47 protein-coding genes and 5 tRNA genes are annotated in these 57,671 nt (G+C 27.0%); 26 read left to right on the top strand and 26 right to left on the bottom strand.

The genetic code is table 11. The features are described 5' to 3' along the window. Positions 1–61: 61 nt before the first annotated feature. The 6 genes from secB to metF form a co-directional block, all read right to left on the bottom strand. Complete coding sequence (gene secB, locus ATN01_RS00260) at positions 62–508, bottom strand: protein-export chaperone SecB (RefSeq protein ID WP_075433599.1); 447 nt, start codon at positions 506–508, stop codon at positions 62–64. Between the two features lie 92 nt (positions 509–600). Continuing rightward, positions 601–1,035 (bottom strand): rhodanese-like domain-containing protein, encoded by a 435-nt coding sequence (locus ATN01_RS00255; RefSeq protein WP_075433121.1) that lies wholly within the window; start codon positions 1,033–1,035, stop codon positions 601–603. Between the two features lie 132 nt (positions 1,036–1,167). Next, positions 1,168–2,547 (bottom strand): argininosuccinate lyase, encoded by a 1,380-nt coding sequence (gene argH, locus ATN01_RS00250; RefSeq protein WP_075433120.1) that lies wholly within the window; start codon positions 2,545–2,547, stop codon positions 1,168–1,170. A 57-nt stretch (positions 2,548–2,604) separates the two neighbouring features. Beyond that, entirely contained in the window at positions 2,605–3,813 is a 1,209-nt protein-coding gene (locus ATN01_RS00245) for an argininosuccinate synthase (protein ID WP_075433119.1), read from the bottom strand. Between the two features lie 45 nt (positions 3,814–3,858). Then, complete coding sequence (gene argB, locus ATN01_RS00240; RefSeq protein WP_075433118.1) at positions 3,859–4,632, bottom strand: acetylglutamate kinase; 774 nt, start codon at positions 4,630–4,632, stop codon at positions 3,859–3,861. A gap of 1,809 nt (positions 4,633–6,441) precedes the next feature. Further along, positions 6,442–7,323 carry a methylenetetrahydrofolate reductase gene (gene metF, locus ATN01_RS00235; RefSeq protein WP_075433117.1) on the bottom strand — a complete coding sequence of 294 codons (882 nt, stop codon included), beginning with the start codon at positions 7,321–7,323 and terminating at the stop codon, positions 6,442–6,444. 122 nt (positions 7,324–7,445) lie between these two features. Between metF and murB the strand changes: the two genes are divergently transcribed. From murB to purH, 15 genes are all read left to right on the top strand, one after another. Then, a complete protein-coding gene (murB, locus tag ATN01_RS00230) occupies positions 7,446–8,519 on the top strand; it encodes a UDP-N-acetylmuramate dehydrogenase (protein WP_075433116.1) in 1,074 nt (357 codons plus the stop codon). A gap of 92 nt (positions 8,520–8,611) precedes the next feature. Next, a tRNA-Thr gene (locus ATN01_RS00225) sits at positions 8,612–8,684 on the top strand. 20 nt (positions 8,685–8,704) lie between these two features. Continuing rightward, a tRNA-Tyr gene (locus ATN01_RS00220) sits at positions 8,705–8,786 on the top strand. 21 nt (positions 8,787–8,807) lie between these two features. Then, a tRNA-Gly gene (locus tag ATN01_RS00215) sits at positions 8,808–8,879 on the top strand. An 11-nt stretch (positions 8,880–8,890) separates the two neighbouring features. Further along, positions 8,891–8,963: transfer RNA gene (locus ATN01_RS00210), tRNA-Thr, on the top strand. A gap of 211 nt (positions 8,964–9,174) precedes the next feature. Then, the gene (secE, locus tag ATN01_RS00205; RefSeq protein ID WP_075433115.1) at positions 9,175–9,558 is read left to right on the top strand and encodes a preprotein translocase subunit SecE; all 384 of its coding nucleotides are present in this window, start codon (positions 9,175–9,177) and stop codon (positions 9,556–9,558) included. A 2-nt stretch (positions 9,559–9,560) separates the two neighbouring features. Continuing rightward, positions 9,561–10,106 (top strand): transcription termination/antitermination protein NusG, encoded by a 546-nt coding sequence (gene nusG / locus ATN01_RS00200; RefSeq protein ID WP_075433114.1) that lies wholly within the window; start codon positions 9,561–9,563, stop codon positions 10,104–10,106. A gap of 43 nt (positions 10,107–10,149) precedes the next feature. After that, entirely contained in the window at positions 10,150–10,578 is a 429-nt protein-coding gene (rplK, locus tag ATN01_RS00195; protein WP_075433113.1) for a 50S ribosomal protein L11, read from the top strand. Positions 10,579–10,582: 4 nt separating this feature from the next. After that, the gene (rplA, locus tag ATN01_RS00190) at positions 10,583–11,278 is read left to right on the top strand and encodes a 50S ribosomal protein L1 (RefSeq protein WP_075433112.1); all 696 of its coding nucleotides are present in this window, start codon (positions 10,583–10,585) and stop codon (positions 11,276–11,278) included. A gap of 159 nt (positions 11,279–11,437) precedes the next feature. After that, entirely contained in the window at positions 11,438–11,935 is a 498-nt protein-coding gene (rplJ, locus tag ATN01_RS00185; RefSeq protein ID WP_075433111.1) for a 50S ribosomal protein L10, read from the top strand. Positions 11,936–12,000: 65 nt separating this feature from the next. Then, on the top strand, positions 12,001–12,369 hold the full coding sequence (rplL, locus tag ATN01_RS00180) for a 50S ribosomal protein L7/L12 (protein WP_075433110.1): 369 nt from the start codon (positions 12,001–12,003) through the stop codon (positions 12,367–12,369). A gap of 185 nt (positions 12,370–12,554) precedes the next feature. After that, on the top strand, positions 12,555–16,583 hold the full coding sequence (rpoB, locus tag ATN01_RS00175; RefSeq protein WP_075433109.1) for a DNA-directed RNA polymerase subunit beta: 4,029 nt from the start codon (positions 12,555–12,557) through the stop codon (positions 16,581–16,583). A 78-nt stretch (positions 16,584–16,661) separates the two neighbouring features. Continuing rightward, positions 16,662–20,882: a DNA-directed RNA polymerase subunit beta' gene (gene rpoC / locus ATN01_RS00170; RefSeq protein ID WP_075433108.1), complete on the top strand. Its 4,221-nt coding sequence runs from the start codon at positions 16,662–16,664 to the stop codon at positions 20,880–20,882. 464 nt (positions 20,883–21,346) lie between these two features. Further along, entirely contained in the window at positions 21,347–21,619 is a 273-nt protein-coding gene (locus ATN01_RS00165; protein WP_075433107.1) for an HU family DNA-binding protein, read from the top strand. Between the two features lie 160 nt (positions 21,620–21,779). Next, a complete protein-coding gene (gene purH / locus ATN01_RS00160; protein ID WP_075433106.1) occupies positions 21,780–23,360 on the top strand; it encodes a bifunctional phosphoribosylaminoimidazolecarboxamide formyltransferase/IMP cyclohydrolase in 1,581 nt (526 codons plus the stop codon). Positions 23,361–23,487: 127 nt separating this feature from the next. Here purH and metE read toward each other — a convergent pair whose 3' ends face one another. After that, positions 23,488–25,770, bottom strand: a complete 2,283-nt coding sequence (metE, locus tag ATN01_RS00155) for a 5-methyltetrahydropteroyltriglutamate--homocysteine S-methyltransferase (protein WP_075433105.1) — start codon at positions 25,768–25,770, stop codon at positions 23,488–23,490. A gap of 137 nt (positions 25,771–25,907) precedes the next feature. Between metE and metR the strand changes: the two genes are divergently transcribed. Further along, positions 25,908–26,837: an HTH-type transcriptional regulator MetR gene (gene metR / locus ATN01_RS00150; RefSeq protein WP_075433104.1), complete on the top strand. Its 930-nt coding sequence runs from the start codon at positions 25,908–25,910 to the stop codon at positions 26,835–26,837. A 60-nt stretch (positions 26,838–26,897) separates the two neighbouring features. On the opposite strand, the gene ATN01_RS00145 is transcribed toward metR, so the two are convergent. Then, a complete protein-coding gene (locus ATN01_RS00145; RefSeq protein WP_075433103.1) occupies positions 26,898–27,698 on the bottom strand; it encodes a Cof-type HAD-IIB family hydrolase in 801 nt (266 codons plus the stop codon). Positions 27,699–27,898: 200 nt separating this feature from the next. Here ATN01_RS00145 and glmU point away from each other — a divergent pair, with 200 nt between their 5' ends. Next, positions 27,899–29,275 (top strand): bifunctional UDP-N-acetylglucosamine diphosphorylase/glucosamine-1-phosphate N-acetyltransferase GlmU, encoded by a 1,377-nt coding sequence (gene glmU / locus ATN01_RS00140; RefSeq protein ID WP_075433102.1) that lies wholly within the window; start codon positions 27,899–27,901, stop codon positions 29,273–29,275. Positions 29,276–29,307: 32 nt separating this feature from the next. Continuing rightward, positions 29,308–31,134 carry a glutamine--fructose-6-phosphate transaminase (isomerizing) gene (gene glmS, locus ATN01_RS00135; RefSeq protein ID WP_075433101.1) on the top strand — a complete coding sequence of 609 codons (1,827 nt, stop codon included), beginning with the start codon at positions 29,308–29,310 and terminating at the stop codon, positions 31,132–31,134. Positions 31,135–31,296: 162 nt separating this feature from the next. Here glmS and rpoH read toward each other — a convergent pair whose 3' ends face one another. Further along, positions 31,297–32,154 (bottom strand): RNA polymerase sigma factor RpoH, encoded by an 858-nt coding sequence (gene rpoH / locus ATN01_RS00130; protein WP_075433100.1) that lies wholly within the window; start codon positions 32,152–32,154, stop codon positions 31,297–31,299. A 121-nt stretch (positions 32,155–32,275) separates the two neighbouring features. Then, positions 32,276–33,469 (bottom strand): signal recognition particle-docking protein FtsY, encoded by a 1,194-nt coding sequence (gene ftsY, locus ATN01_RS00125; protein ID WP_075433099.1) that lies wholly within the window; start codon positions 33,467–33,469, stop codon positions 32,276–32,278. Positions 33,470–33,603: 134 nt separating this feature from the next. Between ftsY and rsmD the strand changes: the two genes are divergently transcribed. From rsmD to dnaC, 3 genes are all read left to right on the top strand, one after another. Then, a complete protein-coding gene (gene rsmD, locus ATN01_RS00120; RefSeq protein ID WP_075433098.1) occupies positions 33,604–34,185 on the top strand; it encodes a 16S rRNA (guanine(966)-N(2))-methyltransferase RsmD in 582 nt (193 codons plus the stop codon). Positions 34,186–34,248: 63 nt separating this feature from the next. Beyond that, a complete protein-coding gene (gene dnaT / locus ATN01_RS00115; protein ID WP_075433097.1) occupies positions 34,249–34,743 on the top strand; it encodes a primosomal protein DnaT in 495 nt (164 codons plus the stop codon). Further along, the gene (gene dnaC, locus ATN01_RS00110; protein ID WP_075433096.1) at positions 34,743–35,483 is read left to right on the top strand and encodes a DNA replication protein DnaC; all 741 of its coding nucleotides are present in this window, start codon (positions 34,743–34,745) and stop codon (positions 35,481–35,483) included. Before dnaT ends, dnaC begins: the two co-directional genes overlap by 1 nt. Positions 35,484–35,499: 16 nt before the next feature. Here the strand turns inward: dnaC and efp are convergent, their stop codons facing one another. Continuing rightward, on the bottom strand, positions 35,500–36,069 hold the full coding sequence (gene efp / locus ATN01_RS00105; RefSeq protein WP_075433095.1) for an elongation factor P: 570 nt from the start codon (positions 36,067–36,069) through the stop codon (positions 35,500–35,502). Positions 36,070–36,102: 33 nt separating this feature from the next. On the opposite strand from efp, the gene epmB reads away from it, so the two are divergent. Then, the gene (gene epmB / locus ATN01_RS00100; RefSeq protein WP_075433094.1) at positions 36,103–37,110 is read left to right on the top strand and encodes an EF-P beta-lysylation protein EpmB; all 1,008 of its coding nucleotides are present in this window, start codon (positions 36,103–36,105) and stop codon (positions 37,108–37,110) included. Between the two features lie 111 nt (positions 37,111–37,221). Here epmB and groL read toward each other — a convergent pair whose 3' ends face one another. Further along, a complete protein-coding gene (gene groL / locus ATN01_RS00095; protein WP_075433093.1) occupies positions 37,222–38,868 on the bottom strand; it encodes a chaperonin GroEL in 1,647 nt (548 codons plus the stop codon). A 71-nt stretch (positions 38,869–38,939) separates the two neighbouring features. Beyond that, a complete protein-coding gene (locus ATN01_RS00090; RefSeq protein WP_075433092.1) occupies positions 38,940–39,230 on the bottom strand; it encodes a co-chaperone GroES in 291 nt (96 codons plus the stop codon). Positions 39,231–39,525: 295 nt separating this feature from the next. On the opposite strand from ATN01_RS00090, the gene ATN01_RS00085 reads away from it, so the two are divergent. Further along, positions 39,526–39,598, top strand: a tRNA-Phe gene (locus ATN01_RS00085). Between the two features lie 24 nt (positions 39,599–39,622). Here ATN01_RS00085 and mnmE read toward each other — a convergent pair. From mnmE to rpmH, 4 genes are all read right to left on the bottom strand, one after another. Continuing rightward, positions 39,623–40,981 carry a tRNA uridine-5-carboxymethylaminomethyl(34) synthesis GTPase MnmE gene (gene mnmE / locus ATN01_RS00080; RefSeq protein ID WP_075433091.1) on the bottom strand — a complete coding sequence of 453 codons (1,359 nt, stop codon included), beginning with the start codon at positions 40,979–40,981 and terminating at the stop codon, positions 39,623–39,625. 84 nt (positions 40,982–41,065) lie between these two features. Then, complete coding sequence (gene yidC / locus ATN01_RS00075; RefSeq protein ID WP_075433090.1) at positions 41,066–42,658, bottom strand: membrane protein insertase YidC; 1,593 nt, start codon at positions 42,656–42,658, stop codon at positions 41,066–41,068. Between the two features lie 209 nt (positions 42,659–42,867). After that, positions 42,868–43,212 carry a ribonuclease P protein component gene (gene rnpA, locus ATN01_RS00070; RefSeq protein WP_075433089.1) on the bottom strand — a complete coding sequence of 115 codons (345 nt, stop codon included), beginning with the start codon at positions 43,210–43,212 and terminating at the stop codon, positions 42,868–42,870. A gap of 10 nt (positions 43,213–43,222) precedes the next feature. Continuing rightward, positions 43,223–43,366, bottom strand: a complete 144-nt coding sequence (rpmH, locus tag ATN01_RS00065; protein ID WP_075433088.1) for a 50S ribosomal protein L34 — start codon at positions 43,364–43,366, stop codon at positions 43,223–43,225. 451 nt (positions 43,367–43,817) lie between these two features. Between rpmH and dnaA the strand changes: the two genes are divergently transcribed. The 3 genes from dnaA to gyrB all read left to right on the top strand — a co-directional run bounded on the left by dnaA (position 43,818) and on the right by gyrB (position 48,784). After that, complete coding sequence (gene dnaA, locus ATN01_RS00060) at positions 43,818–45,182, top strand: chromosomal replication initiator protein DnaA (protein WP_075433087.1); 1,365 nt, start codon at positions 43,818–43,820, stop codon at positions 45,180–45,182. Positions 45,183–45,186: 4 nt separating this feature from the next. Next, complete coding sequence (gene dnaN / locus ATN01_RS00055; RefSeq protein WP_075433086.1) at positions 45,187–46,287, top strand: DNA polymerase III subunit beta; 1,101 nt, start codon at positions 45,187–45,189, stop codon at positions 46,285–46,287. Between the two features lie 91 nt (positions 46,288–46,378). Next, positions 46,379–48,784 carry a DNA topoisomerase (ATP-hydrolyzing) subunit B gene (gyrB, locus tag ATN01_RS00050; RefSeq protein ID WP_075433085.1) on the top strand — a complete coding sequence of 802 codons (2,406 nt, stop codon included), beginning with the start codon at positions 46,379–46,381 and terminating at the stop codon, positions 48,782–48,784. Positions 48,785–48,859: 75 nt separating this feature from the next. On the opposite strand, the gene ATN01_RS00045 is transcribed toward gyrB, so the two are convergent. From ATN01_RS00045 to mnmG, 9 genes are all read right to left on the bottom strand, one after another. Next, the gene (locus tag ATN01_RS00045) at positions 48,860–49,273 is read right to left on the bottom strand and encodes a F0F1 ATP synthase subunit epsilon (protein WP_082248316.1); all 414 of its coding nucleotides are present in this window, start codon (positions 49,271–49,273) and stop codon (positions 48,860–48,862) included. 17 nt (positions 49,274–49,290) lie between these two features. Beyond that, entirely contained in the window at positions 49,291–50,688 is a 1,398-nt protein-coding gene (gene atpD / locus ATN01_RS00040; RefSeq protein ID WP_075433083.1) for a F0F1 ATP synthase subunit beta, read from the bottom strand. A 15-nt stretch (positions 50,689–50,703) separates the two neighbouring features. Then, positions 50,704–51,576, bottom strand: coding sequence for a F0F1 ATP synthase subunit gamma (atpG, locus tag ATN01_RS00035; protein WP_075433082.1), 873 nt, complete (start codon positions 51,574–51,576; stop codon positions 50,704–50,706). Positions 51,577–51,610: 34 nt separating this feature from the next. Then, a complete protein-coding gene (gene atpA / locus ATN01_RS00030; protein WP_075433081.1) occupies positions 51,611–53,149 on the bottom strand; it encodes a F0F1 ATP synthase subunit alpha in 1,539 nt (512 codons plus the stop codon). A 12-nt stretch (positions 53,150–53,161) separates the two neighbouring features. After that, a complete protein-coding gene (locus ATN01_RS00025; protein WP_075433080.1) occupies positions 53,162–53,692 on the bottom strand; it encodes a F0F1 ATP synthase subunit delta in 531 nt (176 codons plus the stop codon). Beyond that, the gene (locus ATN01_RS00020) at positions 53,692–54,177 is read right to left on the bottom strand and encodes a F0F1 ATP synthase subunit B (protein ID WP_075433079.1); all 486 of its coding nucleotides are present in this window, start codon (positions 54,175–54,177) and stop codon (positions 53,692–53,694) included. The genes ATN01_RS00025 and ATN01_RS00020 overlap by 1 nt, the downstream gene beginning before the upstream one ends. Positions 54,178–54,322: 145 nt before the next feature. Continuing rightward, the gene (gene atpE, locus ATN01_RS00015; RefSeq protein ID WP_075433078.1) at positions 54,323–54,562 is read right to left on the bottom strand and encodes a F0F1 ATP synthase subunit C; all 240 of its coding nucleotides are present in this window, start codon (positions 54,560–54,562) and stop codon (positions 54,323–54,325) included. Between the two features lie 40 nt (positions 54,563–54,602). Further along, positions 54,603–55,424, bottom strand: coding sequence for a F0F1 ATP synthase subunit A (gene atpB, locus ATN01_RS00010; protein WP_075433077.1), 822 nt, complete (start codon positions 55,422–55,424; stop codon positions 54,603–54,605). A gap of 168 nt (positions 55,425–55,592) precedes the next feature. Next, positions 55,593–57,479 carry a tRNA uridine-5-carboxymethylaminomethyl(34) synthesis enzyme MnmG gene (mnmG, locus tag ATN01_RS00005; protein WP_075433076.1) on the bottom strand — a complete coding sequence of 629 codons (1,887 nt, stop codon included), beginning with the start codon at positions 57,477–57,479 and terminating at the stop codon, positions 55,593–55,595. Positions 57,480–57,671 lie beyond the last annotated feature (192 nt).

The following is a 57,671-nucleotide window of genomic DNA, read 5'->3' as shown; positions in this document are numbered from 1 at the left end:
ACATATAATTATTTTGATAATTTAAAAAATTCTAGTTATCAGATAAAAAAGTCAATTAGTTTTATTTATGTTGTTTTTTTGAATTTATATGATTAAAATAAATAGAATCAAAATTAATTGGAGCAATATTTATCTGTGGAAAACTGGCACGAGAAACTAAATTAGATATACATTCACGCGCATAAGGAAACAAAATATTCGGGCAATAAGAATGTAAGCAATGGCTAAGTTGATCTTCTTTTAAATTTGAAATAAAAAAAATACCAGCTTGATGCACATCACATAAAAATACTACATTATCTTTTATTTTTACTATAACTCTTATTTGTAAAACAATTTCAAAAATATTTTTTTCTATCTTTTTAAAAAAGGTATTTAAATCGATTTTAATGATAGGTTTCCAATTAAGATAAAAAATATTTGGTGTATGAGGAGATTCAAAAGAAATATCTTTTATATAAATACGTTGAATTTCAAAAATATTTTTTTTTATTTTTTCTTCTGACATAAAATATATCCAAAAAAAATTAGCAATTATTATATCCATATTACAAATTGAATTTTGTTTCCATGAAATTCAAAGATTTATTAATGATGTGATTATTTATCTTCAATAACTAAAGGTAAATGATCTAAAGACCAATAATATATACCGTTTTTTAAAACATAAATACGATTAAATCCATTTTTTAAAAATTCTGCCATACAATTTTTGCATTCATTCATTTCACTCAATATTAGAATGACTGGAAAAGATTTATAATCTTCTATTTTTTTTAAATTACCTGAAAGAATTTGATTTAACGGAATATTGATAGAATTTACAATATGTCCTTTTTTAAATACTTCTATAGAACGAGTGTCAACTACAATTCCATTGTTTTTATTAATTAATTTTATCGCTTGAATATTATTAATAATTTTATCTTTAAAAGAATTGATCTTAATTATCAACAATAATGATAAGATAAGAAAAAAAAACCATAAACTAATTAATATAAAATGTTGGTTACAAAAAAATATTACTTCTTTCATAGTTTATATATCCTATTTTTTTAAATGATAAAAATTTAATTTTTAATACAAATTATTAACTTGGTATTTAAATATTTTTAAATCCAAGTTAACAAATAAAAATACAAAAAATATTATATTAATAAAAAATTTTTAAATAACATTTAATCTGTGTTTTTCTTTAATAATTTCTTTATAAACTTGACATGGCGAAACACCACCTTGAGATACTCTTTTTTTAAGACATTCTTCTAAAGAAATATTTTGATATATATCATCTTCAATAAGATTATTATATATTTTAAATGTAGCTAACGTTAGTTCATTTAAAGATTTTTTTTGACTAATAGCTTCAAGTACTAATTGACCTGATATTTTATGTGCTTCGCGAAAAGCAACACCCTTTTTTACTAAATAATCTGCAATTTCTGTAGCATTAGAATATCCTTCTTCTGCAGCTTTACGACATGATTCATGTTTAATTTTAATGTTTTTTAAGATTAAAATTGCTATACATAAACAATCATTCCAAGTTTTTACCGCATCAAATAAACATTCTTTATCTTCTTGCATATCTTTATTGTAAGCTAAAGGAAGCGATTTTAAAACAGTTAAAATTGAAGTTAGAGAACCATAAACACGACCGCATTTAGAACGAATTAACTCTAATGCATCTGGATTCTTTTTTTGCGGCATTAAAGATGAACCTGAAGTGATTGAATCAGATAATTCAATAAAATTAGCCTCACCAGAATTAAAAAATATTAAATCTTCAGAAAATCGCGATAAATGCATCATGCTGATCGAAGCTGACGATAAAAATTCCACAACATAATCTCGATCTGAAACGCTGTCAAGAGCATTATTAGTTGCTGAATCAAATCCCATAGAAATCGCAAGTTCTTGACGATTGATTTTCCATCCTGTACCTGATAGCGCTCCAGAACCTAGAGGACTTTGATTTAATCGTTTTAACACATCTTGTAAACGACTAAAATCTCGTTTTAACATTTCTATGTACGCTAAACACCAATAAGAAAAAGTAATAGGTTGCGCTCGTTGTAAATGAGTATAACCCGGCATAATAACATTATGATATGACTCTGCATTAACAATAAAATTTTTTTGTAATTCAATAATATTATCTAATAATATGTGTATCTTTTTTTTGCACCATAACTTTAAATCAGTTGTAATTTGATCATTTCTGCTACGACCAGTATGTAATTTACTTCCTAATTTTCCTATTTTATTAATAAGATTTAACTCTACCCAACTGTGAATATCTTCACAGTTACTGTTAAGAATTTGATTAGTATTATTTTTTATTTCTTTTAGTAAAATAAACAGTGCTGATTCTATTTTTTTTTGTTCTTCTGCAGTCAGAATGTTACTCTTCATAAGAGCTTTAGACCAAGCAATCGAACCAATTATATCTTCTTTTACTAAAATATAATCAAAAGATAAAGATCGATTGAAATTTTTAAATAATTCATCTGATTCTTTAACAAATCTTCCACCCCAAAGTTTCATATATTTTCTCTATAAAAAAAGATAAAAATAAACAATAATGAATCATATTTTTTTAAACTATCTATATTTATTTTTTGCTCGTATTCTCGAAGAAAGTGAAAAAAGACGAATGAAACCATCTGCATCTGACTGATTATAGACTTCATCTTTTCCAAAAGTAGCATATTCCTGAGAATATAATGCATGAGACGATTTTTTTTGAACAGCTATAACACTTCCTTTATATAATTTCAATATTACTTCACCAGTAATTTCAGTTGATAATTCATTAGCAGCTGCTTGTAAAGATCTTCGTATCGGAGAAAACCAACGACCATCATAAACCACTGAAGCCATTTTTAAACCAATTTTCTCTCTCCATTGAAAACTTTCACGATCTAACACTAATTGTTCAATAGCTCTCATAGCTGTTGTAATAATAGTACCTCCAGGTGTTTCGTAACAACCACGAGACTTGATTCCAATTAATCTATTTTCAATAATATCAATTCTACCAATAGCATGTTTAGAACCCAATTTATTTAAAACTTCTACACATTGCAAGGGATTCAATTTTTTATTATTTACAGAATACACACAACCTGATTGTAATTTTAACGAAACATATTCAGGAGTATCTGGAGCTTCTTCAGGTCTAACTGTCCAACTCCAACAATCTTCATTAGATTCATTCCATGGATCTTCAAGCAAACCGCCTTCTGTAGAAATATGCCAAGTATTTTCATCTTTACTATAAATTTTTTCTAATGTAGCTGTTATAGGAATTTTTCTTTTCTGCAAATAATTTAATAAAGATTCTCTCGAATGAAGATTCCATTCTCGCCATGGTGCTATTACATATAAATCTGGAGCTAATGATGCGTATGCCATTTCAAAACGAACTTGATCATTACCTTTTCCAGTTGCACCATGACATAAAGCATCTGCTCCAATATTTAATGCTAATTCTACTTGTTTTTTTGCGATAATAGGCCTAGCTAACGCTGTTCCTAATAAGTAGTTACCCTCGTATAAAGCTCCACTTTTTAATGTTGGATAAACGTAATCTCTTATAAATTCTTCTTTTAAATCAAATAAATGACAACTAGATGCTCCTGATTCTAACGCTTTTTTCTCAATTCCTTTTAAATCTTTTTCAGATTGCCCTATATTAGCTACAAAAGCAACAACATCAACTTTGTAATTTTCTTTAAGCCAAGGAATAATTGCTGAAGTATCTAAACCACCAGAATATGCTAAGACTACTTTTTTTATTTTTTTCATCATTTGAAACCTTATTTTTATTAACATGTTGATATTATAATAAAAAAATTACACAAAAACTCGAGTACCAACATTTACACCATTAAATAACAACTCTAATGTTTCTAAATTTTTCCAACTCGCTATGTCTACATAACAATTCAAAACACGTGCTCCTTCTAATGCAGCATTGACTTTAATAATCATACCATTAGTAATAATGCCTTGTGTAATTAACTTTTCAGCATTTATAGTATTAATTTCAGATATTCTTTGACCTTTTCCATCTAATATTGAACTAATATCAGATAATAAAATCAAATTAGCTTTTAAAGTAGTTGCTAAAGCTACTGCTGCTAAATCAGACTGAACATGCATTAATAATCCATCTTTAGTAATTCCTATAGAACTAATAATAGGTAAAAAACCTGCTTTGTATATTTTATTTAAAAATGATGGTGACCCTGGTGTAGCTTTTCCTACATGTCCTAAATCTGGATCTAATTGTTTTACTTTAACACTGTTTCCGTCTGCTAAACATAATCCAATAGCATTTATATTAAATTTTAACGCCCACGATAAAAGACGTTTATTGACGTTCCCAGCTAATACTCCTGTGATAACATTCATATGTTCAGATGAAGTAATACGTAAACCATTTTTTTTTCTAACCTGTAAATGAAGTTTTCTCATTAAGTTATCAATTAAATAACTTCCTCCATGAATTATTACAACATGACGTTTATAAGATTTTAAACAATTCACTAAAGACTGAAAAAAACGCATCATAACTTTATTACTTTCTAAAAGAACTCCACCTAATTTAATCACTAAAGGATTCATTGTAATACACCGTATTATCAATTAAATGAATTTAATTTAAAACTAAAATGAATATCAAAAAACAATGTTTTTTAAAACACTGGTGTATTTATAATAACTTCACAAATACTCTTAAATAACTACAAGTATTATAAAATCATCTCTAATTATAGAGATAATATTATAAGACAATAATTTTTAAACTATTTTAGACCTAGATAAAAATATATAATTTAAAAACATTAATAATGTATTTTCATACAATTTACAAAATATTTTACGAATATTAGTTAATTTAACATTAAAGTTTTATCTTATAAATTATAACAATAACAACATCATGAAAAAATTTAAAAATATAATAAAACATTGTTAATTTTTTTAAAATTTTTAATAATTGTAACAGTATGATGTTATGAAAATAAATTGCATATTTGTCAACTTACTTTATACACAATATTATGAAAAATAATTTTTTTATTTACATTACTAACAGTATTAGAAAATACTTGATAAATATCGTCAAGAATGTCTTTTAACAACTAAGTTAATACTAAGTATATATAATTGTTAAAAATATTAGTACTGTGATTAATTAAAACATATTCATATTTACCTCTTTTCATTTTCTTTTAATTTTAGAAATGAATTTCTTTTATAGCATTTAACATTAATAAAAATTATAATACGCTAAATAAAACTGATTATTTTCGAATATAAAAAAAACAGAAAAAAATACAATAAGAAGAGATAAAAAGGTAGGAATAAAAGAATGGATGATATTATTATCTATTTCTAAAATACTACATTAATATTGTTTAATTCATATTAAATGACTTATAGATTGCAAATCTCACTGCTATAATGCTTATAAATGTTTTATATAGTACAATATATTTTTCTAAGAAAACTTACTTATATTTACGTTTTTTTAAAATAAATGTTTTTTGATACTAAACACATACATCAAATAAAATAAAATTTTTTGTATCATTCATAGATTTATTACATTACGTTCATTATATTAAATTCATTAAAATATAAAATCTTTTTTATTCAAATTATTAAAGATATTAATGAATGTGATGAAATATATATGTAGATTTTGATTTTTTCCTTAAAAATTACATCTATCATAAACACAAAAAATAAATACAATTCATTTATATTCTTTTTCTTAATTAAGAATAAATCTAAATCTAACCATTTTATAATATTTAATATTATTAAATAAGATATAAACAATAATCAGGACATACATCTTTACAATGAATAAATTTTTATAAAACATATTTCGTATTTTATCTAAACCATAGTATGGTATAAAACTCTGAAAAATATTTAAATATTAAAATGAATATTGTTAACATCGTGAATAATGTAATTATAAAGACAATTTGATATTTTTTATTTAACTGTAAATTTATTTACAAATACTTTATACGTAAGATCATCAATTATATTGATTTCTTAGTCATCTCCATTTGACAAATACAAGATATATGAAAAATACTCTGAAATGTTAATAGAAAATTTAATTTAAGAAAATCTACTATTAATGGTATACAGGATTTTAAATATACTAGTTTTAAAAAATTAGTATTTTTATATCTCTTTTAATACTCATTAAATAAAAAAGATTTTGAAAAAATCATATGTAAAAATAATAAAATTATATATCATTATAGAAAAAAATATCATTTTTTCATTATATCTATAATCAATGAAAATTGTATAAAACAATTATTTAAGGTCTTGTTTTTCAAACTTAATACAATTATAATTAAACAATGTATATATTACAGATTTTATTCTGAAATATCAAAAGTTTTACAAACCTAATACATGACATACAGTATAAACTGTATCAGATTGATTCAAGGTATAAAAATGAAAATTTTTTACCCCCTCTCGGGATAATATTTTAACCATATCAATTACAATACTAGAACCTATATTTTTTTGCGTAATTAAATCATTATCTAATCCATTAAATATTTGAAATAGCCAATCAGGAATTTTAACATTAGTTATACTTGAAAAACGCTGTAATTGATTAAAATTATAAATAGGTAAAATACCCGGTATAATTTCAACATTAATATTATTTTTTATACAATTATCTCTAAAACGTAAATAATTTTCAATAGTAAAAAAAAACTGTGTAATTATTTTATTTGCACCTGCATCAACTTTTTTTCTTAAATGAATAATATCAAATTCAGAATTTTTTGATTCTGGATGCATTTCAGGATAGCCTGCAACTAAAATATTAAAATTTGCTATTTTTTTTAACAAAAGAACTAAATCTACAGCATACATTTTATGTTCAAAATTATTTTTGTTTAATGTATCTCCTCTTAACGCAACAATACTTTTAATGCCATTTTCCCAATATTTTTTTGCTATTTCTTTTAATTCATCAGGTGTAGAATTCACACAAGTAAGATGTGCAGCAGTTGTAATACCTGTTTGTTCATATATTGTTTTTGCAAAATGATATGTCTTTTCACGCTCACCACTATTTGCTCCATATGTTACAGAAAAAAAATTAGGTTTTAATTTACTAAGTTTTTCAACTGTAGGCCAAAAAGTGTTTTCTAAAATCAAATTTTTAGGGGGATAAAATTCAAAAGAACACTTAGAAAAATTACGAATATTTTCTTTCTTTTGTTGGACTATATCTTTATAGTATTCAGAGATACGATACATATTAAATACTCCATTCAAATTATTTTAATATTAATTTTTTTGTAATTATATAGATTTTTGAAATCAATAGAAATATATTTATTACTATATAAAAAAAGTTAAATAATATTTTTAGAAAATTTATGTATAACAAAAAATATTCATATAATATCTCTTTAAAAAATTTAAACACATTTGGAATCAATGTAACAGCAAAAAAAATTATTTTTGTGAAAACAATTTCAAGATTAATTAAAACAATAAATAATTGTAAATTATTTAAAATTCCTTATTTGATTTTAGGTGAAGGAAGTAATGTTCTATTTTTAGAACATTATAAAGGAATTGTAATTTTTAATCGAATTAAAGGAATAACAATAACAGAAAACAATAATTTTTGGATGATACATGTTTCTTCAGGGGAAAAATGGCATAATGTAGTTAAATATACTTTAAATTTCGGTATTTTTGGTTTAGAAAATATGGCTTTAATTCCTGGTCGTATAGGTGCTGCTGCCATTCAAAACATTGGTGCCTATGGTTTAGAATTTAAAGATATATGTTCATATGTTGATGTCTTGTTTTTCAAAAATAATGATACTAAAAGAATTGATGTAAATTCATGTAAATTTTCTTATCGAAGCAGTGTTTTTAAATATGAATATAATTATGATTACGCTATTATAGCAGTCGGCATTAAATTATCAAAAATTTGGAATCCTGTTATATTTCCTATTTTAAAAAATTATACTACTTTACAAGATATAACACCATATAAAATTTTTAATATAATTTGTAAAATACGAATTAAAAAATTACCAGATCCTAAAAAAATTGGTAATGCAGGTAGTTTTTTTAAAAACCCTATTATTACCAAAAAACAAGCATACCCACTAATATCTTTATATAAAATTCCACATTATCCTCAAATAAATGGATTAATAAAAATATCTGGTGGTTGGTTGATTGAACATTATAATTTTAAAAACATACAAATTGGTGATGCAGCTATTCACAAAACACAAAAGTTAATACTGATAAACAAAAAAAATGCAACTTCTAAAGAAGTTATAAAATTAGCAAGAATAATACAAACATGTATTTTAAAAAAATTCAATATCTTTTTAGAACCAGAAATAGATTTTATTGGATCAACTAGAAAAATAAAACTGAAATTAAACAGTCGAATTAACTTATTGAAGTTGATGAATAAATAATATAGTAATATGTATAACCAATTTTTTTTATAAAATACTTGCAATAAATATGAAAAATTATATAATATTATTTATTATAAAATTTTCATAATGCCGGCTTAGCTCAGCAGGCAGAGCAACTGACTTGTAATCAGTAGGTCACCAGTTCGATTCCGGTAGCCGGCAATTAAAAAAATTATGTTAAAGGTGGGATTCCCGAGCGGCCAAAGGGAGCAGACTGTAAATCTGCCGTCATAGACTTCGAAGGTTCGAATCCTTCTCCCACCAAATCTAAAAAACGTAGTACATGCGGGCATCGTATAAAGGCTATTACTTCAGCCTTCCAAGCTGGAAATGCGGGTTCAATTCCCGCTGCCCGCTCAAAATACATTGCTGATATGGCTCAGTAGGTAGAGCACACCCTTGGTAAGGGTGAGGTCCCCAGTTCAATTCTGGGTATCAGCATATCTCAAAAAACACCTAAATTTTTTAAAATTATCGTACAATCTATCATAAATCTCTCCTTAATATTATTTTTTAACTTAAATTTTTTAATTTATCTAAATTTCTGCATAAAATAGCTGAATCTATTTCAAAAAAAATAAATATTTAGTATATATAAAACTATATATGTAACATATTTTTTCTATATTATTTTATAATTTTAGGAGAAACTATGAATAAAAATAATCAAGATCAAAAAGAATCTCAAATGTTAGAAAAAATAAAATGGTTATCTATATCTATATTATTTATTTTTACATTTATAATTAACTATTATTTTGACGAAGTACAATTATTTATTCGTATATTTATTACACTTTTTCTCATTATATTTGCAATTATAAGTTTATTTTCAATCAAACGGAATCAACAAATTTTATCATATATGAAAACGTTAAAAAAAGAAATACAAAACATAATATGGCCTTCATACAAAGAAAGTATGCATACCACATTAATTGTAATCATTATAACAATTTTTATGTCTTTTGTTTTATGGATCTTAGATAGTATGATATTCCATTTGATAGAATTTATTATTAATTTAAGGTTCTAAAAATGAATGAAGTCAAAATAAAAAAATGGTACGTATTACAAGCATTTTCTGGTTTTGAAAGCCGTGTCGCACAATCAATAAAAGAACATGTAAAATTAAATTCCATGGAAAATCTATTTGGAGAAGTAATGGTTCCGTCTCAAGAAGTTATTGAAATTCGATCTGGACAACGTAGAAAAAGTGAATATAAATTTTTTCCTGGATATGTTTTAATTCAAATGATCATGACTGATTCAACATGGCACTTGATAAGAAACATACCTAGAGTACTAGGTTTTATTGGAGGTAAAACAGATAAACCTTCACCAATCAGTGACAAAGAAGTAGAAATTATCATTAATAGACTAAAAAAAATTGGCAATAAACCAAGACCTAAAACACTATTTGAACCTGGTGAAATGATTCGTGTAAACGATGGCCCTTTCTCAGATTTTAATGGTGTTGTAGAAGAAGTTGACTATGAAAAAAGTCGACTGAAAGTCTCTGTATCAATTTTTGGAAGATCTACACCAGTTGAATTAGATTTCAGACAAGTTGAAAAACATTAATTTTTTTAAATAGACAAATGTTTTATATATTAGAGATAAAAATATGGCTAAAAAAATACAATCTTATATTAAACTTCAAGTATCAGCAGGAATGGCTAATCCTAGCCCACCGATAGGACCTGCTCTCGGTCAAAAAGGTGTAAATATTATGGAATTTTGTAAAATATTTAACAAAAAAACAGAAAATATAGAAAAAGGCCTTCCTATACCAGTAATTATCACAGTGTATTCTGATCGTTCATTTACATTTCTCACAAAAACACCTCCAGCATCTATTTTATTAAAAAAATTATCTGGAATTAAATCAGGATCAAGCAAACCAAAGTTAGAAAACAGTGGAAAAATCAATCGTGCGCAAATAAAAGAAATAGCAAATATTAAAAATAATGATATGACAGGTGCGAATCTCGAGAGTATGATGCGTTCTATTGAAGGAACTGCTAAATCTATAGGTTTAACAATCGAGGAATGAAAAAATGAGTAAATTTACTAAACGAATGCGAAAAATTAAAGAAAACATAAATTTAGAAAAATGTTATCCTCTGAAAGAATTAATAACTATATTAAAAAAACTATCTCAAGTAAAATTTAATGAAAGTATTGATATTGCAATTAATTTAGGAATAAACTCAAAAAAATCTGATCAGACTATTCGTGGTTCGACAATATTACCGAATGGCATTGGACGTTTTGTTAAAGTAGCAGTCTTTACTCAAGGTGATAATATTCAAATAGCAAAAAAAGCAGGTGCAGAACTAATAGGTATGGAAGATTTAGTTGAAAAAATAAAAAAAGAAGGTGTTAACTTTAATTCTGCAATTGCGTCACCAGATGCAATGAAAACAGTTACACAATTAGGACCAATATTAGGACCACGCGGTCTCATGCCTAATCCAAAGTTAGGAACAGTCACGACAAATATTTTTGAAGCAGTTAAAAATGCTAAAACTGGTCAAGTTCGATACCGTAATGATAAAAATGGGATAATTCATGCTACAATTGGTCGAATTAATTTTGAAACACGCTGCATTCAAGAAAATTTCAATATATTTTTAGATTCCATTAAAAAATCTAAACCTCCACAATCAAAAGGTATATACATAAAAAAAATAGTTTTATCAACAACAATGGGGATAGGATTAACAGTAGATTTATCTAGTTTATCTATATAACAAAATAATTTTAACCTTTACGCTAGAAAAAAAATTCTCTATAATAATCCGGTTTTTTATCAAAAAAATATATAAATTATTTTTAAATAAAAATCTATATATCATTGAAAATGATAAAAAACAAATGATCTCTCATTTAATAAGGAAAAATCAATAAAAATGCCGTTAAATCTTGATAAGAAGAAAGCAATTGTTTCTAAAATCAAAAAAATATCTAATACAGCATTATCAGCAGTTATTGCAGATTCTCAAAGTGTTTCTGTCAACGAAATAAACGTACTAAGAAAATCTGGACGTGAAATCGGGGTAAAAATGAGTATTGTTCAAAATACTCTATTATGTTTAGCTGTCAAAAATACTATTTTTGAATGTTTAAAAGAAATAATCAAAGGCTCTACATTTATTGCTTATTCCATGAATCATCCAGGAAGTGCTGCTAGACTTTTTAAAGAATTTTCAAAAAAAAACGAGAAATTTCAAATTACAGGAGCAGCATTTGAAGGAAAATTACTTTCTATTGCAGAAATTAATCAATTAGCAGATATGCCTACTTATAAAGAAGCAATTATAAAACTTTTATTCATATTAAAAATGTCAGTTGCCGGAAAACTTATTAATATATTATCTGCTATAAAAAAGAAAAAAGAAACCTCTTAAAAGTTATTATTTTTGATATTTTTAAAAATCAAAAATAATTCCAATTCTTATCAGGAATTATTGTTATGTCTATTACTAAAGAACAAATTTTACAAGCCGTATCAGAAATGTCCGTTATGAACGTCGTAGAACTTATATCTGCTATGGAAGAAAAATTTGGAGTTTCAGCCAATATGGCTATAAGTTCTAGTAGTAATTGTGAAAAAGATACACATGAAGAAAAAACAGAATTTGATATTTTTTTAAAAGCTATTGGTCCTAATAAGGTATCAGTCATCAAAACTGTACGTAGCGCAACTGGACTAGGATTAAAAGAAGCAAAAGATCTAGTAGAATCAGCACCAACAGTTTTAAAAGAAAACATTAGTAAAGAAGATGCAGAATCACTGAAAAAAACATTAGAAGATGTTGGTGCTGAAATCGAAATTAAATAAAGAAATTCAATTTTATAATTTTATGAACTTTCAAGAACGGCTGGTGATTTCAATTCACCAGCCTTTTTGATTAAAAAAAACTCAAATTTTTTCTAATCAATTCTCTAAAAAAACTAAAACTATCTTTCCTTTCAAAAAAGTTAAATCTCATATTTAACTAATCTATCAGCGAACTTAGGAACTCTATGGTTTACTCTTATACCGAAAAAAAACGAATTCGTAAAGATTTTGGTAAACGTCCACAAGTTTTGGATATACCATATCTTCTTTCTATTCAAATAGATTCTTTTAAAAAATTCATCAAACTAGATGAAGAAGGTCAACAAGGATTAGAAGCAGCATTTCGTTCTGTATTTCCAATCTGTAGCTATAATGGAAATTCTGAACTTCAATATGTCAGTTATCGTTTAGGAGAAGCTATTTTTGATGTAAAAGAATGTCAAATTAGAGGTGCTACTTATTCAGCAGCATTGAGAGTAAAACTACGCTTAGTAATTTATGAACGTGATATATTAGAAGCTACAGTAAAAGATATAAAGGAACAAGAAGTTTATATGGGTGAAATACCATTAATGACTGAAAATGGAACATTTATCATTAATGGAACAGAAAGAGTTGTAGTATCTCAGTTACATCGTAGTCCTGGAGTTTTTTTTGATAGTGATAAAGGTAAAACACATTCCTCTGGAAAAGTACTTTACAACGCACGCATTATTCCTTATCGAGGATCTTGGTTAGACTTTGAATTCGATCCAAAAGATAATTTATTTGTTAGGATTGATAGACGTCGAAAACTTCCAGTCACCGTGATTTTACGAGCTCTAAATTATAATACAGAAGAAATTTTAGATATATTTTTTGAAAAAAATATCTTTAAAATAGAAACAAATAAAATCGAATTAACATTAGTTCCAGAAAGACTGCGAGGTGAAACTGCATCATTTAATATTGAAAAAGATGGAAAAATATATGTAGAAAAAGGTCGTCGTATTACTGCTAGACATATTCAAGATTTGAAAAATAATAAGATAACTTCTATTACAGTTCCGATTGAATATATTTTAGGAAGAATTGTATCTAAAAATTATATGGACAAAAAAACAGGTGAAACTATTATTTTTGCTAATACAGAAATATCTTTAGAAATACTTGAAAAATTAAAAAAATCAAACTTCGATATTATCGAAACACTTTTTACAAATGATTTAGATCACGGTCCGTATATATCAGAAACATTAAAAATAGATTCAGCTAACGATCGTGCAAGTGCATTAATAGAAATTTATCGAGTCATGAGACCTGGTGAACCACCTACTAAAGAAGCTACAGAAAATTTATTTGAAAATTTATTTTTTTCTGAAGATAGATATGATCTTTCTTCTGTCGGTAGAATGAAATTTAATAGATCTCTGCTAAGAAAAGAAATCGAAGGATCAGGAACTTTAAACAAGAAAGACATAATTGATGTTATTAAAAAAATAATTAATATCCGTAATGGAAAAGGAGAAGTAGATGATATTGATCATCTAGGAAATAGACGTATTAGATCAGTAGGTGAAATGGCAGAAAATCAATTTAGAATAGGATTAGTAAGAGTAGAGAGAACAGTGAAAGAAAGATTATCTATTGGTGATTTAGAAACGCTCATGCCACAAGATATGATTAATGCTAAACCAATATCAGCTGCTGTCAAAGAATTTTTCGGTTCTAGCCAATTATCTCAATTTATGGATCAAAACAATCCATTATCAGAAATTACACATAAAAGAAGAATTTCAGCATTAGGATTGGGTGGATTAACTCGAGAAAGAGCTGGTTTTGAAGTGCGAGATGTTCATCCTACACATTATGGACGTGTTTGTCCCATAGAAACACCAGAAGGACCAAATATTGGATTAATTAATTCTTTATCTGTATATGCTCGAACAAATACATATGGCTTTCTAGAAACACCTTATCGAAAAGTAAAAAATGGTTTAGTGACTAAAGAAATTAAATATTTATCTGCTATAGAGGAAGGAAACTATATTATTGCACAAGCTAATACAAATATCGATAAAACTAGTTTTTTTACCGATGATTTAGTAACTTGTCGACATAAAGGCGAATCTAGTTTGTTTAATCGGAATCAAGTAAATTATATGGATGTTTCTACTCAACAAATTGTATCTGTTGGAGCATCATTAATTCCTTTTCTTGAACATGATGATGCTAATAGAGCTTTAATGGGCGCAAACATGCAACGTCAAGCAGTTCCAACATTAAAGACAGATAAACCATTAATTGGAACAGGAATGGAAAGAGCAGTAGCAGTAGATTCAGGTGTTACTATAGTTGCTAAAAGAAGCGGATTTATTCAATATGTTGATGCTTCTCGTATAATAGTTAAAGTCAACGAAGAAGAAATGTATTCAGAAGAAGCAGGCATAGATATTTACAATTTAACTAAATATACTCGATCAAATCAAAATACATGCATAAATCAACAACCATGTGTAAAACTCAACGAAATAATAAAAAAAGGAGATGTTTTGGCAGATGGTCCTTCTACTGATTTAGGTGAACTGGCGTTAGGGCAAAATATGCGAGTGGCTTTTATGCCTTGGAATGGATATAATTTTGAAGATTCTATATTAGTATCAGAAAGAGTTGTACAAGAAGACCGTTTTACCACAATTCATATACAGGAATTATCATGTATATCAAGAGACACAAAATTAGGACCAGAAGAAATTAGTTCAGATATACCTAATGTAGGAGAAGCAGCATTATCTAAACTAGATGTCTCAGGAATTGTATATATTGGAGCAGAAGTTACTGGTGGCGATATATTAGTCGGTAAGGTAACTCCAAAAGGAGAAACACAATTAACTCCAGAAGAAAAATTATTACGTGCTATTTTTGGAGAAAAAGCATCAGATGTGAAAGATTCTTCACTACGAGTTCCTAATGGTGTTTCAGGTACAGTGATAGACGTGCAAATATTTACTAGAGATGGTGTCAAAAAAGATAAAAGAGCTGTAGAAATTGAAGAAATGCAACTAAAAAAAGCAAAAAAAGATCTTACTGAAGAATTTAAAATATTCGAATCAAGCTTATTTTTACACATAAAAAAAACACTTATTTCTTTTCAAATTACAGTAGAGAATCTTAATAAATTACCTTATGAAAAATGGTTTTTAATTGAAGTAAAAAATAAGGAACAAAGAAAAGAAATAGATAAACTTCAAAAACAACATAATGAGCTAAAAAAAGAATTTAATAAAAAAATTGAATTAAAACGACGTAAAATAACACAAGGAGATGATCTCGCACCTGGTATTTTAAAAATCGTAAAAGTATACTTAGCAGTGAAACGTCAAATTCAGCCTGGTGATAAAATGGCTGGTCGACATGGAAATAAAGGAGTTATCTCGAAAATTAATCCTGTTGAAGATATGCCTTATGACGAAAATGGTATACCAGTTGATATTGTTTTAAATCCATTAGGTGTACCATCTCGAATGAATATAGGACAAATACTAGAAACACATTTGGGTATGGCAGCTAAAGGGATTGGTGATAAAATTAATGATATGCTTAAAAAACAAGAAAAAATATCTAATTTGAGACAATTTATACAAAAAGCATTTGATATAGGAGATAATTTACGTCAAAAAATAGATTTAAATACGTTTTCAGATCAAGAGATATTATGTTTGGCAAATAATTTAAAAAATGGTATTCCTATTGCCACTCCTGTTTTTGATGGTGCACAGGAAAATGAAATAAAAAAATTTTTAGAATTCGCTAATTTACCAACTTCAGGACAAATTACACTCTTTGATGGAAGAACAGGAGAAAAATTTGAAAGACCAGTGACAGTTGGTTATATGTACATGTTAAAATTAAACCATTTAGTAGACGACAAAATGCACGCTCGTTCTACTGGTTCTTATAGCTTAGTTACTCAACAACCACTCGGTGGAAAAGCTCAATTCGGTGGACAACGTTTTGGTGAAATGGAAGTGTGGGCATTAGAAGCGTATGGAGCATCTTATACCTTACAAGAAATGCTAACTGTTAAATCTGATGATGTTAACGGAAGAACTAAAATGTATAAAAATATTGTAGATGGTAATTATCAAATGGAACCTGGTATGCCAGAATCTTTTAACGTACTACTAAAAGAAATACGATCATTAGGTATTAATATCGAATTAGAAAACGAATAATCAAAATACTCTTAAAGAAATTAACAATGTTTCTAGATTCATCACCTTAAAAAGGTTTACTCCGACGGGAGCTAATGCGTGAAAGATTTATTGAAATTTTTAAAATCCCAAACTAAAAATGAAGATTTTGATGCTATTAAAATTTCTTTAGCATCACCGGATATGATAAGATCTTGGTCATTTGGTGAAGTTAAAAAGCCTGAAACTATTAATTATCGTACATTTAAACCTGAACGAGACGGATTATTCTGTGCTCGTATTTTTGGTCCGGTCAAAGATTATGAATGCTTATGCGGTAAATATAAAAGATTAAAACATCGAGGTGTTATTTGTGAAAAATGTGGTGTTGAAGTAACACAAAGCAAAGTTAGACGAGAACGAATGGGTCATATAGAATTATCTTCACCAACGGCACATATTTGGTTTTTAAAATCTCTTCCATCAAGAATAGGGCTGTTATTGGATATGCCATTAAGAGATATTGAAAGAGTGCTATATTTTGAATCTTACGTTGTCACAGAATCAGGAATGACTGATCTTGAAAAGCGTCAAATTTTAACTGAAGAACAATATTTAGATGCATTAGAAGAATTTGGCGATGAATTCCATGCAACAATGGGAGCGGAAGCAATCCAATTTTTATTAAAAGATATGAATTTAATCCAAGAATGTAATACATTACGAATGGAATTAAATGATACTCATTCTGAAACAAAAAGAAAAAAACTAACTAAACGAATTAAATTATTAGAATCTTTCATTCAGTCTCACAATAAACCTGAATGGATGATTTTGACTGTATTACCAGTCTTACCACCTGATCTTAGACCATTAGTACCATTAGATGGAGGAAGATTTGCTACATCTGATTTAAATGATTTATATCGCCGAGTAATTAATAGAAATAACCGTTTAAAACGCTTGTTAGATTTAGCAGCTCCAGATATTATTGTTAGAAACGAAAAAAGAATGCTACAAGAAGCAGTAGATGCTTTATTAGACAATGGTCGAAGAGGTAGAGCAATTACAGGGTCAAACAAAAGACCTCTTAAATCATTAGCTGATATGATTAAAGGCAAACAGGGACGATTTCGACAAAATCTTTTAGGAAAGCGTGTAGACTATTCTGGTCGTTCAGTCATTACTGTAGGTCCTTATCTTCGTTTACATCAATGTGGACTCCCTAAAAAAATGGCTCTTGAGCTTTTTAAACCTTTTATATATGGAAAATTAGAAGTTCGTGGTTTAGCAACTACTATTAAAGCAGCAAAAAAAATGGTAGAAAGAGAAGAATCAGTCGTTTGGGATATTTTAGATGAAGTTATTCGCGAACATCCAGTTTTATTAAATCGAGCACCGACTTTACATAGATTGGGGATACAAGCATTTGAACCAGTTCTTATAGAAGGTAAAGCTATTCAACTTCATCCATTAGTGTGTGCTGCTTATAATGCTGATTTTGATGGTGATCAAATGGCTGTACATGTACCATTAACACTAGAATCTCAATTAGAAGCTAGAGCGTTAATGATGTCTACTAATAACATTTTATCTCCTGCTAATGGAGAGCCAATTATTGTACCTTCCCAAGACGTTGTTTTAGGTTTGTATTATATGACTCGTGAAAAAATAAACGGAAAAGGTGAGGGTATGTTACTAAATGGTGCTAATGAAGCAGAGAAAATATATCATTTAGGCATCGCTGAATTACATTCTTTAGTAAACGTTCGTATAATAGAATATAAAAAAAATGAAGAAAAAAATTTCACACCAATTAAAAAGATAATTCCTACTACTATAGGAAGAGCTATTTTATGGATGATTGTTCCTAAAGGACTTCCGTTTAGTATGGTAAATCAAACTTTAGGGAAAAAAGATATTTCTAGAATGCTTAATACTTGTTATCGTATTTTAGGTCTCAAACCAACAGTTCTATTTGCAGATCAAATTATGTATACTGGTTTTGCTTATGCAGCAAGATCAGGTGCTTCAGTAGGTATTGATGATATGGTAATACCAGAAAAAAAAGCAAATATTATTAATGAAGCGGAAATTGAAGTTGCTGAAATACAAGAACAATTTCAATCTGGATTAGTTACAGCTGGAGAAAGATATAATAAAGTTATTGATATTTGGGCTGCAGCTAATGAAAAAGTAGCTAAAGCTATGATGGAAAACTTGTCTACGGAATCCGTAAGAAATAAAAAAGGTGAAAAAAAGAAACAAATTTCTTTTAATAGCATCTTTATGATGGCAGATTCAGGCGCTCGTGGATCTGCAGCACAAATTCGTCAATTGGCAGGAATGAGAGGTTTAATGGCTAAACCCGATGGTTCTATTATTGAAACTCCAATTACAGCTAATTTTAGAGAAGGTTTAAATGTATTACAATATTTTATTTCTACTCATGGAGCACGTAAGGGATTAGCTGATACAGCATTAAAAACAGCTAATTCTGGATATTTAACACGTCGTTTAGTGGACGTTGCTCAAGATTTAGTTGTTACACAAGATGATTGTCACACACATGAAGGTATTTTAATGACCCCACTCATTGAAGGTGGAGACGTAAAAGAACCTTTAAGAGAGCGTGTTTTAGGTCGTGTTACTGCAGAAGATATTATCGTTCCAAATACTAATAAAATCTTAATAAAAAGAAATACACTACTAAATGAAGAATGGTGTGATCTCTTAGAACAAAACTCTATAGATAATGTAAAAGTAAGATCAGTAGTGAATTGCGATACTGATTTTGGTGTTTGCGCTTACTGTTATGGACGGGACTTGGCTAGAGGTAATTTAGTAAATAAAGGGGAAGCAATTGGTGTTATTGCAGCTCAATCTATAGGAGAGCCTGGAACACAACTTACTATGAGAACCTTCCATATTGGTGGTGCTGCATCAAGAGCTGCAGCAGAATCTAGTATACAAATAAAAAATAAAGGTATTATTAGTCTTAATAATGCTAAATTTGTTACTAATTCTTCAGGGAAAATAGTTATTACTTCAAGAAATGTAGAACTTAATATAATTGATAATTTTGGTAGAACAAAAGAAAGCTATAAAGTACCTTATGGTGCTATTATGGCTAAAGGAGATGGTGAAAAAGTTTATTCTGGAGAAACTGTTGCAAAATGGGATCCACATACTATGCCTGTAATTACAGAAGTTAATGGTTTAGTTCGTTTTGTAGACATGATTGATGGTCAAAGTATTACACGACAAGCTGATGAATTAACAGGATTATCGTCTATAGTAATATTGGATACTGCAGAAAGAATGTCCACTGGTAAAGACTTAAGACCGGCATTAAAAATTGTTGATCATAATGGAACAGATGTTCTTATTTCAGGTACAGAAATGCCTGCGCAATATTTTTTACCTGGTAAAGCCATTGTTCAACTTGACGATGGAGTAAAAATTAGTTCAGGTGATACATTAGCACGAGTGCCTCAAGAATCAGGTGGTACTAAAGATATCACTGGTGGACTACCAAGAGTAGCAGATCTATTTGAAGCTAGACGTCCAAAAGAATTAGCGATTTTAGCTGAAATTAGTGGTATCATATCCTTTGGAAAAGAAACAAAAGGAAAAAGAAGATTAGTTATTACACCAGTAAATGGTAATAATGCATATGAAGAAATGATACCAAAATGGAGGCAATTAAATGTTTTTGAAGGAGAAAGAGTCGAAAGGGGGGATGTAGTATCAGATGGACCAGAATCTCCACATGATATTCTTCGATTAAGAGGCGTTCAAGCTGTCACTAGATATATTGTAAATGAAGTACAAGAAGTGTATCGTTTACAAGGTGTCAAAATTAACGACAAACATATTGAAGTTATTATAAGACAAATGCTACGTAAAGCTACTATAATTAAGTCAGGAGATTCTGATTTTTTAGATGGTGAACAAGTTGAGTTTTCTCGAATAAAAATTTCAAATCGTATTTTAAACCAAAAAAATAAAATATTAGCGTCTTTTTCACGAGATTTATTAGGTATAACTAAAGCATCACTGGCAACAGAATCTTTTATATCAGCAGCATCGTTTCAAGAAACAACACGAGTCTTAACTGAATCTGCAGTTGCAGGAAAAAAAGATGAACTACGAGGATTAAAAGAAAATGTAATTGTTGGACGTCTCATTCCTGCAGGTACAGGATATGCATATCATAAAGAACGTTTAAATCGTCGTCAAAAAAAACATAATAATTCCACAATTAACAGTCCTACAATCAGTGTTGAAGAAGCCTCTGCTAGTCTTTCAGAACTATTAAATTCCACTCTTGTACAATAAAATAATGATTATCTTTAATATTTATTAAATATATCGAAATTATGGCTGCTTTCAAAAGCAGCCAAAAAAAGGTTTAATGATTTATATTTATAGAAATAACATCTTATTTAGTCTAGTGACTAAATATGAATATTATAAACTCATGATAATATATTTTATGTTTTTTCATATATAAAATTTTTTATACAAGGACACTATAAATATCATTTATTCAAATTGTTTCAAATATATTTTTTACAATAGTCGAATATTTAAAAATATTATTCATAGTGTATATATAATTTATATAATATCTTTTTGACTATTTTATATATACTAAAATTATTTTAAAATCGAAAAGATTTTTAAAGTAATTTTTATTGTTTTATATTAATTCTTTATAAATATCAAATATTATAACTAATTTTATAAGAACAATATCTAGATAAATTTTTAATTTTTAAGTTCGCATAAAAGGAACAGTAATGAACAAAACTCAACTAATTGATATTATTTCTAAAAAATCTAATTTATCTAAAATGCAAGCAAAATCTACTTTAGAAGCCACATTATCAACTATTATTCAATCTTTAAAAAAAGGAGAATCTGTACAAATAGTTGGCTTCGGTACTTTTAAGGTTAATTTAAGATCTTCTCGAACAGGAAGAAATCCTCAAACAGGTAAAGAAATACAAATTCCCGCAACAAAAGTTCCTAGTTTTACATCTGGTAAAACACTAAAAAATGCTATTAAATAATTTAAATATATTAATCTTTAAAAAGATTAAAAGGGGCTAAAAGCCCCTAATAAAAAACTTATATTTTAAAAAATAACTTTTTTAAAATTTATTTATACATTACAAAATAACATTAATATATACAAAACATTTAATGTTTTATTCAAAAAGAAATTTTATCATGCTATCAAATAATATTATAAAAAACGCTTTAATTAGTGTTTCAGATAAAACAAATATTTTAGAAATATCAAAAACATTAATAAAAAATAAGATTAATTTATTTTCGACAGGAGGAACTGCTCAAATTTTAAAAAAAAATAATATACCAGTTATAAAAATATCAGATTATACAAAATTTCCAGAAATCATGGATGGACGTGTGAAAACATTACATCCAAAGATTATGGGAGGTATTTTAAGAAGAAAAGATAAAGATCAAGAAATTATGGATTTATATAATATTGCTTCTATAGATATAGTTATAGTCAATTTTTATCCTTTTGAAAAAGCACAAGATAATCAAAATAATAAAACTGATTATGTGATTGATAATATTGACATAGGTGGACCAACACTCGTACGTGCTTCAGCAAAAAATTATAAAAATGTTATAATTATAGTAGATATATCTGATTTTCCAAATATTATTAATTCTATTAAAAATAATACTATGAATATAGAAAAAAGATTTTATTTAGCAAAAAAAGCATTCGAATATACAGCATCTTACGAAAAAAGTATTTCAGAATATTTTATAAAACAAAATACTCTAAAAAAAACGAACTTAGAAAATTTGTTTCCTAAAGAAATTAATTTTTATTTTAAAAAAAAACAAGATTTAAGATATGGAGAAAATAAGCATCAAAAAGCATCTTTTTATATAGAAAAAAATATTTTATCATCTGGAACCATTAGCAGTGCAAAACAAATACAAGGGAAAATGTTATCATATAATAACATATCTGATGCGAATACAGCGTTAGAATGTGTAAAAGAATTTGATCAACCTGCATGCGTCATTGTTAAACATGAAAACCCTTGCGGTGTTGCAGTTAGTACCACTCTTCAAAAATCGTATTTATTAGCATATGATTCTGATCCTATTTCAGCATTTGGAGGAATTGTTGCTTTTAATGTTATATTAGACGAAAAAACAGCGCAAAACATTATTAATACTAAGCAATTTATTGAAGTTATTGTTGTACCTGAAATAAGTATTTCAGCCTTAAAAATTTTAAAAAAGAAACCAAACATAAGAATACTTATTACCGGAAAAATACAAAAAAATACTATAAAAATAGATTTTAAAAGAATTTCTGATGGGCTACTGTTACAAGAATATGATCATCAAACAATAGACCTTAAAAAATGGGATTTTGTTACACAACGAATTCCGACAAAACAAGAATTAGAAGATTGTATATTTTGTTGGAAAGTAGTGAAATATGTTAAATCAAATGCAATTGTATACGGTCGTAATCAAACAACTATTAGTATAGGAGCAGGTCAAATGAGTAGGATTTACTCTGCTAAATTAGCTAATATTAAAATACAAGATCAAAATAAAAATATTATTGGAGCAGCTATGGCTTCTGATGCTTTTTTCCCTTTTAGAGATGGAATTGATAGCGCTGCTTCAATTGGTATTCATTGTGTTATTCAACCAGGTGGATCTATACGTGATAAAGAAATTATACAAGCAGCAAATGAAAATAATATGACGATGATTTTTACTAATAAACGTCATTTTAAACATTAGTATATTTAAAATTAAATTGTTTTATTGAATAAAAGAACTTTTTATCGTCTGCTAAATCATCATTTGGATTTTAATAAAAATCTCAAAGATGATTTAACACTAAATTATGTTTTAATTCGACAAAAAATTAACCTAAAAAATTTTTATTATTTTTAATATTTTCTCTTAATTTTTTTGTGGCGGTAACCATATTTTTTAATGCTAATATTGTTTCAATCCAATTTCTTGTTTTTAAACCACAATCTGGATTCACCCAAACACGTTTAAAGGGAATATATTTTATTGCTTTCTCTAATAATATAATCATTGATTCTATACTTGGTATATTTGATGAATGTATATCATATACCCCAGGACCAACTTCATTTGGATATTGAAATTCTTTAAATGATTCTAATAATTCCATATCTGAACGAGCTGTTTCTATTGTAATCACATCGGCATCTAATAAAGAAATTGCATGCATTATATCATTAAATTCACAATAACACATGTGTGTATGAATTTGTGTAGTATTTTTTACACCCGAAGAACTTAAACGGAATGCATTAACAGACCAAGATAAATACTTAGACCAATTACTTTTTCTTAGTGGTAAACCTTCTCGTAAAGCAGGTTCATCAATTTGAATAATTTCTATTTTTTCTCTTTCTAAATCTAATACTTCATCTCTTAATGATAAAGCAATTTGTGTAGCAATTTTTTGTAATGAAATATCTTCTCTGGGAAAAGACCAAAGTAAAATAGTCATCGGTCCGGTCAACATACCTTTTATTGGTTTTTTTGTTAAAGATTGGGCATATTTAGACCATTCTATGGTAATAGGTTTAGATCGATTAATATCACCGATAATAATAGGAGGCTTTACACAACGAGAACCATAACTTTGAACCCAACCATTATCTGTAAATATAAATCCGTCTAAATTTTCACCAAAGTATTCCACCATATCATTTCTTTCAGCTTCACCATGCACTAAAACATCTATATCTAATTCTTCCTGTTTTTTTATTACTTTTTTAATATGATTTTTAATTCCTATTGAATATTCGTTTTCATTGATTAATTTGTTTTTAAAATCACGACGTAATTTTCTTATGTCAATAGTTTGAGGAAAAGATCCGATAGTAGTTGTTGGTAAAATAGGAAAATTAAACTTTTTATTTTGTTCAATAGAACGAATTTCATAAGAACTGATTCGTTTATATTGATCAGTTGTAATTTTAGATAAACGTTTTTCTACTTCAATTTTGTGAACTTTTTTTGAAAAAATACGTTTATAAATAGGCAAACACCATTTTTCAATAAAAGAAATATCATTTTTATTTAATGCATTTGATAAAAATGATAATTCATTGCATTTTTGTACAGCAAAAGAAAACCATTCTTTTGTTTCTTGATCTAAATTTTTTTCTTCTTTTAAATCAATTGGTGTATGTAATAAAGAGCATGATGAACCAATTAAAATTCTTTTACGATCTTTTAAAATTTTAGAAATAGATCTAAACCATTTTACAAGATCAGAACGCCAAATATTTCGACCATTAATTACACCTAAAGATAACATCCACTCTGACGGTATTTGATAATTAAACTTTATCAAATCGTATTTCCCAGCAATTAAATCAATATGAATCCCTTGAATAGGCAAATCACGAATAAATTCTATATTATGATTAATACTATCAAAATACGTAGTAAGTAAGATTTTAGTTATTCCATACAGTTCTTTATAAGCATAGGTATAAGCGTCTTTCCATTTTTTTGGCAATTCTAAAACTAGAACTGGTTCATCTATTTGAATAAAATCAATGTTACGATTAGATAATTCTTTTAAAATTTTTTTATATATAAAAATAATATTTTCTAATATATCTAAACGATCAAAATATTTTCCTTTTACTTTACCTAACCACAGATATGTCAAAGGACCTAAAAGAACAGGTTTAACCTTATATCCTAATAGTAAAGCTTCATCTACTTCATTTAAAATTTGTTTCCAAGAAAATTTTAAAATTTTATTTTTATAAAATTCAGGTACAATGTAATGATAATTAGTATTAAACCATTTAGTCATTTCTGAAGCAACAATGTCTGGAGTGCAGCCTCGTGCAATTCTAAACAAACAATCTAAATCAAAAATATCGTTGTCAAGATTGTGTCTTTCTGGGACGTTGCCTAACATCATAGTTGTAGTTAAAACATGATCATACCAAGAAAAATCACCAACCGGTATATAATCAATCCCAGATTCTTTTTGTTTTTCCCAATTTGTTTTTCTTATATTATAACCAATAGATAATAAATCTTTTAGCGAAATATCACCAGACCAATATTTTTCTTGAGCAAATTTTAATTCACGATGTAATCCTATTCTTGGAAAACCAAGAGTATGATTTAAAACTGTCATTTTATATATCCCATCTTTATCTAAATTGTTTAATAAAAAAAATTATCATTGCTTTATTGAAAATATATAACTTATAATTCTAGTTTTAAGAAAAATTAGCAAGCGTAAATAGTTAATTCTTAATATGAAGAAATCTCATGATTGAAATAAAACACCTACGAACATTACAAGCATTAAAAAGAAATGGGTCACTCAGTGCAGCTGCAATTCAATTGCATCACACACAATCAGCAATATCTCATCAATTTAATGAATTAGAGAAAAAATTAGGATTCAAATTATTTATTCGAAAGAGCAATCCTATAAAATTTACAATTCAAGGTAATATTTTACTTCAATTATCTGAAGAAATATTACCTAAAATAAAGCAAGCAATAAAAAAATGTACGAACTCACATCATAAAATTGTTCGATTAGCTATAGAATGTCACAGTTGTATTCAATGGTTAACACCAGCTTTAAAAATTTTTCAAAAAAAACTACCAAAAGTAAAAATAGATTTTTTTTCTGATATGATTTTTAGTCCTCAGCCACTTTTGCAACAAGGAAAACTAGATATTGTACTAACTTCCGAAGTTTTACCCCGAAGTAATTTACTTTACATACCCATGTTTGATTTTGAAGTACGTTTAATTTTATCTCCTAACCATCCACTGGTATTAAAAAACGATGAAATTACCCCTAAAGATCTTGCATCTGAAATATTAATGACCTATCCTGTAGACAGAAATAGATTAGATATATGGAAATATTTTTTAAAACCTGCAGGTATCATACCTATTTTTAAAAATGTAAATAATACTTTACTTTTAATACAAATGGTTTCTGCACAAATGGGAATTGCTGCATTACCACATTGGGTAGTAGATAATTTTGAACGTCAAGGTTTAATAATAACAAAACAAGTAGGAAGTGGAATATGGGGAAGATTATATGCAGCAATACGTAATGGTGAACAAAAAGAGTTGGTTATACAATCTTTTATTCATTCTATACATTTACATGCTTGTACTCATTTACAATTTATTCGCGGTGTATTAAAACCGCAAATTCTTAAAAAATTTTAATCTAACTATTATAAGGTTATTAACCTAAAAAAAATATATATTTATTCGATAATATATTTTTTATTTTTTGATAAATATTTTATATAAACATTTTGCTACACCATTATTATCATTACTGTCAATAATTTTAGCATTTGGTAATACGTTTTTCAAACGTACATCAGCATTTTTCATAATATAAGCTTGTCCAGAAATAGATAACATATCTTCATCATTCATTCCATCACCAAAGGCATAACAATATTTCAAAGAAATATTTAATAAACGAGATATTAATTTTAATCCGCGACCTTTAGAAGTCTTACTTGATACAACTTCTAAACAGCCAGGGACAGAAAAACTAATATTCACTTTATGACCCCATAATGTAGTAATTTGTTTTTCAAGATTATATAATTTTTGTACGTTTTTACTTGTAAAAAAAATTTTATTAATTTTATTTAACTGCAAATCTTCTAAATTTAAATGTTCATATTGTAATGATGTAAGAGTAGGACAAAAATTGTTATCTATTTTATTATTATTTATATACCATTTATTATTTTGATATGTCTGTGTAATAATATCTTCATCTTTATATACGATTTGACATAATTCTAAAGCAACATCTTCATCTAAATCATTACTAAAAATTAATTTGTTATTTAAATCATAAATTCTCGCTCCATTAGAAGTAATCATAAATGATTTAATATTTAAAATATCTCTAATTTTTATGACATCTAAATAATGACGACCAGAAGCAATAACAAAGAAATTTTTTTTTATTAATGAATTTATAATTTTTTTAGTATATTTTGTAACTTTGTTTTGTGAAGACAGTAAAGTACCATCTAAATCTACTGCAATAATCTGAGGCATAAAATCACCTTAAAATATAATATATATTATAACAAATAATATTCTATATAAACATTTTATGTAATAAATTGATAATAAAAACACATGAAACACATAACAATTTTAAAGAAAAACATTAAAAATATAATTAATTAAAACTATTCAATTAAAAATTTTTTAATTAATATTAATAACAAAATTTTTATCACAAGGTTTTTGTAATGTTAAAAAAAAAAACAAACGTCATAATACTTGCAGGTGGAAAAGGAACTAGAATGCAATCTAACTATCCTAAAGTATTGCATATTTTAGGTGGAAAAACAATTTTAGAGCATGTTATTCAAACAGCGAAATCTATAAAACCAAAAAAAATCATATTAGTACACAGCCATGATAAAAAAATGATCTCATCTAAAATTTGTGAGAATTCTCTTACATGGGTATATCAAAAACAACCAAAGGGAACAGCACAAGCAATACAATTAGCCATAAAAAATATACCAGATGATGAGAATGTTTTAGTTTTATATGGGGATGTACCACTGATTTCTGTAGAATCAATAAAAAAACTAAAAAATTCTAAAAAACAATCAAAAATCAATCTTTTAACTATGAAAGTAAAAAATCCTCTTGGATATGGACGTATTTTACGAAAAAACGGAAAAGTTGTAGGAATAGTAGAAGAAGTAGATGCAACTTGGAAACAAAAAAACATTAAAGAAATATATTCTGGAATTTTTATTGCTAATAAAAAAGATTTAAAAAGATGGTTAAAAAAAATCCATAATAACAATAAACAAAAAGAATTTTATGCTACTGATATTATTTCTCTAGCATATTTTGAAGGAAACTTTATTCAAACAACAGAACCATTGAAATTTCAGGAAATTTTAGGAATAAATAATAAATTAGAATTATCTATTGTAGAAAAAATCCTTCAAAAAGAACAAATTAATAAATTACTTATTGGAGGAGTAATACTAAAAGATCCTTATCATTTTACCCTAAGAGGAAATCTGAAACATGGGAAAAACGTTGAAATCGACACAGGTGTTGTTTTTGAGGATAATGTCATTTTAGGTGATAATATTAAAATTGGGGCTGGTTGTATTATAAAAAATAGTATTATTGACAGTCAAACTAATATTAAAGCATATACAATTATAGAAAATTCTAAAATAGGTAGAAATTGTATTATAGGTCCATTTTCTCATTTACGAAATAATTCTATATTAGATAAAAAAATACAAATAGGAAACTTTGTTGAAATAAAAGAGAGTGTTATAAAAAAAACATCTAAAATTAAACATTTAAGCTATATTGGAAATGCTGAAATTGGTAGTTCAGTTAATATCGGAGCAGGTAGTATTACGTGTAATTATGATGGTGTTAAAAAATTTAAAACTATTATTGGCGATAACGTTTTAGTCGGATCGAATACAGAATTAGTAGCACCTATTAAAATTGTAAAAAACACAACTATTGCTGCAGGTACTACATTAACAAAAGATGTTAATCAACCTTGTTTAGTTTATAATAAAAAAGAACAAAAATATAAAAAAGATTGGATCAGTCCTAATAAATTTTATAAAAAATAAATATTATAATAAAACAAAAAAAGGATATAAATATGTGCGGTATTATTGCTGCAATAACACAACGCAACATTATCGATATTCTAACTAAAGGCCTTAAAAAACTAGAATATCGAGGATATGATTCTTCAGGATTAGCTATAATAAATAATGAAAAAAATATTGTTAGAATTCGTTGTGTTGGAAAAGTAAACAAATTAATAAACAAAGTGAATAAAAAAAAAATATTTGGTACAATTGGAGTTGCTCATACAAGATGGGCTACTCATGGAATAGTTTCTAAAGAAAACACTCATCCACATATTTCTTCTAATATTATTGTCGTACACAACGGAATTCTTGAAAATGATGCTTTATTACGTGATTTTTTAAAAACTCAAGGATATATATTTCGTTCTAATACAGATACAGAAGTAATTGCACATTTATTACACTGGGAACAAAATAAAACAAAACATTCTATTAAAAATGTTATACAAGATAGTGTAAATAAATTACATGGTAATTATAGCATGGTTGTAATCGATAAAAACAATCCTTTAGAATTAATAGCAGTTTGTTCTAAAAGTCCATTAATTATAGGATTAGGTATAGGAGAAAATTTTATTGCTTCTGATCAGATCGCATTATTAAATATTACAAAACGTTTTATGTATTTAGAAGATGGTGATATTGCTGTTATTAAAAAAAAAGACATTAATATTTTTAATAAAAATGATTTTATTATTCATAGAAAAGAGATTTTCTCTAATATAAAATACAAAACAGTAAAAAAAGGAAAATATCGTCATTATATGGAGAAAGAGATATATGAACAACCGGTTTCTATTAAAAATACTTTAGAAAATCGTTTAAATAAAAATAATACAATAAATTTTTTAGAATTAGGAAAACAAGAAGATGTTTTGTTTTGTAAAATAGAACATATTCACATAGTTGCATGTGGTACTTCATATAATGCAGCAATGGTTTCTAAATATTGGTTTGAATCACTGACTAACACGCCTTGTGATGTTGAAATAGCTTCTGAATTTTCTTCAAGAACATTAGCCGCAAGAAAAAATAGTTTTTTAATTACCATATCACAATCTGGCGAAACTGCGGATACATTATCAGCGTTGAGACAATCTAAAAAACTTAAGTATTTAGGAAATCTAACAATATGTAATATGGAAGGGTCTACTTTAGTTAAAGAATCAGATTATTACTTATCAACTAACGCTGGAATAGAAATAGGAGTTGCTTCGACAAAATCTTTTACGACGCAACTAACTGTTTTACTTATGTTGGTTGCTAAAATTGCAAATTTAAAAAAGATAAATAATATTGAAAAAAAAATTGTAAAAAATTTAAACATGCTACCTAATAGAATTACAGAAATATTGGAAAACAAACAATTAATTAAAAATATAGCAACTCAATTATTTAATAAAAAACATATGTTATTTATTGGAAGAGGTGAATATTATCCTATTGCTATGGAAGGTGCGTTGAAATTAAAAGAAATATCTTATATTCATGCTGAAGCTTATGCAGCTGGAGAACTGAAGCATGGACCTCTCGCATTAATTGATAAAGATATACCAGTTATCGTTATAGCTCCAAAAAACACATTATTAGAAAAAATAAAAAAAAACATAAAAGAAATATCTTCAAGAAGTGGTTTAATCTATGTATTTTCTGATCAAACATTTAATTATGAGGAAAATGTAAATTTTATTACTCTACCATATGTAGAAACATTTATAGCACCAATTTTTTATACCATTCCTTTACAATTACTTGCTTATTATATTGCGTTAAATAAAAATAAAAATATTGATAAACCAAGACATCTTGCTAAATCAGTTACAGTAGAATGATGCTATGTACTAATTTTTTATGTATAAAAAAAATAACATTGTTTGAGATCAAAAAGAGTATGAGTCTTCAATTTTAAATAAACTCAATCTCATACTCTACATAAAAAATTCTTTTTTATCGTATTGATATAAAAAAATATAATAAAAAATTATTTTATAAGATTAAGATTCTATTGCTATTTTTAGTTTTTTCATGGCGTTTTTTTCTAATTGTCGTACACGTTCTGCAGATATACCATAGCTGTTAGCTATTTTTTGTAAAGTACGTTTTTTATCTTGATCTAACCAGCGTGCATGAATAATATCGCGACTACGTTTATCTAATGCCAACAATGCGATACTTAATTTGTTTGTGGCATGTTGATCCCAGTCATCAGCTTCTACATTAGACGCAAAATTAGAGGTTTTATCCTGTAAATATTGTCCGGTATTATGATTTTTCCCATCTATATAGTCTTCTTCTGGAATTGGATTAAAGGTCACGTCTTGAACAGACATTCGTGATTCCATTTCTCTAACATCTTTACTACTAACTCCTAATTCTCTTGCAACCATATTAATTTCTTCTTCATTAAACCAACCTAATCTTTTTTTGGTTTTTCTTAGATTAAAAAACAGTTTTCTCTGAGATTTTGTAGTAGCTACTTTAACAATACGCCAATTTCGTAAAACATATTCATGAATTTCTGATTTAATCCAATGTACAGCAAAAGAGACTAAGCGAACTCCTATTTCTGGATTAAATCTACGAACTGCTTTCATTAAACCAATATTCCCTTCTTGTATAAGATCTGATTGAAGTAAACCATATCCTGAATAACTTCGTGAAATATGAACGACAAAACGAAGATGAGATAAAATTAAAGTTTTTGCAGCATCTAAATCTCCATTATAACGTAAACGTTGAGTAAGTAATTGCTCTTCTTTTATTGATAACATTGGCCATAAATGAGCTACTCTAATGTATGCATCTAAATTACTTGGTGGTGTCACAGATAAGATCTGTAATTTATTAATCATTTTTATTCCCGCATCAATGCAATATCTTTTACGAAAGTTTAAGTATGTGGGATACTAATATAATACTTTAATTAAAAATATAAATCAAAAGATTTATATTGATAGAATAAAAAAATATTTACTATCTACTACTAAAGATAGACTCGATAAATTCTTTACTATTAAACACACCTAAATCTTCTGTTTTTTCACCAATTCCAAGATATCGAATAGGAATTTGAAACTGATCAGCTAATGAAAAAATAACCCCTCCTTTTGCTGTTCCATCTAATTTAGTAATGATAATGCCAGTTAAATTAAGAGCTTGATGAAACATATCTGTTTGCTGTATTGTATTTTGTCCATTACAAGCATCAACAATTAATATCTTTTCATGAGGAGCACATGAATCTATTTTTTTCATAACTCTAATTATCTTCTTCAATTCTTCCATTAAATGGAATTTATTATGTAATCTTCCTGCAGTATCAATAATTAATACATCGATTTTTTTTGCTTTTGCTGACATCATTGCATCAAATACTACTGCAGCTGGATCTGAATTAGAACTTTGCGCTATTACTGGTATTTTATTTAATTTTCCTAATATTTGTAATTGATCTATACCTGCTGCTCTAAATGTATCTGCTGCAGCTAAAATTACCGATTTTCCTTCTAATTTATATTTTTTTGCTAATTTAGAAACTGTTGTTGTTTTGCCTGTTCCATTTACGCCTACAACTAAAATGACAAAGGGTGTATGATTAAATATTTGTAAAGGTTCTTCTACTTGTTTTAAAATATTAAACATATTTTTTTTTAATAAAAAATATACCTTTTCAGAAATCTGTAAATCTTTTCGATTAATTTCTTTAATTAAATTAGCAATAATGCGATCTGTAGTTTTAACACCAATATCAGCAAGTAACATTTTTTCTTCTAATTCTTCAAAAAGAATTTTATCAATCGTTTTTGATAAAAAAATATGATGAATACTATCACCAAGAAATTTCTTTGTTTTTTTTAATTTTGATTGTAAACGAGAAAAAAAATTTATATTCTTATTTTCAAAAGTTTCTAAATTGTTCACATTATTATCTAATGTTATTGAATTTTGATCTTTTAAATCATTTTTTTTAATTGATAAATTTTTTAAATCATATAAATCTTGATCAGATTTTATGTTTTCTTTTTTGGTCTGAACGATTTCTTTTTCGAGTAAAAAATCGTTTTTTTTATTTATCTCTTCTGTATTATTTGATTTTTTTTCTCTATTTTTTTTTCTTATAGTAGAGCTCAACCAAGAAAAAAAACTAGTTTTTTTACTATCTTTCATTTATTTATCCTTATATTTTATAATAAACATAATTATTTTCATGAAATTTTGAATATATTTTAAAAAATGTTTCATTTACATGATTAATAATCATAAAATAGATTATATCAACAAAATCAAAAAATCGAATAAAAATGCGTAATCATTTTTTAAAAAAAAATGGAAAAGTGTATATTGTTTCTGGAAAATTAAAAGGAAGAAAAATATCTTTTACTAGTGCGGTAAATTTACGTCCTACAACTAATCGCATACGAAAAACTGTATTTGAGTGGTTAACTAAATATATAAAACACGCTCGATGTCTTGATTGTTTTGCAGGAAGTGGTGCATTAGGGATCGAAGCTATATCTCGTCATGCTGAATTTTTAACATTTTTAGAAATAAGAAAACAAACCATTATGAATCTCAAAAATAATATTCATACATTGAATATACATAATTTAGAAATTATACACACAAATACTTTAAATTGGTTAAAAAAACATGGAACACCATATGATATAATATTCATCGATCCACCTTATCATACAGGATTAATTCAATTAACTCTCGAATTATTAGAAAAAAACAAATGGGTTAAAAAAAATTCTCTTATTTATATTGAAAAAGCTAAAGGAAAGTCGCTTTCACTATCCAAAAATTGGATTTTGCATAAAAAAAAAATTACGAACGACATCGAATACTATCTCTATTTTTTTAACATATCAAATTTATAATTTTTATATTAAGATATCTAATCATACATATTAGATTACGAGTTTTAAAAAGGTAAAATATTTATGAAAATTTTAATTTCTCAAAATACAACACTTGATTTATTTTGTAAAAACCCCATTAAGATTTTAAAAGAATCTAATAATGGTGCTATAGCTGTTTTAAAAAATAACACTCCAATCTTCTATGCAGTCACACCTGATTTTTTAAAAAAAGTCTTTGATCTTGAATATAATTCAATATATAAAAATATAAAAAAGCTGAATATCAATAAAAAGTTTTCTATGCATTCCAAATGGATGCCTGATACAGACTTTATCCATCAAGCAGCATTATGGGGGATTACATTAGATAAAGAACCATCTACATCTGAAATTACATCTTTTGTTTCTTATTGGAAAGCAGAAGGTTGTTTTTTTTATCATATACAATGGCAACAAAAATTAGCTAGAAGTTTGCAAAGAAGTAGATCAATGGATAATTTTTCACAAAAAAAACGAGACATTACTTACATACCAACACCAGATCAAACCATACCTGATGGATTTAGAGGTAAATAATGACATTTTACACTGAATTCTTTAAACGTCTTCAACGTCTTATGCCTAATCACATTAAACCAAAATTTGATAATGACGAAGATTTATTAGCTTGGAATCAAGAACAAGGAAGATTGTCTTCTGAATCTATCTTACGCGCAAATAAAGCTATGCGCATGCAACGTGTGCTAGGAAGATCAGGAATACGAGAATTATATATGAATTGTTCATTTGATAATTATAAAGTTGAACATGACGGTCAAAGAAGAGTTCTTAAAGCATCAAAACGATATGCAGAGGAATTTAATCAAAATATTGCAAGTTTTATTTTTTCAGGTAAACCAGGAACAGGAAAAAATCATTTAGCCTCAGCTATAGGAAATTATTTAATTTTACACGGAAAAAGTATTTTACTCGTTACAGTTGCTGATTTAATGTCAAATATGAAAGGTACGTTTAATGGTACCAGTCATATTACTGAGGAAAACTTATTACATAATCTTAGTAGCGTAGATTTATTAATGATTGATGAAATTGGTATGCAAACCGAATCTCGTTATGAAAAAGTGATTATTAATCAAATAGTTGATAGGCGTTCATCATCTAAACGATCAACTGGAATGTTGTCAAATCTAGATCACAAAGGGATGAAAAGTTTATTAGGGGAAAGAGTAATCGATAGAATGCGATTAGGTAATAGCTTATGGCTAACTTTCGAATGGGATAGTTATAGACAATATGTAAAAGGTAATGAATATTAATAAAAATAAAAAATCGTTATTTAATTCTACATACGTATTCACCAGATCTAGTATCTACTTTTACTAATGAACCGATTTCAATAAAAACAGGTACTCTTATAATCGCACCTGTACTTAAAGTAGCTAATTTAGTTATATTATTGTTAATAGTATCATTTTTTAAAGTAGCATCTGTACTGATAATTTTCAGTTCTACAAAATTTTTAGGTATAATAGAAATTGGTCGTTTATTCCATAAAATGGCAATACATAAATCTTGTTCCAATAACCATTTTTTGTTCGAACCAATAATATTTTTTTCGACTGATAATTCTTCAAACGTCTTGTCATCAATAAAATACCAAAAATGACTATCATTATACAAATACACAACTTTTTTTTCTAAAATATCAGCTATTGGAAATGAGTCTGTAGATTTAAAAGTTTTTTCTATAAGTTGTTTTGTTGAAAAATTTCTTAATTTTACACGGACAAAAGACTGTCCCTTCCCGGGCTTTACAAATTCACTAGACTCTATTAAATAAGGTTCGTTTTCAAATATAATTTTATTACCGGAACGAAAACTATTGCTATAATACACTCTCATACCAACCTTTATTTTTGCAAAATATATATAAAAATGAGATTAAAAAATAATACTCTTATAACAAGAGACAAGTGGTTATACGAGTTATCTACATCAATAACTCAACCAAAAGAACTACTAAAAATTCTTAAGTTAGACAGTTATAAACAATATTCTAAATTAAAAAAAAACAAAATATTTCCATTTCGTGTCCCTCTTTCATTCGTATTAAGAATGAAAAAAAATGATCCACAAGATCCACTTTTTCTTCAAGTAATTACTAATAATCAAGAATTTTTAAACACTGTAAAATATATTAAAGACCCTATAAAAGAAACAAATCATATCGTTTTACCTGGATTATTACATAAATATAACGATCGCGTATTGTTACTTGTAAAAACAAATTGTGCTATCAATTGTAGATATTGTTTTCGAAAATATTTTCCATACGAAAAAAACAAAGGAAAAAAAAGTAATTGGATTCGAGCACTTGAATATATTAAAAAAAACAAATACCTAAACGAAGTTATTTTGTCTGGTGGCGATCCACTCATGGCGAAAGATCATGAATTATTATGGCTGGTTACATATTTATCTAAAATTAATCATATAAAACGATTAAGGATACATACTCGATTACCTATTGTAATTCCTAACCGTATTACTTCTGATTTATGTAATATTTTTGTTAAATCATCATTAAAAATCGTTTTCGTTACCCACATAAATCACCCACAAGAAATCAATCAAGAACTCAGTCAAAGTCTTTTAAAATTAAAAGAATCGGGTGTAATTTTATTAAATCAAAGTGTTTTGTTAAAAAATATTAATGATGACGCTATTATTTTAGCAGAATTAAGTAGTTTATTATTTGAAAATAATATTTTACCATATTATTTACATATTTTAGACAAAGTAAGTGGAGCTATGCATTTTTCAGTTTCAATCAAAAAAGCAAAATATATTATGAAAGATTTAATAAAAATGATATCTGGTTATTTAGTACCTAAATTAGTTTATGATATTGGTTCAAAAGATAATAAATTAATAATTTTTTAATAGAGAAAAAAACTAATTTATTCGATTTATCATATTCAAAAACTTTCCTCAGAATCATTAAATCTGAGGAAAGAAAAAATTCATATACTTTTAACACAGATAAATAGTTGATTACATCATTCCACCCATGCCACCCATTCCTCCTGCAGGAGAAGGGCTAGAATCAGAAGATTTTTCTTCTTTTGGCAAATCAGTAACCATACATTCAGTTGTAATCATTAAACCAGCTACTGAAGCTGCATATTGTAAAGCAGATCGTGTAACTTTAGTAGGATCTAATATACCAAAATCTATCATATCACCATATTCATCAGTAGCTGCGTTATAACCATAATTACCTTTTCCATCTTTAACATTATTAGTCACTACAGATGGTTCTTCTCCTGAATTTGATACAATTTGACGTAAAGGAGCTTCCATTGCACGTAGAGCAACTCGAATACCTACATTTTGATCTTCATTTTGACCACGTAAATTAGATATTTTTCCTGCTACTCGAACTAGTGCCACACCACCACCAGCAACTACACCTTCTTCAACTGCTGCACGAGTCGCATGTAATGCATCTTCAACACGAGCTTTTTTCTCTTTCATTTCTACTTCTGTCGCTGCACCTACTTTAAGTACTGCAACTCCACCTGATAATTTAGCTAAACGTTCATTTAATTTTTCTTTATCATAGTCAGAAGTAGCTTCTTGAATTTCTTGACGAATCTGACTAATACGACTTTGAATTGTGTGTTTTTCTCCAGAACCACCGATTATAGTTGTGGTGTCTTTATTAATAACTACACGTTTTGCTTGACCTAAATCTTCTAAGGTAGATTTTTCTAAATCCATTGCTAATTCTTCAGAAATCACAGAACCACCAGTAAGAATAGAAATATCTTGTAACATAGCTTTACGACGATCTCCAAATCCAGGAGCTTTTACTGCTGCTACTTTTACAATTCCTCTCATAGAATTCACTACTAATGTGGCTAATGCTTCACCTTCTAAATCTTCCGAAATAATTAATAACGGTTTTCCTGATTTTGCAACAGATTCTAATATTGGTAACATTTCACGTACATTGGAAATTTTTTTATCGGCCATTAAAATATATGGATTTTCTAATTCAACAATACCCGTTTCTGGTTTGTTGATAAAATAAGGCGATAAATAACCTCTATCAAATTGCATACCTTTAACAACTTCTAATTCATTTTGTAAACCTGTTCCTTCTTCTACTGTAATCACTCCATCATTACCTACTTTTTCCATTGCTTCTGCAATTAATGCTCCAACTTTTTCATCTGCGTTTGCAGAAATAGTTCCTACTTGGGTAATTGCTTTAGAATCAGAACACGGTACTGATAAGTTTTTTAATTCTTCTACAGCACTAATAACGGCTTTATCAATCCCACGTTTTAGATCCATCGGATTCATTCCAGCTGCTACAGCTTTTAAACCTTCATTCACTATAGATTGTGCTAATAATGTTGCTGTTGTAGTACCATCACCTGCTGCATCATTTGCTTTTGATGCAACTTCTTTTACCATTTGAGCTCCCATGTTTTCGAATTTATCTTCTAATTCGATTTCACGAGCTACTGATACACCATCTTTTGTAATACTAGGTGCTCCAAAAGACTTATCTAAAACTACATTTCTACCTTTTGGTCCTAAAGTTACTTTTACTGCGTCAGCTAAAACATTAACTCCGCGAAGCATTTTAATTCGAGCTTCATTTCCAAATTTTACATCTTTAGCAGCCATTTTTACATTCCCTTAAATAAATTTTTTAATGAATATAACGTATAGTTTACTCAGTTTTTTGACTCAGTTTACTATTCAACAATTGCCAAAATGTCACTTTCATTTAAAATCAATAATTCTTCATTATCAATTTTTTCTGTTTTTGCACCATATCCTTCATTAAAAATAACAAGATCACCAACTTTTACATCTAATGGCTTAATTTCTCCATTATCTAATACACGACCCTTACCTACAGCTGTTACTGTGCCTCTAGTAGACTTTCCTGCAGCAGAACCTGTAAGAACAATACCACCTGCAGACTTTGCTTCAACTTCTTTACGTTTAACAAGCACACGATCATGCAACGGACGAATTTTCATATAACAATACTCCTGTGAATAATCTTGCTTAATTTTTTTATAATTTTATTATTTTAAAATAATCTAAAATATTTTCTTATTTTAAATATATGGATCTTTATTAAAACTTTCAAGGGTAAATATTATTTTTTTATATTTTTCTTATTTATTCATACTTTAATTATATTGAAATAGCTTGTTTTTTAATTCCTTACAAGAATTTTATTTATTTTAAAAAGAACAAACAATTAATAAAGAAATAAAAAAATATTGACAATGTTTTAGATTTGATGATTTAATATAGTTTTTAAAATAAGCCCGGATAGCTCAGTCGGTAGAGCAGGGGACTGAAAATCCCCGTGTCGGTGGTTCAATTCCGCCTCCGGGCATATTAAAATGTACAATATCAAAAGTTATTTTCCAATACAAAAACTAGAAAAAATATGTTCTAATAAATCATCAGAGGTAAATTTTCCTGTTATTTCTCCTAAAAACTTACTTATTAATCTAAGCGATTCAGCTAAACACTCAATATTTTGAAAAGTCAACCAATTTTTTCTAGCAAGTAAAAATTCTTTATATGCTAAATCAATTTGATGTATATGTCGTCTACGCGCAATAAAGATACTTTTATTGCTTCTATTTTTTTCAATTTTTACAATATGATTACGTAATACGTCAATACCTTGTCCTGTATACGCAGAAACACTAATAAAAAAGAACCCCTGTCTTTTTTTAATACCAAATTCATCCTGCATTAAATCATTTTTATTTAAAACAAAAGTTACTTTTATAGTATTCGGAATATTTTTTATAAAATCATCACATATTTTTTTTTGTTGTACTATACTCTTGGTTTTATCAACAACAAAAAGAACATGATCACATTTTTTAATGGTATCCCATGTTCGTGCAATTCCAATAGATTCTATTTTATTTTTTGTTTTACGCAAACCAGCGGTATCAATAAGTTTATATAAAACACCATGAATATTAACAGATTCATAAAGAAGATCTCGGGTAGTTCCAGGTATATTTGTTACTATTGCTCTGTCACACGATGACAAAGCGTTTAGTAAACTAGATTTACCTGCATTCGGTAAACCTGCAATTATTATTTTTTTTTCTTCTCTTAATATACTTCCTTCTGAAATATTTTTTTGAATTTGTTTAAAATTTTCATTTAATTGAATAAATTTGTCATACACTAAAGTTTGTATATTAATATCAATTTCATCTTCTACAAAATCTATACTAGATTCTAAATTTACACGAAATTCAATAATTGAGTTGATTAATTCTTGAATAGAAAATGAAAAACTACCTTCTAATGAATTTAATGCCGCACGTGCAAATAATTCTGTTTCTGAATTAATTAAATCATCTATAGATTCAGCTTGAATTAAATCTATTTTTCCATTAAAAAACGCACGTTTAGAAAATTCTCCTGGTTCAGCAATTCTAGTATTTTTAATAGCAATAATTCTTTTAATTAATAGATCCATAATCAATGGATTACCATGCCCTTGTAATTCTAATACATCTTCACCTGTAAATGAATGCGGAGCAGGGAACCAGATACATATACCTTTATCTAATATTTGATTATTTTGATCTAAAAATTTTGAATAAGTGGCAAATCTTGCTTGGGGCATTGTGCCTAAAATTTCTATAGCAATTTTTTTTGTTTGAGGACCTGATATCCTTAATATTCCAACTGCACTCTTTCCAGGACAAGTTACTTGTGCAACAATAGTGTCATTATCAATCATAAAATGTTTTCTTAATATAAATATCAAAAAATTAAAAACTGATATTTTTTAGCATGTTTAAAAAAATATTCTATATCTTATAAATTAATTTAATTTAGAAAAAATAAATCGTTGTTGTATAATGGTAACTACATTACTTATAATGTAGTATAAAACTAATCCTGAAGGAAACCATAAAAAAAAGATTGTAAAAATTATAGGGATAAAATGCATAATCTTTTTTTGAAAAGGATCTGTGACATTACTAACTGATGATATCTTTTGAATAATAAACATTGTCAAACCCATAATCATGGGTAATATATAATATGGATCTTGACTAGATAAATCATGTACCCATAAAATAAATGGAGAATGTCGTAATTCTACAGAACTGATAAGCATATAATAAAGAGATAAAAAAATTGGCATCTGAATAAAAATAGGTAAAAAACCTCCTAAGGGATTAATTCTTTCGTTTTTATATAATATAATGATTTCTTGACTAATACGTTTTTTATCATGTTTAAATTTTTCTTTTATTTCTTTTATTTTAGGTTGTAACATACGCATTTTTGCCATAGAAACATATTGTGATTTTGTTAAAGGATAGGTAATTGCTTTCATAATGAAAGTAATTAAAATAATAGAAAAACCCCAGTTTCCTATGATTTTATGTAAAAAAGTTAATAACTGAAATAATGGCTGTGATAAAAACCAAAGCCAACCATAATCTACTGTCAAATCTAAGTTTGGTGCCACTAACTGCATTTCTTTTTGTATTTCAGGACCAATCCATATTTTTGATTTTATAAGAGATTTAGAATAAGGTGATACATGAATTACTGGAGATTTATAACCAATTGCAGCAATTCCATGATCCAAATTAGCAGTATATATGGTATTTTGACCTATACTATCACCAGGAATCCATGCAACGGCAAAATATTGCTGTAACATCGCAATCCAACCATTCGTAGTAAGAACATGCAAATTTTTATTATGAGAAATAGCATCAAACTTATATTTTTCATATTTATTATCAGAACTTGAATAAGCAGCACCTCGAAAAGTTTGAAGTGCAAAATTTCCACTATAAGAATTACGCTTTTCTGGTAAACTAATAGTTTGTTTTATTTGTCCCAACATATTCATTTCTAGCGAATCTTGAGTCGAATTGTCAATCTCGTATTCTACCTGAACATCATATCTCTTAGGTTTTAGAATAAAAGTTTTTGTATAAGTTACACCGTTTTTATTAATCCATTTTATTGGAACACGTAATTCTTTTTCATGATCTTCTAATTTAAAAGAATTTTTTTTTGCAACATATAACGGCCTAGTATCATTATTAAAACGATCTGGTCCATCTTTTCCAGTTAATCCACTTTGAGCTTGATAAATAAAATCAGGTGTCGTTTCAAGTAATTTAAAAGGTTTAGACGAATGCAATTGATCTTTATATGTTAATAAATAAGCTTCTTCTATATCTCCTCCATACATATTTACTGATAAACTAATAACATCATTTTTTATAACAATTTGATTGTTATGTTTTTCTGTATTTAAAAAATGTGACGTTAAATTTTTTTTTTCATTTGTTTTATTACTTGATGATATTTGACTTTGCCATGCTTGCCAAAGCAAGAAAGAGACAAATAAAAAAGCAAAAATAAAAAAATTACGTTGTACTTCCATAATTAGTATTCACTTTTATCTTTAATATTTAAAGGTAAAAAATTATATTTATCTGCATTTAAAGACTATTACAATAAAAAAATACACTTATTTAAATAATATTTTTGATAGTATTAAAATACTACTTTTTTAGAATAAAATAGACAATTAAGCTGTTTAAAAAAATTTAAATTTATTAATATTGGAATAACTCAAAAAATTTTTAAAAATTATCGATGATAGTTTAACCATAAAGTATTTAAAAGATTTATTTTTTGTGTATTACTTAATAACAGTATATTTTTTTTTGTTATAACTATAAAATCCATTGAACTTAATTGATGTTGTAATAAACGAAAAGTTTCTCTAATTAGTCGCTTAATTAAATTTCTATCATGAGCATATTTAATATTTTTACGAGAAATATTCAAACCTAATCTAGGATATGATAAAAAATTAATACGTCCTAAAATAGTTATACCTTGAATATTTTTTTTACAAGGTTTACTAAAAACATATTGAAAATTCATAGAATTTAATAATCTTATTTTTTTTTTTAAACAATAAGTTAGCACATTAACTCTTCTATTTAGTGGACACAGTTAAACGTGTTCTTAATTTGGCACGTCTACGTGATAAAATATAACGACCATTCTTTGTTGCCATACGAATTCTAAATCCATGTGAACGATTACGTTTTAATATTGATGGTTGAAAAGTGCGTTTCATTTTAATATTCACCTAAGAATTTATTATTAATTATGATTGATGAAATTTATTTTTAATAAAAAATCATTTTTTTAAATAATATATACTTAATTAACTTTATTTGCATTATTAATTATAGAAGTAAATGATAAAAATTGACAAATACAAGAGTTTCTCAATTAACTGATCCAAAAAAAATATTTTTAATATTTTATTCTGGTATGATAAATATGTTTTTACAACTTAACAATAATAGTACATCTAAAAATCACTTCTTTAGATAAACAAAAAATATCTCAACAATATATTACATCCTTTGCGTTATACTCACCAATCTTAGATTGTATAACTTTTAATATAAAAAATATAATTTTATATAAATTCTTTGAATAAAATTATATATTCAAAATAAATGTAATAAAAAATCTTTCAAATTTTATTTTTTATTAATTTTGTTCGATTGGAGTCTACCGTGTCACTTTGTCTTTGGAAACAGTGCCTCGACCGGTTACAGAATGAGTTACCTACTACAGAATTTAGTATGTGGATACGATCGCTGAAGGCAAAACTAAATAACAATATCTTAAAAATATACGCTCCAAATAAATTTGTTTTAGATTGGGTTAAAGATAAGTATCTAATTCATTTTAAAATCATACTGCAAGATGTTTGCGGTTCCAATTCTCCACTAATAAAATTTGAAATATATAAAAAACCTAAAGAAAAAAATATAAAAAAAAACATTTTACAAATTAATTATAATTTAAATAAAACACAAATGTGGAATCAAATTCCAATTTTTAAAAAAATATCTTATCGTTCTAATTTAAACAAAAAGCATAATTTTGAAAACTTTATAGAAGGAAAATCTAATCAACTCGCACGATCTGCAGCATTTCAAGTAGCACAAAACCTTGGCAATACTTATAATCCGTTATTTTTATATGGGGGTACTGGATTAGGTAAAACTCATTTACTACATGCTATAGGAAATGGAATTTTAACATATAAAAATAATATTAAAATAATTTATATGCATTCTGAACGTTTTGTTCAGGATATGGTTAAAGCGTTACAAAATAATACTATTGAAAAATTTAAGTTATATTATCGTTCTGTTGACGCATTATTAATAGATGATATTCAATTTTTTGCTCATAAAGAACGTTCGCAAGAAGAATTTTTTCATACATTTAATGCTTTATTAGAAGGAAATCAACAAATTATTTTAACTTCTGATCGATATCCTAAAGAAATTAATGGAGTAGAAGATCGTCTTAAATCAAGATTTGGTTGGGGCCTTACTGTTTCTATAGATCCACCAGAACTAGAAACTAGAATAGCCATTCTAATCAAGAAAGCTGATGAAAATAATATTATATTATCTAATGAAGTAGCTTGTTTTATTGCGAAACGTTTACATTCTAATGTTCGTGAACTAGAAGGTGCTCTTAATAGAGTTATTGTTAACGCACATTTTACTCGACGTACTATTACTGTCGATTTTGTTAGAGAAGCACTTAGAGATATACTTGCCTTGCAAGAAAAAATCATTACGATTGATAATATTCAAAAAACAGTGGCAGAATATTATAAAATTAAAGTGACAGATTTATTATCTAAAAAACGCTCACGATCAGTAGCTCGTCCAAGACAAATGGCTATGGCTATGGCCAAAAAACTCACCAATCATAGTCTACCAGAAATTGGAGATGCTTTTAGTGGAAGAGATCACACAACAGTTCTACATGCATGTCGCAAAATTGAACAATTGCGCGAAGAAAGTCTTGATATTAAAGAAGATTTTTTAAATTTAATCAGAACCTTATCAGTGTAATTATATGAAATTTAATATTAAAAACAAAATCTTTACCCAACATCTAAAAAAAATAAATCGTTTAATTACTAAAAATAGCACACTTCCTATTTTAGAAAACATATTGATTACTGTGAATAATGGTATTATATCTTTAACGGCAACCAATTTAGAAACAGAACTAATTTCTAATATAGAAATATCAAAAACATACACACCAGGTTCTATTACAGTTTCAGGTCAAAAACTATTAAATATTTGTCGAAATTCTTCAGAATTATCAGACATTAAAATAAGTTTAAATAAAGAGAAAATTCATATTTCTTTAGAAAATAGCAATTATATATTAAATACTTTACCTGCTGAAAATTTTCCGAATCATAATAACTTTGATCATGTTTCAGAATTTTTTATATCTTCAGACATTCTAAAAAAAATGATAGAAAAAACTCACTTTTCTATGGGAAAACAAGACGTACGATATTATCTTAATGGAATGTTATTAGAAAAAAATAAAACATCACTTTATACCGTTGCTACAGATGGATATCGTTTAGGGATTGCAAAAACCCCTTTAAAAAAAGACGTTGTTATTTTTTCAGCAATCATCCCCAGAAAGGGCATTATCGAATTACATAAACTACTAAATATAGAACCACAATTAATACATGTTTTAATTGGTAAAAACAATATTAAAATATATATAGAAAAATTAATTTTTACTGTTCAACTAATTGAAGGTGAATATCCTGACTACAAAAGTATTTTATCAAGAAAAAAACAGCACCCTATTATTTTAAATAATAAAATATTAAAACAATCATTATTGCGTGTTTCTGTATTGTCAGATAAAAACTTTTGTGGCGTAGAAATTTATATCACGAATAATAAATTTCAAGTATTATCAAACAATCAACACGAAGAAAAAGCAGAAGATTCATTTAAAATTAATTATTATGGTGAAAACATAGAAATATCTATAAATGTATACTATATCATAGAAGTTTTAAATGTTATTTCTAGCAAAAATATTTTTATATTTTTCAATGAATCTAATAATTCAATACATATCGAATCAGAAGAAGACCACTCATTATTATATGTAATTATGCTGTTACGTCGCTAAAATTTTAAAAATATTATATTTTGTTAACAAGAAAATCAAATATTTTTTAGATAACAATTATTTTCATATAAAAAAATTAACAAGGAAAAATATGAAAGATATATATGATTCTTCTAATATTAAAATTTTAAGAGGATTAGATGCTGTTCGAAAAAGACCAGGTATGTACATTGGAGATACGGAAGACGGGAGTGGTTTGCACCACATGGTTTTTGAAATTGTAGATAATTCTATTGATGAAGCATTATCAGGATATTGTAAAGAAATAATCGTTACAATTTATTTAGATAATTCAGTTTCTGTTAAAGATGATGGAAGAGGTATACCTACTGATATTCATCCTGAAGCAAATATTTCAGCTGCAGAAGTCATTATGACTGTATTACACGCAGGAGGAAAATTTGATAATTCTTCATATAAAATATCAGGAGGATTACACGGTGTAGGAATCTCTGTTGTTAATGCATTATCAGAAAAATTAGAACTGATCATTTATAAAAATAAAAAAAAATATCAACAAATATATCGAAATGGAAAACCACAGTATCCGCTTTCTATTATTGGAAAAAGCAATATCACAGGGACCTATATACGATTTTGGCCAAGTTATAAAACATTTAAAAATAAAACCATATTTCAATATGAAATATTATCTAAACGTTTACGTGAATTATCTTTTCTTAATTCTAATATTGCAATTTATTTATATGATAACAGAACTAATATAAAAAATCACTATCATTATAAAGGAGGTATTAAAGCATTCGTCAAATTTTTAAATCAAAAAAAAATAGCAATACATTCACATATATTTTATTTTAAATCTAAAAAAGAAGAAACAGAGTTAGAAATCGCTATGCAATGGACTGATTCACATCAAGAAAACATATTATGTTTTACTAATAATATACCGCAAAAAGATGGAGGGACGCATTTATCTGGTTTTCGTTCTGGCATGACACGAACATTAAACTTACATATCGAAAAAGAAGGATACAATAAAAAAAATAAAGTATCTATAACAGGAGAAGATATCAGAGAAGGATTAACAGCAGTTATATCAATAAAAATACCTGATCCAAAATTTTCATCGCAAACCAAAGATAAATTAGTATCTTCTGAAGTCAGATCAATCATAGAATCATTAATTAATGAAAATCTTATTGAATTTCTTTTAGAAAATCCAAATGATGCAAAATTTATTATTCAAAAAATCATTAATTCTACGAAAATACGAGAAGCTGCACGAAGAGCTAGAGAAATAAATAAAAGAAAAGGAATATCTGACTTAGGAACTTTACCAGGAAAATTATCTGATTGTCAAGAAAATGACCCTAAACTTTCAGAAATTTATCTGGTAGAAGGTGATTCTGCAGGAGGATCGGCTAAACAAGGAAGAAATCGAAAATATCAAGCAATTCTCCCATTAAAGGGGAAAATATTAAACGTAGAAAAATCAAAATTTGATAAAATGCTTTTATCACAAGAAGTTTCTTCTCTTATTACAGCACTAGGTTGTGGTATTGGTACAAGCGAATACAATATCGATAAACTAAGATATAATTATATCATCATCATGACTGATGCAGACGTAGATGGTGCGCATATTCGTACGTTACTTTTGACATTTTTTTATCGTCAACTACCAGAATTAATCGAAAAAGGATATATTTATATTGCACAACCACCCTTATATAAAGTTAAAAAAGGAAAAAAAGAGGAATATATTAAAAATGACGACGATATGAATAAATATCAAATTAAAATTGCTTTACAAGACATTGTTTTAAAGAAAAATAATATTCATCTTAATGAACACCGTGAAAAATTTAAAAAAATTATTTCTGAATATAATTCACTTCAAAAAAAAATACAAAAAAACACATATTTGTTACCAAAAACTATATTTAATGAATTAATTTATCATCCTTATTTAGAAGATTTAAAAGATATTAAAACAATAAAAATATGGAAAAATACATTAGTAAAAAAACTAAATCAAAATAATAATCATAATTATTATTCAATAAAAGTTAAAGAAAATCTTGAAAAGAATATTTTTGAACTTAGTATAAATATATTTAGGTATTCATCTCATATAATATATCACTTAACAGAAGAGTTTTTAAAAAGCCAGGAATATATATTAATGACAAATTTAGGTAAAAAATTTAAAAAATTGTTTTCTGATAAAATATTGATAGAAAAATCAGGTATTTTCTACGAGATAGATAATATAAAAAATACATTAAAATGGTTAATAAGACAATCTAGACGAGGTTTATCAATACAAAGATATAAAGGATTGGGAGAAATGAATCCAGAACAATTATGGAATACAACTATGAATCCTGCAACTAGAAATATGTCACAAGTAACAATTAACGATGCTCTTTCTGCAAATCATCTATTTAATACTCTTATGGGAGATGCAGTAGAACCTAGACGAAAATTTATACAAAATAATGCCTTAAAAGTGGAAAACATAGATATTTAAAAAAAATATTCATCAAATAATAAACCTTTATTATATATGCGGCAGGGAGACACCAGCCGCTTAATATTACTCTGTTCATTTAAATTTATCCATTGTTTCAAGTACACGTAATTTTGCAATTTCTTTAGCAATTTTTAATAAAATATCATTTTTTTTCATTTGTACGTTTTCATTTCGCATATCTTTTTCAGCTTTTTCTTTCGCTTTTAATATATGTGTACGATTTAAATCTACTGCTCGAATTGCGATATCTGCTAAAACAGATACAGTGTAAGGTTGAACTTCTAATATACCTCCTGATATATATATACATTCTTCTTTTTGATCTTTATGAAAAATATACAACATACCAGGTTTAATGATACTCAATAATTGTGCATGTCCTGGATAAATACCTAGTTCTCCTTCACTGCCAGATACTCGTAGTTTTCTTACTTCTCCAGAAAATATTCGTTTTTCAATACTGACTACATCTAAATAAAAACTCATAAATATATCCCAATATATTATAATATTTTCGCTTTTTCTATAACTTCTTCAATAGATCCAACCATATAAAACGCTTGTTCAGGAAAAGAATCAAACTCGCCTTCTATAATACCTTTAAAAGCTCGAATATTATCTTTTAATGAAACATATTTACCAGGAATACTAGTAAACACTTCAGCTACAAAAAAAGGTTGTGATAAAAATCTTTGAATTTTACGTGCTCTTGAAACCAATAATTTATCTTTTTCTGAAAGTTCATCCATACCTAAAATTGCAATAATATCTTTTAGTTCTTGATATCTCTGTAATATCGATTGAACGCCTAATGCAGTACGATAATGTTCTTCACCTACTATAAAAGGATCTAATTGACGACTTGTTGAATTTAAAGGATCGACTGCAGGATAAATCCCTAATGATGCTATTTGACGACTTAATGTTACTGTAGAATCTAAATGTGCAAATGTTGTTGCAGGTGAAGGATCTGTTAAGTCGTCGGCAGGTACATATACCGCCTGCACTGACGTAATAGAACCTGATTTTGTTGAAGTAATTCTTTCTTGTAACAAACCCATTTCTTCAGCTAAAGTTGGTTGATAACCGACAGCAGAAGGCATACGTCCTAATAAAGCAGAGACTTCAGTACCTGCTAATGTATATCGATATATATTATCAATAAATAATAAAACGTTTTTTCCTTCATCACGAAATTTTTCTGCTATAGTCAGACCAGTAAATGCAACTCGCAATCGATTTCCTGGTGGTTCATTCATTTGTCCATAAACAAGAGATACTTTATCTAAAACTTTAGAATCAGTCATTTCGTGGTAAAAATCATTTCCTTCTCGCGTTCTTTCTCCAACACCAGTAAATACTGAATATCCCGAATGTTCTGTTGCGATATTACGAATTAATTCCATCATATTCACTGTTTTACCTACACCAGCACCTCCGAATAAACCAACTTTACCACCCTTGGAAAATGGACAAATTAAATCAATAACCTTTATGCCAGTTTCTAATATTTCTTTAGAACTAGATTGATCTATATAATTAGGAGGAGACCGATGAATTTCCCAGTATTCAATATTAGTATTCCTTTTACTTTTTAATAATCCTTTGTTATCTATTGTTTCACCTAATACATTTAATATACGACCTAATGTAGGTTCTCCTACTGGTACTTTTATATAATGACCAAGATCATTAACAATTAAACCTCTTTTTAGACCATCAGAGGATCCCATAGCAATAGTTCTTACGATACCTGCACCTAATTGTTGTTGTACTTCTAAAATTAGTTTATGCTGTTTATTTTGTACTTCTAAAGCATTGTATATTTTAGGTACTGAATTTTGATTAAATTCTACATCGACTACAGCACCAATGATTTGGATAATTTTTCCAGTAGCCATTATATATTTAAACCTCTAACCAGTTGAAACGGCTGATGCACCGGCAATAATTTCAGTTAATTCTTGAGTAATGTTAGCTTGACGAACTTTATTATACAACAATTTTAATTCTTTAATACGTTCAGTACTGTTTTCGGTTGCTGTTTTCATAGCCATCATGCGAGCAGCGTGTTCGCTTGCAATATTTTCTAATATACTTTGATATACTTGAGATTCAATATATCTTTTAAATAAACTGTCTATAATCAATTTAGATTCTGATTCATATAAATAATCCCATCGTTTAGTACTGATAGTTTCAGACTTTATACGAGATAGAGGAAGAAGTTGAATGATTTTCGGATATTGTGACATCTTGTTATGAAATTCATTATAAGCAATAAAAATTTTATCAATACGTTTAATTTGATATTTTTTTAATAAAACATCTATTCCATTAATTACTTTTAAAATATTAGGATGTTCTCCTAAATGAGTTATTTTTGAAAGAATATTATTCTCACATAATTTAAAAACAGGTAAACTTTTTAATCCAAATAAAATTAAATCACATGGAATGTTTTTTTGAGTAAAATTTTGAATTTTGAATAATACTTTTCTAAATAAATTACTGTTTAAACTACCACATAATCCTCTATCAGAGGAAACTATAATCAGTCCAATACGTTTTATTTTTCTAGTTTCTAAATAACTATGTTTATATTCTAAATGTCCCTGTGCTACATGATTAATAACTTTTCTGATAATTTCGGAATATGGTCGTCCTGAAGACATTCTTTCTTCAGTTTTTCGCATTTTTGATATTGCTACCATTTCCATTGCTTTAGTTATTTTTTTTGTATTAACTACACTAGTGATTTGAGTTTTTATTTCTTTTATACTTGCCACTATTTTCTCTTTTAAACTAATTCATGATTTTTAATTAAAACTGAGTTTTTTTAAAATTAGTAATTAATTTTGTTAATTCTTTTTCTATAAGTATAGTAAAACTACCTTCTTTATTAATTTCATTCATTAAATCAGGATAATAATTATAAGCGTAAATTAATATTTCTTTTTCGAATTGCATAATCTGATCTACAGAAATATCATCAAAAAAATTATTTGCTGCAACAAAGAGTATAAGACTTTGTTCAGATACAGACATTGGTGAATATTGTTTTTGTTTTAATAATTCTGTAATTTTTTGACCATAATTTAATTGTTTCCGAGTTATGTCATCTAAATCAGATGAAAATTGTGCAAACGCTGCAAGTTCTTGATATTGTGCTAGCGCAGTCCGAATACCAGAAGAAAATTTTTTAATAATTTCACTTTGCGCTGCACTACCTACACGAGACACAGATATACCAGGATTAACAGCAGGACGAATACCAGAATTAAATAAATTCGATTCTAAAAATATTTGTCCATCTGTAATAGAAATAACGTTAGTAGGGACAAAGGCAGAAACATCACCTGATTGGGTTTCAATAATAGGTAAAGCCGTAATTGAGCCAGTTTTTCCAATGATTTTATCATGAGTTATTTTTTGTATATATGATGCAGAAACACGAGATGCTCTTTCTAGAAGACGCGAATGAAGATAAAATATATCTCCTGGAAACGCTTCTCGACCTGGTGGCCTACGTAACAATAAAGAAATTTGACGATAAGCTACTGCATGTTTTGAAAGATCATCGTAAACGATTAATGCATCATTCCCATGATTACGAAAATATTCTGCCATTGCGCAACCAGAATAAGGGGCTAAATATTGCAAAGAAGCAGCTTCTGAAGCTGACGCTACTACAATAATAGTATTCAATAAAGCATTGTTTTCTTCTAAATTTTTTACTACATTAATAACTGTAGAAAGTTTTTGTCCAATTGCTACATAGATACATTTTACACCTGATTTTTTTTGATTAATAATAGTGTCTATCGCAAGTGCAGTTTTTCCTGTTTGTCTATCGCCAATAATTAATTCACGTTGTCCTTTACCTATAGGAACCATTGAATCAACTACTTTGTAACCAGTTTGGATTGGTTGATCAATTGACTGACGTTCAATTACACCAGGAGCATCTGTTTCTACTGGAAAAAAACCATCATTCTTTATAGCTTTTTTACCATCAATTGGCAATCCTAATGCATTAACTACTCTACCTAATAGATTATGACCTACTGGTACTTCTAAAATTTTACCAGTACATTGTACTTTGGTACCCTCAGAAATATGAACGTAAGGTCCCATAACAACTGCACCTACCGTGTCTCTTTCTATATTCAATGCAATAGCATATTCATTATTAGGCAAAGCAATCATTTCACCTAACATAACGTCAGAAAGACCATTAATCTTAATGATACCATCACTAACAGAAATAATCGTACCCTCATTATAAGATTCATTAAATATTTCAAATTGAGCTATTCTTTCTTTAATTAATTTACTAATTTCTGTAGAATTTAATTGCATGTATTAATTCTCTTAAAAATCTAAAACGTTAGATAATTGTTGAATATAATTACGAATGGATAAATCAACAACTGTATTATTTATTTTTAGAACAATTCCATCAAGTAAATCATGATTGACTTTACATAAAAATTGAATTTTTTTTAAAAATCTTTTTTCTAATACGGTTTGTATTTGAAATATTTGTTTTTGTTCTAAAGAACAAGAACTTATTAATTCAACAATTAAAATATTTTTATAATCTGCTTCTAACTTTAAGAATTTGTTTAATATATTTGTGATAACATTAAAACGTTGATTTTCACATAATAATTTTATTAAATTTTTTTTTTCTTCATCTAAATTACCGCAAATTTCAATAAATACTGATGATAAATATTTTGGAGAAAATGATTTAGATAATAATATTCTAATTTTAGAATCAGCAGTAATGTCGTTAATAAATATTAAAAATTCTTTCCATTTTTGCATTGAATTTTTATACACTGCAATTTCAAAAATTGCTCTAGCATAAGGTCGAGCGATAGTATCTGCTACTGACATTACGTATTTACCTGAGATAAAGAAAGAATCAAATCATTCAAAAAATTTTTTTTATTATCTTTATGAATGTGTTTTTTAATAATTTTTTCTGCCATAGTAATAGAGAGTTGTGTAATTTCTTTATGTAAATTTTTACGTGCATTGATAATTTTTATTTCAATATCTGATTCAGCTTTTAAAAAAATTTTTTTACTTTCTTCTAAAGCTTGATTTTTGGCTTCTTCTAAAATCAATAATTTTTGTTTATTAGCTTCATTTAAAATAACTGAAGCTTTAATTTTTGCAGTTTCAATTTTTTTTTGTATATCATTTTCAATGATAGATAATTTTTCGCGAGCTTTTTTCGTACGCACTAATGATTCTTTTATCTCTTTTTGTCTGGTTTCAATGGCTAACATAATAGGAGGCCAAACGTATCTCATACAAAACCAAACAAATAAAAAAAAAGAAATTGCTTGTCCTAAAATTGTCGCATTAAGATTCACACAATGTACCTTATATATTAAAATGAAAATTAATTTTTAGATTAACTACAATCTTTACGTTAACTGGAAACGTAAAGATTTTGTTTTGTAATTTTATTTGGCAAGCTAACAACAAGTGTATTCTGTAAAAGAAATAAAAAACACATTATGAAATAGCAAAAAGCATATAGAGACCTAAACCTACAGCGATCATCGGAATAGCATCAACCAATCCCATTACAACAAAAAACTGTGTTCTTAATAAAGGAACTAGATCAGGTTGTCTAGCAGCTCCCTCTAAAAATTTACTACCTAAAATTCCAATACCAATTGCTGCTCCAATTGAAGCTAATCCAACCATTATAGCTACTGCTATATAAAGCATTTCAGAATTTAAATGTTCCATTATGAACTCCAGTTTTTAATAAAATAATAATATACAAACATTAATTCTCATGAGAGTGAGAAGCAATTGATAAATAAACAATAGTCAATACCATAAAAATAAATGCTTGCAATGTAATTATTAAAATATGAAAAATAGCCCATGGCACGTTTAAAAAACATTGTGACCACCATGGAAGTAAACCTGCAATCAAAATAAAAATCATTTCTCCGGCATACATATTTCCAAAAAGTCGCAATCCTAATGAAATCGGTTTAGACAGTAATGCAACAAATTCCAATATAAAATTAAAAACAAAAAATACAGGATGATTAAAAGGTTGTAAAGTTAATTCCTTAAAAAAAACAATCAATCCTTTTATTTTGATAGTATAAAATAAAATCAAAAAGAAAATACCTAATGACATCGATAATGTAATATTAATATCTGCAGAAGGTACAATACGCATAGCTGGTAATTTAAATACTTCTTTAGAAATAAAAGGTAATAAATCAATTGGAACTAAATCCATAAGATTCATCAAAAATACCCAAATAAATACTGTTAGAGACAATGGTGCAATAAGAGCATTTTGACCTTGATACATGCTTTTAACATTAGAACTAATAAATTCAAAAATTAATTCAATAAATGCTTGTAACTTTCCTGGAACACCAGTTGTAATTTTTTTTCCCATTAAATAAAAAAGAATCAAAAAAAAACCACCCAAAAAAAGAGAAAAAAATATTGAATCAACATTCAAAGACCAATAAGAAGGAATATTTCCTGGTTCAATGATCTTAAAAGTACGTAAATCTATTTGTAAATGATGTAAATGATGACTAATATATTTTTGAGGATTAGATATTTTTTCTAAAACCATAGAATATTCTCATTTTTTTAAAATTTCAAAAAATTGTAAGAAAACTATTTAAGATTATTTTTTTTAACTAAAGAAATTATTATGTATTTTAAATTGAGTAAAATCAAATTTTAATTATTATAAATTAAAAAATTTATCAAAAAAATAAAGTCAACAATCAGTATGACACTATAAAGCATTTTTATAGGATTCTTTTTTTAAATAAATCAATAATATTGATATAGCAGCTGGTGTAATACCAGAAATTCTTGAAGCTTGACCAATAGAAATAGGTTTATGATAATTCAATTTTTTTACTACTTCAGAAGACAATCCTTTTATAGTATTATAATCACAATCAGCTGACAAAAAGGTATGCTCATTTTTTATTTGTCTATTAATTTCTTCCAATTGTCGTTTAATATAACCTTCATATTTAATTTGATTTTCTATTTGTTCAATAACTTGAAAATCAAAAATTCCTTTGTTAAATTTTTCTAAAAGTTGTAAATCCTTATATTTAATTTCCGGTCGTTTTAATAATTCAATCATACTAATTTCGTGATTTAAATTAATACGATAATATTTACTTAAAAAATTAGAATCAGGTGATATAGGAGATATTTTCAGAGTTTGTAAACGATTAATTTCACTTTTTATATTTGACAACTTTTCATTGTAATGACTCCATCTTAAATCATTTACTAAACCTAACTTTCGACCAATTTCTGTTAGTCGTAAATCAGCATTGTCTTCTCTCAAAAGCAACCTATACTCAGCTCGTGAGGTAAACATTCGATACGGTTCTTCTGTCCCCTTTGTAGTAAGATCATCTATTAAAACACCTAAGTAAGCCTGATCACGTCTAGGAAACCAATGTTGTCTTTCCATTGCATTTAATCCAGCATTTAAACCTGCTAATAATCCTTGTGAAGCTGCTTCTTCATAACCAGTTGTACCATTAATTTGACCAGCAAAAAATAGTCCTTTAATCAACTTACTTTCCAAAGTCAAATTCAAATCTTTTGGATCAAAAAAATCATATTCAACAGCATATCCAGGAGTAATAATTTTAGATTTTTCTAAACCTTTTATAGAAGTCAACAATTTTTTTTGAATATCTAAAGGTAGACTAGTTGAAATTCCATTAGGATATATTTTTAAACTAGATAATCCTTCAGGCTCTAAAAAAATTTGATGTGATTTCTTATCGGGAAAACGAACAACTTTATCCTCAATTGAAGGACAATATCGAGGACCTAAACCTTTTAAAACTCCTTGATATATAGGACTTTTATCTAAATTATTACGTATGATTTCGTGTGTTTTTTCATTGGTATGAGTAAGATAACAAGGTATTTGTTTAGGATGATTTGCAACATCACCTATAAATGAAAAAACTGGAATAGGATTATCACTATTTTGTACAAATAAATCGTTCAAATCAATAGTATTAATATCAATTCTAGGTGGTGTTCCAGTTTTTAACCTATTGACTCGTAAAGATAAATCTCTTAAACGATTAGATAAATCTATAGAAGATTTGTCTCCTATTCTACCAAAAGAATAACTATTTAAACCTATATGTATTCTAGCACCTAAAAAAGTTCCTGTTGCTAATACAACTGATTTTGAAAAAAAATTATTTTCATTTTGTGTTAATACACCTTTAACAGTATAGTTGTTAAAAATTAAATCTTTTACTTCTTCTTCTAGAATTAATAAATTAGATTGTTTTTGTAACAATCTTTTTATATTTTTATGATAAAGAAGTCTATCAGCTTGAGCTCTAGTAGATCTCACAGCAGGACCTTTAGATGAATTTAAAATTCTAAATTGAATGCCAGAATGATCAATTGCTTCAGCCATTATCCCGCCTAGTGCATCAATTTCCTTAACTAAATGACTTTTACCTATTCCACCAATTGCAGGATTACACGATAACACACCTAAATCTGTAATTTTTTGAGTTAATAACAAAGTTTTACAACCTATTCTTGCTGATGCCATAGCTGCTTCAGTACCAGCATGTCCTGCGCCAATTACAATCACATCAAAATTTTTTAAATTAAACATGCAAAAAGACCTTTTAAAACATTTAATAATTTTAAAATCATTAATATAATATATTAAGATAACATATTTTGATAATAAAAAAAAAATATAATAAATATAATCTAAATACTGTCTATTATATTTTAGTTAAAAATAAAAAAAATATAATTATTATTTGTTATTATTATTAGTGAATACTAAACCTGTGGATAA

This window comes from Buchnera aphidicola (Diuraphis noxia), assembly GCF_001700895.1.
GTDB lineage: Bacteria > Pseudomonadota > Gammaproteobacteria > Enterobacterales > Enterobacteriaceae > Buchnera > Buchnera aphidicola_D.
Note: the sequence above shows the minus strand (reverse complement) of the source record. Positions and strands in the feature narration are given on the sequence as shown.

Coding starts and splice junctions, on each gene's coding strand:
- metF (WP_075433117.1), bottom strand. CDS start 7,323: ATGTATCGTATCTCTGAATACTATAAAGATATAGTCCAACAAAAGAAA.
- rplJ (WP_075433111.1), top strand. CDS start 11,438: ATGCCGTTAAATCTTGATAAGAAGAAAGCAATTGTTTCTAAAATCAAA.
- atpD (WP_075433083.1), bottom strand. CDS start 50,688: ATGGCTACTGGAAAAATTATCCAAATCATTGGTGCTGTAGTCGATGTA.
- ATN01_RS00255 (WP_075433121.1), bottom strand. CDS start 1,035: ATGAAAGAAGTAATATTTTTTTGTAACCAACATTTTATATTAATTAGT.
- yidC (WP_075433090.1), bottom strand. CDS start 42,658: ATGGAAGTACAACGTAATTTTTTTATTTTTGCTTTTTTATTTGTCTCT.
- metE (WP_075433105.1), bottom strand. CDS start 25,770: ATGACAGTTTTAAATCATACTCTTGGTTTTCCAAGAATAGGATTACAT.
- metR (WP_075433104.1), top strand. CDS start 25,908: ATGATTGAAATAAAACACCTACGAACATTACAAGCATTAAAAAGAAAT.
- mnmE (WP_075433091.1), bottom strand. CDS start 40,981: ATGATTGATAATGACACTATTGTTGCACAAGTAACTTGTCCTGGAAAG.
- rpmH (WP_075433088.1), bottom strand. CDS start 43,366: ATGAAACGCACTTTTCAACCATCAATATTAAAACGTAATCGTTCACAT.
- secE (WP_075433115.1), top strand. CDS start 9,175: ATGAATAAAAATAATCAAGATCAAAAAGAATCTCAAATGTTAGAAAAA.
- argB (WP_075433118.1), bottom strand. CDS start 4,632: ATGAATCCTTTAGTGATTAAATTAGGTGGAGTTCTTTTAGAAAGTAAT.
- ATN01_RS00245 (WP_075433119.1), bottom strand. CDS start 3,813: ATGATGAAAAAAATAAAAAAAGTAGTCTTAGCATATTCTGGTGGTTTA.
- purH (WP_075433106.1), top strand. CDS start 21,780: ATGCTATCAAATAATATTATAAAAAACGCTTTAATTAGTGTTTCAGAT.
- dnaC (WP_075433096.1), top strand. CDS start 34,743: ATGACATTTTACACTGAATTCTTTAAACGTCTTCAACGTCTTATGCCT.
- dnaT (WP_075433097.1), top strand. CDS start 34,249: ATGAAAATTTTAATTTCTCAAAATACAACACTTGATTTATTTTGTAAA.
- nusG (WP_075433114.1), top strand. CDS start 9,561: ATGAATGAAGTCAAAATAAAAAAATGGTACGTATTACAAGCATTTTCT.
- efp (WP_075433095.1), bottom strand. CDS start 36,069: ATGAGAGTGTATTATAGCAATAGTTTTCGTTCCGGTAATAAAATTATA.
- ftsY (WP_075433099.1), bottom strand. CDS start 33,469: ATGAAAGATAGTAAAAAAACTAGTTTTTTTTCTTGGTTGAGCTCTACT.
- ATN01_RS00025 (WP_075433080.1), bottom strand. CDS start 53,692: ATGTCAGTAGCAGATACTATCGCTCGACCTTATGCTAGAGCAATTTTT.
- mnmG (WP_075433076.1), bottom strand. CDS start 57,479: ATGTTTAATTTAAAAAATTTTGATGTGATTGTAATTGGCGCAGGACAT.
- rplK (WP_075433113.1), top strand. CDS start 10,150: ATGGCTAAAAAAATACAATCTTATATTAAACTTCAAGTATCAGCAGGA.
- dnaN (WP_075433086.1), top strand. CDS start 45,187: ATGAAATTTAATATTAAAAACAAAATCTTTACCCAACATCTAAAAAAA.
- ATN01_RS00145 (WP_075433103.1), bottom strand. CDS start 27,698: ATGCCTCAGATTATTGCAGTAGATTTAGATGGTACTTTACTGTCTTCA.
- rplA (WP_075433112.1), top strand. CDS start 10,583: ATGAGTAAATTTACTAAACGAATGCGAAAAATTAAAGAAAACATAAAT.
- rsmD (WP_075433098.1), top strand. CDS start 33,604: ATGCGTAATCATTTTTTAAAAAAAAATGGAAAAGTGTATATTGTTTCT.
- argH (WP_075433120.1), bottom strand. CDS start 2,547: ATGAAACTTTGGGGTGGAAGATTTGTTAAAGAATCAGATGAATTATTT.
- ATN01_RS00045 (WP_082248316.1), bottom strand. CDS start 49,273: ATGAGTTTTTATTTAGATGTAGTCAGTATTGAAAAACGAATATTTTCT.
- ATN01_RS00165 (WP_075433107.1), top strand. CDS start 21,347: ATGAACAAAACTCAACTAATTGATATTATTTCTAAAAAATCTAATTTA.
- gyrB (WP_075433085.1), top strand. CDS start 46,379: ATGAAAGATATATATGATTCTTCTAATATTAAAATTTTAAGAGGATTA.
- atpA (WP_075433081.1), bottom strand. CDS start 53,149: ATGCAATTAAATTCTACAGAAATTAGTAAATTAATTAAAGAAAGAATA.
- rpoH (WP_075433100.1), bottom strand. CDS start 32,154: ATGATTAATAAATTACAGATCTTATCTGTGACACCACCAAGTAATTTA.
- atpE (WP_075433078.1), bottom strand. CDS start 54,562: ATGGAACATTTAAATTCTGAAATGCTTTATATAGCAGTAGCTATAATG.
- ATN01_RS00090 (WP_075433092.1), bottom strand. CDS start 39,230: ATGAAAATTCGTCCGTTGCATGATCGTGTGCTTGTTAAACGTAAAGAA.
- epmB (WP_075433094.1), top strand. CDS start 36,103: ATGAGATTAAAAAATAATACTCTTATAACAAGAGACAAGTGGTTATAC.
- glmU (WP_075433102.1), top strand. CDS start 27,899: ATGTTAAAAAAAAAAACAAACGTCATAATACTTGCAGGTGGAAAAGGA.
- murB (WP_075433116.1), top strand. CDS start 7,446: ATGTATAACAAAAAATATTCATATAATATCTCTTTAAAAAATTTAAAC.
- glmS (WP_075433101.1), top strand. CDS start 29,308: ATGTGCGGTATTATTGCTGCAATAACACAACGCAACATTATCGATATT.
- secB (WP_075433599.1), bottom strand. CDS start 508: ATGTCAGAAGAAAAAATAAAAAAAAATATTTTTGAAATTCAACGTATT.
- groL (WP_075433093.1), bottom strand. CDS start 38,868: ATGGCTGCTAAAGATGTAAAATTTGGAAATGAAGCTCGAATTAAAATG.
- atpB (WP_075433077.1), bottom strand. CDS start 55,424: ATGGTTTTAGAAAAAATATCTAATCCTCAAAAATATATTAGTCATCAT.
- rplL (WP_075433110.1), top strand. CDS start 12,001: ATGTCTATTACTAAAGAACAAATTTTACAAGCCGTATCAGAAATGTCC.
- rpoB (WP_075433109.1), top strand. CDS start 12,555: ATGGTTTACTCTTATACCGAAAAAAAACGAATTCGTAAAGATTTTGGT.